The sequence below is a fragment of the Haloarcula sp. Atlit-120R genome (genome assembly GCF_003665885.1).
GTDB lineage: Archaea > Halobacteriota > Halobacteria > Halobacteriales > Haloarculaceae > Haloarcula > Haloarcula taiwanensis.
Genome location: NZ_QPLN01000001.1, coordinates 669,350 through 722,522, shown reverse-complemented (window position 1 = coordinate 722,522; position 53,173 = coordinate 669,350). Strand labels below are relative to the sequence as shown.

Below are 53,173 nucleotides of genomic sequence, written 5' to 3'. Positions count from 1 at the left end.
CCAGCGGGCCGCCGGCTGTTTCGTCGCCGGGAGCACGAACGCGAGCCAGGGGACGGAGGTCCAGCCCGGGCTGTACACGTTCCCGGACCCGCGGATACGGACGCCGACAGCGGACCCGTCGGCCACGGGCGATGAGGGCGGCAGCGCTAACAGCACTGATGGCACCTCCCTCGGCGTTGGCGGCCCCGGCTTCGGCGTCGGGTCGGCGGTCACGGCGCTCGCGCTGGCGGCCTGGCGCGCCAGCCGGCAAGACTGACGCCGCGCCGCTGACTGACTTCACTCACTCCAGCGCGCTCTTGACAGCGGCGGCGACGCTCCGGGCGCGCTCGGCCAGTTCTTCGGGGACTTGGCCGCGCTCGACCGCCGCGTCGAGTTCGTCGTCGTCGACCCGCTTGACGGTCCCGTCGGCGTGTTTCACCACGTCGACGTGGAGGTCGACGTACCGGGCGGTGTCGGGGAATACCTCGACGGGCGTACAGACGTTGACGTAGGTCCCCTTCTTCTCGCCGTCGCTGTCGCGGTACACCGTCGGGTACCACCACCGCCCCTCCTTGACTTTCGTCTCGGCCACGTCGCCGGCCTCTTTCGGGACGCCGAGGGCGTCGTAGGTGCCGCCGGGGCTCATCTCCCGCTCGATGGTCACCGTCCCGTCGTCGTCGACCGACTGGACCTCGCCGTTGCCCAGCGTGATGAGCCGGCCGTCGGGCTTGCCGTGGCCCAGCGAGAGCGAGCCGCCGACCTGCGGGCCGAACTGCCGGGCCGTCACGGCAAAGGGGAAGTCCGTCTCGCCGGTCTCGGGGTCGTCACACAGCGCCTCGACGTAGTCGACGGCGGCGCTGGCGGTGCGGTCCCCGGCCTTCACGCGGTGGTGGCCGGGCATCGTCGCCGTCACCTCGCGGCGGGCCTCATCGAGTGCGAAGCGGCTCTCGCGGCCGAACCACAGCCACGTCGTCGCCAGCCCCCCGTCGTACCGGGCCGGCGCGCAGTCCGCGGGCGGGTCGGCCCCGTCGAGCGATGCGTCGATGGCCGCCGCGCGGTCGTTGGCGGCGTCGAGCGCGTCGGCCAGCGCGTCGAAGCTCGCGTCCTCGCTCGCGGCTTCCCAGGAGACGCCCCAGCCGTCCCGTGGGTCCGCGGCGATTACGTCAAGCATCGCCGGGCCGCCGGTCCCCGACGACGGGCCGCTCCCGCCCCGGACGAGCGAGAGGAGGTCGCCGCGAACGGCGACGGTCGTGTCGAGTACCGGCCGACCGTCCGTCCAGGGCGCGCTCGCTTCGACGACCTGCACGCGGAGCGCATCGCCCGTCTCGACGCGCTCGTCCGAAGACGAGTACGGGAGAAACCCCTCGCCGTCGCCGAGGTCGACGACAGCGCCGCTCCCGAGCGTCTCGGTCACGGTGCCAGCGTAGACCGCGCCCTCCGGCGTCGGGGCGTCCCAGTGGAGGGTGTCCCGGCCCACCGCAGTCAGGCGGTCGGTGACGCTCGCGGCGGTGTCGCGGTCGCCGACGACGCCGACGCCCTGCTGGTCGCCCGTCGTCGTCACGGTCACGGCCGCCCGCGCGTCAGCGAACTCGCCGTCGAAGCGCTCCTCGATGGGGCCCGAGGCCTGGACGATGTCGTGGCCGTCGTCGCGGAGGACCCGGGTCAGCGCCGTCGCGTAGATGCCCCTGACCCTGACGGTCATAGCGCGTCCTCGTCGGCGGCAAAGCGGACCCGGTCGTGGACCGTCGGCCCCAGCGAGAGCTCTACCTTCTCGTGGCTGAGGACGCGCCCGCCCTCGACCGGGACGCCCCAGGTGTCAAAACGTAGGTAGCCCCGGATGTCGTCGGCGTGGGTGAACAGGTCGCAGTACTCGACGGCGTGTTCCTGCACCTCGCTGGCGCTGTGGGCGAGGTCCATGTCGGAGTACACCGTCTCGCGGCCGTCGAAGAAGGCTTCCAGCGCCGCGGCCGCGTCGTCGGTCGCTTCCACGACGGCCTCGGAGGCGGCTTCGATGGTGTCCTGGTCGACGCCGGCCTCGCGGAGCGCCTGCTGTTCGCGTTGCGTGAAGTGCATACCCGCGAGTCAGTGGCGGAGGGAGGAAAACAGTGCGGAATCGCCTACACGACCATCGCGTTCAACACGAGCATCAACAGCCCGAACATGACGCCGGTCGCGACGATGGTTCGGGGATCGATACGGATGGTGTTCTGGTCTTCGGCGTCGAAATATCGGACCAGTCCTGCGCTGGACATCAGTCCGCCGCCGTCGCTGCCACTCATACTTCACGGTGGTGTGTGACCGACACTAAGCCTTTCGGGTCGCCCGCGAGTGCACGCCGCCGGTACATATGGATAACCCTTATCAGATACCGCGGACTAACGAAAACAGAGTACTATGACGGTTACACTGAAGGACTTCTACGCGGACTGGTGCGGCCCGTGCAAGACCCAGGACCCGATTCTCGAAGACCTCGAAGAGGAGTGGACCGACGTCGAGTTCGAGAAAATAAACGTCGACGAGGAACAGGACGTCGCCAACGAGTACCAGGTACGCTCGCTGCCGACGCTCATCATCGAGAACGACGACGGCATCGTCGAGCGGTTCGTCGGCGTCACGCAGGCCGACGACATCGACGACGCGCTGCAGCAGGCTTCGGCGTAATTCAGTCGTTTTTGCGGTTCGTCACGCCCGATAGCGGCCGCGCCAGCGTCTCGTCGCTGGCGTCGGGGAAGGGCAGGGCTGCCGCCGAAGCGGGACTAGTAGTAGCGCCGCCGGTGCGGTAGCTGAGCGAGTGGAGTAAAGTATACCGCGCGCCGGCGGCGCGCGGTTTCACTTCTCGCGACCAGCGGGAGCGAGAAGGTCGTTTTTAGCGTAGATTTTTGCGAACCTGCTCCCCGCAGCGCGCTCTGTGAGCGCGCGAGGAGAGGGGGTGACGTAAAAAGGTACTATTGGAACCGGACGCCGAGGTCGTGCAGGCCGTCGTTGTGGCGGGCAACGTTGATCAGAAGCGGCGTCAGTCCCTCGATCTCGGCGGCGTTGGCGAGCGGGCCGCCGTCCAGCGCGCGAATCCCCTCGATGCCCTCGGCGAGTTCACAGACGGTGTCCTTGGCGTCGGTGTCGTCGCCGACGACGATGGTGTCCCAGTCGAGGTCGGCGTCGAGGTTGGCCAGCCGGCCGGCCGCGAGGTTGTGGAACGCGCCGACGACGGCGGTGTCGTCGGGGGCGGCGTTTTCGGCCAGTTGCGTGACGCTGCCGGCCCCGGGGCGGTTGTAGTGGAAGCCGTCCTCGTCGCGTTGCATCCCGACCGCGGGGGCGACGAGCGTGGCGTCGTCGAGTTCGTCGGCGACGGCGTCGATGGTATCCGTAAGGTGGTATGCAGGGACGGCGGCAACGACCACGTCGGCGCGGGCGGCGGCCTCCTCGTTCACCAGACCGGCGATTGACGGGTCGTCGTGGCCGCGGCTGGCCAGCTCTGCCTCGTACTCCTCGGCCTTGTTCGCTGCCTTCTGTGCTTTCCGGGAGCCGATGATGATTGTGTGGTTGGTGTCGTCAGCCCAGCGGAGGGCGAGGCCTTGGCCGATGTCTCCAGTACCGCCAAGCAACGCGATGTCCATACCTACGGCGTAGGCCGACCACTGAATAAACGTTGTGTGACAGGTTCACTCAGGTGTAGGTCTCCCAGGCCCAATCGAACCCCCCGGCGAAGGCAATATACAGCGCGCTCCCGAGACCAACCAGATAGCTGAGCCACTGAGTCGCGACGCCAGCAACTGACGTGTCACCGAGCGCGAGGGCAAAGACTGTCGAGAGCGGGACCATCACGAAAAACAGGACGATGATGAACATCCCGACACGGCCCGGTCGATGCACAGATTTGAGGATGTGACTGTGTTCACGCATCGTCCAGTAGGCCGCAACGAGACCGAGTAACTGGCAGATAACGGCGTACAGCGGCACCAGGTCGACCGACGGCTCGCGGATGACTGCACCCCCGACGAGCCCGGCCCAGATGCTCACCAGAAACGCCCAGCCGAACGTCGGCAGTCGTCGCATACCCGAGGTCTCTGTCCCGGCAGTGAAACCGTTGCCGTTTGCTGCTGGTCGGGTAATAGCTGGCGACCCGCCTCTCGATTATGCCGCGTCGAGAAGCTCGGGCAGGTCGGTGACTGACTCGACGACGGCGCTCGCGCCGTTGTTGGCGAACGTCTGGCGGCCGGCGTCGCCGGTCAGCCCTCCGGTCAGGACGCCGATACCGTAGTAGACGCGGTCGTCGTCGGCTTCGTCGGCGTTGACTGCCGTCGCCACGTCGTCGAGGGTGTCCCCGGCGAAAGCGACCCGTTCGGCGTCGAACCGCTCGGCGAGCGTCCGCAGGGCGGCCGGGTGGGGCTTGCCCTCCTCCCAGTCGTCCATGGTGAAGCGGTGCTCGTCGGGCAGGTCGAGGCCGACCCGTTCGAGCGCGATGTCGGCTTCGGCGGCTGGCCGGCCGGTGACGACGCCGACGGCGAAGCGGTCCTGCAGGGCCGACAGCGTCTCATCGTCCACCAGCAGCGGTTCGTCGTGGATGTACCCCGGCGCGTCGAACGGCGGCTCGCCGCCCTCGATATCCCGGTAGCGGTCGGTGCCGAGATACAGCGTCTGGAACACGTCCCGGAGCTGTTCGGGGTCCCAAGTGTCGAAAACCCGGTCTTCTGCGGCGTCATCCAGCAGGTCACGAACCACCGCTTCGGCCGCGTCGCGGCCGCCGCCACGCTCGGCGATAGCGTCAGTGAATGCTGCTATGTCGGCGACAGCAGACTCGCGGCCGGCGAGAACGAACAGCGCGGCTGCATAGGTCAGCTCCCAGTCGTTGTTGAATCCGCCGGCGTCTTTGAACTGCTGGACCGCGGACTTCTCGATAGTGTCGCCGTACACCCGGTCGATGGATTCGACGATGGCTCGCCGATAGGAGTCGGCCACGTCCACCAGTACGCCGTCGATGTCGAGGACGACCGCGTCGACTTGCATGAGCGAGCGAAAGCGGGCCTCACTCAAGCGCCTTGCTATCTCTCGCCCGGTACAGCGTCTCCCCGCCGGGGAGTTGCTCGCGCTCGACGGCAACCGTCGGCTGGTCCCCGCCCAGCGTCGTGAACCAGAACGCCGCCCCGACGGCGTTGGCAACCGTCAGCGTCGGCCGGTGCAGTTCCGGCGGGAGGTTCCGGGCGAAGACGATGTCACATCCTGCGTACACCGCGTGGTCGGGGTCAAGCACGTCGTCGACGACAAACGCGACCCCGTCGGGGACCTCCCGCTCGACGATATCCGTCGCCGTCACGTCGATGCCTCGCTCGACCAGTCGGCCAGCTATGTCAGGGTGGTTTCCGACGCCGACCTCGACGACCGAATCGACGGACGCCAGTCGGTCAACGAGCGAGCCGGTAGTGTCGGGCACGTCGTACAATTTATGAGATGCGGGCGCATATGCGTTCCCATGCACGTCGACATCGTGCCGGTGGGTGAGGTCTCGGCCCAAGTCAAACGCGAGGCCTCGGACGGACTCCGCTCCGTCTACGACTGTGAGGTCTCGATGCACGAGCCACAGTCCATTCCCGCCGGCGCGTACGATGGGGACCGCGACCAGTACCGCGCAGAGGAGTTTATCGACCTCGCCCGCCGGGTCGGCTCCGGGGGCAAAAACATCGCGATCACGCCGAAAGATCTCTTCTACCGCCGTCGAAACTACGTTTTTGGACTCGCTTACCTCGGTGGCTCCGGCAGCGTCATCTCCACGTATCGGCTCCAGACCTCCTCCGACGGCGGCTTCTCGAACCGCTCAGCCGGCGAAATCTTCTCACAGCGGGTTCGAAAAGAGGTCGTCCACGAGGTCGGTCACACCCTCGGACTGGAACATTGCGATAACAAGCGCTGCGTGATGAACTTCTCCCCCACCGTCCGTCAGGTCGACGTGAAGGAAGTCTCGCTGTGTGGCTCCTGCCAGCGGAACGTCCTGTAGTCTGGGAACGGATACCAAACTGATTCGGTATAGCGGCTACATTTCTGTGGTACTTGTACACATGCACGATGAGCAAGAGTCAGTCCCCCGAGCGCGTCGCAGAACTGCGAGAGGTCTTCGTGGCGGTCACCGGTGATGAAGCGGTTACTGAGTCCCAGACAGACGAGCAATCCGACCGCGAACTCGACCCGGATGAGGAGTTCGACCCGGACGAGGTCGCCGACGGCCTAGACGATGCAGTCGCGGGGGCGGAGGCGGACGGCGGCAGCGACCCGGCGGCCTGACGCCGCCACTGCGCGAGTCTACGGCGCGTAGTAGTACTCGCCGGCGTTTTTCTGTTCGCGGTCCAGTTGCGAGTCGGGCTTGTTGATGCGGGGCCGTGAGGTCCGCTCGTCCCGGCGGAAGGTAATGTCGAGGTTCTGCAGGAACTCGTTCATCCCCTCGCGCATGCCCTGTGGCGGCGCGGCGTGGCCGCTTTTCGCCGGCTCCCCGTCGAAGACGAGCAGGCGGTCGGCCAGCAGGTCTATCATGTATATGTCGTGGTCGATGACCATTGCCGTCGCGTCGTGGTTCTCGGCGTACCGGCGGATGGCGGAGGTCGCCATGACCCGCTGTTCCACGTCCAGGTGCGCCGAGGGCTCGTCCAGCAGGTAGAGGTCGGCGTCCTTCGAGAGGCAGGCCGCGATGGCGACCCGCTGGCGCTCCCCGCCCGAGAGGTCGGTGAGTTGCTGTTCCATCACCGACTCGAGCTGGAGCGGTTGTGCGATTTCGGTGTTCCAGTAGGAGCTCCCGAAGTCGTCGGTAATCGACGCGAGGAAGGCGTCGACCCGCATCGGCTGGTCAATTTCGATGTACTGGGGCTTGTAGGCGATGTCGAGGCTGGTGTCGACTTCGCCCGCGGTCGGTTCCAGCCGGCCGGCGAGCATCTTGGCGAACGTCGACTTCCCGATGCCGTTCGGGCCGACGACGCCCAGGACTTCGCTCTCGCGGATGGTGCCGGCCTCTACGTCCAGCGAGAACTCGCCGTCGCCGTAGCTCTTCTGGAGGTCGGGGTACTCGATGACCACGTCGCCGGTCGAGGCCGTCCGGGGCGCGTGCTCCTCGAACTCGATTTCCGTCTGGCGGACGCGCATATTCTCGTTTTCGAGGTAGCCCGAGAGGTACTCGTTGATACCCTTCTTCGTCGATTTGGGCGGTGTGATGATACCGAACGCGCCGGGAGTCCCGTAGGCGACGTTGATGTTGTCCGCGAGCAGGTCGAGGATGGCGAGGTCGTGCTCGACGACGAGCATCGAACGGTCCTCCTCCTCGGCGAGTTCGCGGATGAGCCGTGCGGCAGTCATGCGCTGGCCGATGTCCAGATACGGCGTGATCTCGTCGAGGAAGTAGAAGTCGGCGTCCCGCGCCAGTGTGGCGACGAGCGCGACGCGCTGAAGTTCCCCACCCGAGAGGTCGTCGATGTGGTTGTCGACGACCGGCCCGATGCCGGTCCGCTCGATGAGGTAGTCCAGTTCGCCGCGCTCGTCGGTCTGGTCGAGTAGCTGCCGCGCCTTGCCGTCGAACTGGTCCGGAATCCGGTCGACGTACTGGGGCTTGCGAGCGACGGTCACGTCGCCGTCGCGCATCTGCTCGAGGTACTCCTGCAGGGCGGTCCCGCGGTACTCGTCGAGAATTTCGTCCCAGTTTGGCTCCTCGCCGTAGCGGCCCAGGTTGGGCTGCATCTCGTCGGCGAGGATGCGCACAGCGGTGGTCTTCCCGATGCCGTTCGGGCCGAGAATCCCGGTCACCTGTCCCTCGGCGGGGCTCGGGAGCCCGTACAGTGCGAAGGCGTTCTCCCCGTAGCGGTGGACCGGGTCGTCGGTCAGCTCCTGTGGGAGATTGATGATCTCGATTGCGTCGAACGGACACTTGTTCACGCAGATACCGCAGGACTCGCCCAGACAGATCTCCTCGGAGATGCGGACCTGGTCGGGCTGGCCCTCGAAGGGCTCGTCCTCCTCGTACTCGTCTTCGCGCTTGACGATGCACTCTTTCCCGCTGCGGTTGGGCGGGCAGTAGTTCATGCACTCGTAGTTACAGCGGTCGGGCTGGCACCGCTCTAGGTCGACGACGGCGATACTGTCCTCGGCCATCGTTACGCTCCCGTCGTCAGCAGAATGCCCCACGAGACGAACCACAGCGAGAAGGTCATGAAGCCGATATAGAGCACGTCCTTCGTCGAGAGGTCGTCCGTGTCGATGCCGATCACCCGCAGAATCGGGAACTGTGCTGCGATAGCGACCGCGAGGACGAGCACGCCTTGTGGGTCGTTCGGCGCGGTCGCTAATGCGTTGGAACCGAACGCGGCGGCGATGCCAGCGACGGCTGTCAGCGTCGTGACAGTGAGCCCCCGCATATGGGAACTCATTCCGTCCGCCGTTTCCGTAGCCATACCACACGTTCCACTACCCGCAACCAAAAGGTGCGCGGTTCAGGGCTGTGACGCGGCCGCGAATGCGTGCGCCGTCGAGACTGACTCCTCAATCTTTATGCGCCCGGCGCTTGTGATTACGGGTAATGACGGACTCTGATGGGGAAGCCATCGCAGACCTTCCGCCGAGCGCAAAGCTCGTGTACAAGGTTCTGGAGTACGACGGCCCGCTGACACAGAAAGGCATCGTCGAGGAGTCGATGCTTTCGGCACGGACCGTCCGTTACGCTCTGGAACGACTCGACGAAGTCGGTGTTATCGAAGAAGACGTGTACTTCGCTGACGCGCGGCAGAACCTCTACGAAATCACCGATCAACCGGCGGAAGCGGACGCCGCTGTCTCGGACTGACCGCTTTCTCGCTTGGCTGTTTCGCGACGCGACCACGCGCTATAGTTGAACCGATTTACACACCGATCGCACTGCAGTCGTGCGGGTGTGCATTGACTTTCAATGGCTACTATAGTTACAGCGATGCGACCACGTCGCCCGTCGTCGCAATGGCCGCGAACTCACCGCGTAGTTGCGCCAGCGCCGTCCGGTGGACCAGCGGCGCGTCGAACCGCTCGCCGTCGAGCGCGCGGCCGAACGTCGCCGTCGCGTCGCTCGCGACGACCACGTCGAACCCGCGGTTCTCGGCCATCCGCGCCGTCGTCGAGACGCAGTGGTCGGTCGTCAGCCCGCAGACGACGACGGTCCCATGGCCGCGCTCGCGGAGCCAGGCCTCCAGCCCGGTGTCGACGAACGCGCCGTTGACGCGCTTCACGAACGTCGCTTCGCCCGGTTCTGGTTCCAGTTCCGATTTGAACGCAAAGCCCGGCTCCCCCCGCCGGAGCGGCGAGTCCGGCTCCGTCGAGTCGTGCCGGACGTGGACCACGGGGAGGTCGCGCTCGCGCCACGCCGCGAGCAGGCGCGCCGCGTTCGCCTCGGCGTCGGAGTTGTTCCGGGTCCCCCACCGCGACTCGTCGAACCCCTGCTGGAAGTCCACCAGCACGAGCACCGGGGCCGAAGGAAGCGAGAGCGGTGCCATCAGTCGGCCGGCTCCGGCGCGGGCGTCTCGACGAGCCACTCCGATTTCGGATGCTCGCGCGTCACAGTCATCGGACATTCGTCGGGGGCCTGGGCCTCGTCCGAGGACAGCATGTACTGGGGCCACTCGCGGTCGCCCTCGACACCCCAGTCGCCGATGTCGGCGTGGGGGCAAACGCCGTCGTACTCTTCGAGGCGACCCTGGATGACCTCGCGGGCGTGCTGGCCGGCCTCGGTGTCGGCGGTGACGTTCAGGTCCTCGAACAGCGCCCGGGGCTGGAACGTAATCTCCAGGCCGACCGGACAGTAGCGGCTCTTCCGCGTGTCGTAAAACGGCGCGCGGCAGGTCGGGAACATCGGTTCGCCGCCGAAGCAAAACTCCCAGTAGGGGTCGTCGGTGTCGGTCGGAATGTCCTCAGGCCAGGGCTCCGGGTCGTGGACGTGCAGGAACTGGAGGATATGCCAGAGGCGGTCGTGGTACTCGGCCTCCGTCAGTGGCCGCTCGGGCGGTCGGAAGAACGTCACCAGCGAGGCCCGCTCGCTGTGGTCCTGATAGGTGTCCAGATATTCCAGGACCGTCCGGCCGAGGTCGAACAGCGCGTCGGGGTCGCTCATCGACGGGACGGCCGTGTACAGCGGCTCGCCGTCCCGGACCGACTCCGCGCCGAAGAAACAAGGGAACGGCGTGCCGTTTCGCTCGCCGGTCAGCCCCTCGCTGAAGGTCCGCCAGTGGTCGGCGACCCAGTCGGGCGCGGCCCCGCGCTCGACCCGGTCGGCCAGCGTCGCCTGGTCTACGAGCCTGCCGACGACTGTGTCGGTCATACACTGACTGTGGTGCTACAGCGGAATTTAGCTGTCGTTTTCGGCGGTTCGGCCCGCCGTTGAATGCTGTCCGCTCGCCGACCTCTACGACGGCACGACGGTAATCGTGCTGCCGCGGTCGATGGCTCGCTCTAGTTCCTCGGCGATGCCCGACCCGCGAGAGACCTGAATCTCGCCGCTGCGGGAGACCGTCGCGGTGAAGAGGTACTCGCCGTCGGCCTGCAGTTCGACCGTGTCGCCGGCGTGACCGTCGAGCGGCACGATGACGTGCCGGGAGGTGACTTCCGGCTGGACGATCTCGCCCTGCTTGCCGCCGGACTCGGTCTGTGGGCCGCCCGAGGGGCCGGACGGTCGTTCCTCGAAGGTTCGCACGTCGATGTCGATGCCGAGGCGATTCTCCACGTCGGAGATGCGGCCGCCGCCCTTGCCGATGACCTGCGAGATGTCGTCGTCCTCGACCCAGACGACGGCGGTGTTGGGCCCGCGCAGTTCGACCTCGACGTGGCCCCGCGCGATGGAGCGTATCTCGCGTTCGACCTCCTGCTTGGCGAGGCGGTCGACGCCGGAGTCCTGCTGGTCCTCGTCGTCGTTCAGCGGGACCGTGACGACCTGGCGGTTGAACGTGTATATCTCGTACTCGGGGCGACCGGTCTCGAAGTCCTTGACCATGATGACCGGCCGCGCGAGGTCCTCCTCCATCAGGCCCTGCGGGACCTTGACCTCGGTCGAGACGTCGTAGACGGTGTGGACCTCGCCGGCCTCGATGTAGACGACGGTGTCGACGATTTGCGGGATGAGCCCGAGTTCGACGCGGCCGATGAGCCGCTGGAGCGCGTCGATGGCACGGGTGGCGTGGACGACCCCGACCATGCCGACGCCGGCCAGGCGCATGTCCGCGAACACCTCGAAGTCGTCGGTCTTGCGGACCTCGTCGTAGATGGTGTAGTCCGGCCGGACCATCAGCAGGGAGTCGGCGGTCTTCTCCATGGACCCGCCGAGTTCGGTGTACTGGGTGATGTTCGGGCCGACCTGGAGGTCCCGCGGTTTCTCCATCGTCTTGACCGCGTAGTCGGCGTCGACGAGGAACTCGCCGACCGCCTGTGCGAAGGTGGACTTCCCCGCCCCGGGCGACCCGGAGATGAGGACGCCGCGCTGGTGCTCGGTGAAGCGGTCACGGAGTTCGTCGGCGTACTCGTAGTCGTCGAGTTCGGTCTTGACGATGGGCCGGACAGCCGTGATTTCGAGCGCGTCCGAGAAGGGCGGTCGCGCGATGGCGATGCGGTAGTCCCGGAACTGCGTGATTGTCATGCCGGGCTCGTCGAGTTCGAGGAAGCCGTCCGGCGAGGCGCGCGCGCTTTCCTCGATGTCGGCGGCGTACTCCCGAAGTTCGCTCTCTGTCGCGGGGTCGTCGCGGATTGGTGTGTACTGCATATCGCCGATAGACCCCTTCTTGGCGTAGGGCTGGACGCCGACCTTGAGGTGGACGCTCATCGTCCCCTCGTCGAAGAAGTTCTCGATCTGGAGCCGGTCGACCGTCCGTTTGACCGGCTCGACGAACTCCACGGCGAGCCCTTTCGCGCGGGCGACCTCGGCCTGTACGTCGTCGCTGGTCACGAGTGTGGCGTCGCGGTCACCGGCGATGTCCCGGATGAGCGCGTCAATCTGCCCTTCTCCGGCCTCCCGTTTCTCGATGGCGTCGGGCCGCCGACCGACGTACTCCACGTCGATGAGGCCGTCTTCGGCCAGGTCGACGAGCGTCTGGAGTTCTTCCAGTCCCTCCCAGCCCGTCTCGCGGCCGTCGTTCGCCTGTGCTTCGAGTTCGCCGACGACGGCCTCGGGAACGACGACCGTCGCGCCGGCAAAGCCCATGCCATCGACATCCGTGTCGGGGTCGGCATCAGCCTTCACTTGGTCGGACACGCGGCCGTCGATGACCACGCTCGTGTCCGGTACAATTTCCATACGCGAACGTTGGAGACTGCCGTTGATAAGGGTGTGGAGTCTGCACCGCTACAGGCTCCGTTCGCGGGTCCCCGGCCCTGAGTCGAGCATCGACGCACTCGCTGGTCCCGAATCGCGTCCCGCGATTCGCTGTGGCACGTCGCCAACAGCATCACGGACATCTGTTGTGCGACACAGCGGAGCCGTTCCTGCATCACGCAGCCTCGTCGGCGGTCGGGAGTTCGACGACGGCGACGGCACCCCGGTTCCCGTCCGCACGGTCCTCGAACCAGACGTCGCCGCCGTATCGGTCGAGCATCACGCGGACGAAGTAGAGGCCGAACCCGACAGACCCGGAGCTTTCGGACGTGACCGCTTCCTCGAAGATAGCGGTTTTCTGGTCGTCATCGATGCCGGGACCGTTGTCGGCGATACGGAGAGTAACGGCCCCCGAGTCCACGCTAGCGGAGGCTGTGACTGTCGGTGCCTCGCTGTCGTTGTGCTCGACGGCATTCTGGAACAGGTTCTCGACGACCGACCCGAGCAGATTATCGGCACGGACGGCCGGCAGCGAGTCGGTCTTGACGGTGACGGTCAGGTTGTCGTGACCCTGCCGGAATTTCGCGGCCTTCTCGGCGAGGATCGATTCGAGGTCGACCGCTCCGAGGTCGCTGTCGTCCTCGCCCGCCACGGTTCGTGTCACCGATCGGACTTCCTGGGCCATCCGTGCGAGGTCATCCGTCCACTCGTCGATGGTCGCCACGCGGTCGGCAGCCTCCCCCTCGACGAGTCCGTCGAGTCGGTCGACGTGACCCTGGACGACCATCAGCCCGTTGAGCAGGTCGTGTCGTAGAGCACTGTTGAAAAACCGGAGTTGCTCGGAGCGCATCTCCAGTAGTTCACGGCTCTCCCGGAGCGCACGCTCCTTTTCGACCCGGTCAAGCGCGTTTTCGGTCGTCGTCGCAAGCGTATCGGCGAAACGACAGTCGTCCTCAGTGAACCCATCGTGGTCCGGGCCTGCACTGATCCCCAACACGCCATGGTCTCCAAGCGGGTACAGTAACGACCCGCCGATGTCGACTGGCAGTTGGGTGTCCGACGCTTCTATCGGTGCGCCGCATCTCGGTTCGCCCGATTCGAATACCTGCCAGACATCGCTGTCTCCCGGCTCAACGACAGGATTTTCAGGCACGTCCCCGCGTCTGTATGCGTCGGCGAGCGCGTCGGTGAACACCGCTGACTGAAGGGCGTTCGCGCCCTCGTCGTACATCATCGTGCCCGCGTATGGATACTCGAGTAATTCGTCGACGGTATTCACCGCAATCTCCAGCACTTCCTCGGGCGTCTCGGCGCTGAGGAACCGCTGGGAGACTGACTGAAGGCTCGCGAGCGTTCGCTCGCGCTGCTTCTGGAGCGTGATATCCCGTAACACCAGGACGTACCCCTGTTCGCGGTCGTACTGGTCACGGATCGGTGTCTTGTTGAGGTCGTACATCTTGGCTTCGCCGCCGTCCGTGCTGACTGTCCCGTCCTCCAATACGTGCTCTTCCCCGTCCCGCACGGCATCCAACAACCCGGGAAGAACACGGCGTATCGGCGTTCCGACCGGCGATTCGCCGTCGAGAAGCCGGAGCCCGGCCGGGTTCGCGTCGATGAGCCGTGCCGACTCATCGAGTATCATGACGGGGTCGTCCATCTCTTCGAGGACGATGTCTGGCGCGAGCGGTTCGACGCTGAGGAAGTCATACCGAAAGAGCGCAAGTGCGATGAGACCGGCCTCAACTGAAAAAAACACCGAGGTCAGATTCAGCCCCGGGTGTGGACTGAACCCGGCTTGGAAAGCGATGTTCCCGACGAGGGTAACCAACACCGCCAGCAGTATCACCGCGGTCTGGCGCCGAAAGATGTTCCGCGAGGAGATGAGAAACCGAGCGAGCAGGCCCAGAGAGACGAGGATAGGTGGGTACGCGAAGAGGAGCGGCCAGATGGCGGACGGTCCCTGTGACGCGACGACCGGTAATGTGAGGCCGTTGACCGTCCGAACTGGGATCCCACTGAAAGTCACTGTCTCCAGCACCGCTACCCCGCCGACGACTGCGTAGACGGCTACGAGTGCTCGTCGCCGTCGGCGGGTGAGCACCGCACCGTGACCGGTATAGACAAGAGTGAAAAGCAGGAAATACGCTGGTGCGAGGAAGAGCAGTCCGGCAGACGCGGCCAGCAGGACGCCTGAAATCGGTGACCGTGGAGCGACGACAGTCCCGGCCGCACAGAGGCCGGCCAGCCCCGGTGGAATCGCCATCATCGATAGCGCATGCGAGGCGGGGTGGTCACGATGCCGGCGAGCGAAGTAGCCGATACCGAGTCCGGCGAGGCCACCCCCGGACAGCACAGCGGCGACGAGCAAGACGGGCGTAAGCCGCATTACACCTCAATTGTCGATCGAATCCCGTGTATCTTCCTCCCCCGTTATCAAACTAGAAACTTACCGGTTCGATACCTGCCGGGTTCGGGGGACTCTTGACCCACCACACACTCCCGCTGGTATGAGCGTCATCGACCTCACCGAAGACCTTGTCGCGATTCCCAGCCATGCGGACGAGTCCACGGCAGGGGCGTTCATCGCTGAGTGGCTCCGCGAGCACACGACCGGCGCGGTAAACCGCGACAGCCACGGCAACGTCATCGCCTGCAAGGGGCAGGGCGACGACACGCTCGCCCTCGTCGGCCACCACGACGTGGTCCCGCCGGACGACTCGCAGGTCGACGCCGACGGCGAGTACGTCGTCGAACAGCGCGACGGTCGCCTCTACGGTCGGGGCACGGCGGACATGAAAGGGTGTGTCGCCGCGGCGATGCTGGCCTTCCGGGACGCCGACCCCGCCGGCGAACTGGTCTTTGCCTCCTTCGTCGGCGAGGAACAGGGCGGGGTCGGCTGCCAGGCCGCCATCGAGGATGGCTTCGCGCCCGACTACGCCGTCGTCGGCGAGGGGTCGACCGGCTACTCCGCCCCTGGCACCACGGATGTGGCCGTCGCGCACAAAGGTCGGCGCGGGTCGACGCTGGTCGCCGAGGGCGCGGCGGCCCACGCGAGCGAACCCGACGCCGGCGCAAACGCCATCTACCGCGCGACCGACGCCGTCGACGTGGTCCGGGACCTCGACTTTCCCGAGACAACCGTGCTGGGCCACGAGCTGAGCGGGAGCGTCGCCGTCACGGAGATCGACGGTGGCTCCGCGTGGAACGTCATCCCCGAGCGATGCGAGGTCACCGTCGACGAGCGGACGGTCCCCGGCGAGCGCGCGCCGCTCGACCGCGCCGAGGCCGTCGACGGCGTGACCTGGCGCGTCGACCAGGACCTCCCGCCGATGGCCTGCGGCGACGCCGACTTCGCGGATAGGGTGCTGGACGCCGCCGCTGATGCGCAGGACAGCACGCCCGAGCACGTCGTCAAACCGCACGCGACCGACGCCGGCTGGCTCGCCCAGGCCGGAACGGACTGTGTAATCGTCGGTGCGGCCGAACCCGGCGAGGCCCACACCGCCGACGAGAGCGTGTCGCTGGCCGTCCTACAGCGGTGCCGCGAGGTCTACGAGCGCGTCGCCGAGTCGTGGCCGTCCGAGTGACTGCCGACTGTGCCGTGTCGCCCTGATAGGCCCTATTCGCTCGTGCACCCCTTACCGGCGGCATCGGGTCTTTACCGTCGCCGGCCTAACCCCGCCGTATGGCAACAGCGAGCGAGGACAGCGAGTCCACGTACGAGCAGTTTCTGGATCACGTCCGCCGCCTCCACTACGTCCAGGACGCCGGCGGCGTCCTGAACTGGGACCAGCAGGTGATGATGCCCGACGCCGGGACGCCGGCCCGCGCGAAACAGACCTCCGCCATCTCGACGCTCCATCACGAACTGCTGACCGACGACGACCTGGCCGAGTGGCTGGACGAACTCGACGACGCCGACCTCGACGCCGAACAGGAAGCCGTCGTCCGGGAGGTCCGCCGGGACCACGAGCGGGCGACGAAGGTCCCCGCCGACCTCGTCGAGCGCCTCTCTGAGGCCTCTTCGAACGCCCTGCCGGTCTGGAAGGAGGCCAAGGCCGAGGACGACTTCGATGCCTTCGCCGACACGCTCGAAGAACTGGTCGAACTCCGCCGGGAGTACGCCGCGGCCATCGACCCCGACCGCGACCCCTACGAGGTCCTCTTCGAGGAGTACGAGCCCTACCTCGGCATCGACACCGCCGAGGAAGTGCTGACGGACCTCCGGGACGCGCTCGTCCCGCTCATCGACGACATCGCCGACAGCGACGTGACCCTCGCGGACCCGTTCGAGGGGACCTACGACGACGACACCCAGCACGGCCTCGTCGAGACCGCGCTGGACACGCTGGGCTACGACTGGGACCGCGGCCGACTGGACACCGCGCCCCACCCCTTCTCGATGGGGACGCAGTTCGACGCCCGCGTCACCACCCGTTTCACCCCCGAGGACCCGCTGGACGCGCTCGGGTCGACCATCCACGAGTTCGGCCACGCCACCTACACGCTCGGTCTGCCACAGGAAGCGTACGGCACGCCGCTCGGCGACAACCGCGACCTCTCGGTCCACGAGTCCCAGTCGCGCTTTTGGGAGAACCACGTCGGCCGCTCGGAGCCGTTCTGGGACTTCTTCGCCGACACCGCCAACGACCACCTCGGGACCGACGCCACGCCCCGCCAGTTCTACGAGGCCGCAAACGAGGTGTACGACGACAACCTCATTCGGGTCGAAGCGGACGAACTGACCTACCACATGCACATCATCGTCCGCTTCGAAATCGAGCGGGACCTCATCCGCGGGGACCTTGAGGTGTCCGAAGTGCCCCAGGTCTGGAACGACAAGATGGAGGAGTACCTCGGCGTCCGGCCCGACACCGACGCCGAGGGCTGTCTGCAGGACATCCACTGGACGAACGGGGCCTTCGGCTACTTCCCGACCTACACGCTCGGGTCGGTGCTGGCCGCGCAACTGGACCACCACGCCCGCGGGGACATCGACGGCTTCGACGACCACGTCCGGGCCGGTGAGTTCGACCCCATCCACGACTGGCTCACCGAGAACATCCACCAGCACGGTGCTCGCTACCGGACCGACGACCTCGTCGAAGAAGCGACTGGTGAATCCTTCACCGCCGACCACTTCCTCGACTACGCCGAGGAGAAGTACCGTTCGCTGTACGACTGCTGACACGACGGTCGACAAACGTCGTTCCAGATATCGACTCTGATACTATTGGGCTATTCGTTTTATATTCCCCGCCCATTGTGGCGACTACTATGGCTGAGAGACCGACGGAAAACGTACGGGGTCAAACGGGTGCGGGGATCGAAACGGACATCGAAGACGAGGTCGCGGAGAACATCGATACAGAGGCCGGCTACAGCCACACCGCTGCGAGCGAAATCCAGACGATGCTGGCCGAGGTGGAGGGGTCGTCGGTCGGAATCGCGGAGGAAACGGCTGACATCCGCGAACAGGCCGCCGAACAGTACGAGAGCCTGACAGACATCGCAAACGAGGTGTCGAACCTCTCTGCGTCGGTCGAGCAGATCGCCTCGTCGTCCGAAGAGGTGTCCGCGGCCTCCCGCGAAGCGAAGGAACTCGCCGAGCGCGGGCAGGGCAACGCCGACGACGTTCACGAGGCGATGGAGAACATTCAGCAGGCGGCCGACAGCGTCGCCGAGGATGTCAAGACGATACAGCAAAGCGTTCAGGAGATCGACGAAATCGTCGACGTCATCAACGACATCGCCGACCAGACCAACATGCTGGCGCTGAACGCGTCTATCGAGGCCGCTCGCGCCGGTGAGGCGGGCGAAGGGTTCGCCGTCGTCGCAAACGAAGTCAAAAGCCTCGCCGAGGAATCACAGGAGCAAGCGACGACTATCGAGCAGATGATCGACGGCATCCAAGACGATACCGAGAACGCCGTCGAGAGCCTCGAAGAGAGCAACGAAGAGATTGACGCGGGAATCGACACGGTCGAAGAATCGACCGAAATCCTCGAAGAGATCGACGACACCGTCCGCGAGGTCAACAACGGTATCGAGGAGGTCGCGACAGCCACGGACCAGCAGGCCGCCTCGACTGAGGAAGTGGCCAGTATGATCGACCAGTCCACGGGCGCAGCCAAGGATATCGCCGACAGTACGGCCGATATCGCCGAGGAATCCGACGAGCAAACAGACCTTCTCACCGACATCAATCAGGCGATGGACGACCTCGTCGCGGACCTCCAGCGCAACAACTGAACAGCCTGCACACTTCGGCCATACAGTTCGAAGCACCCGAGTCGAACCAGTCGTTTATTCGTCCGGGTGGCGTACGGCCGGTATGCGACCGGATCTGGACCCAGAACAGCTTGACCGCTACTCCCGGCACATCATCATGAACGACGTCGGGCCAGAGGGCCAGGCCGCACTGCTCGACACCGACGTGCTGGTCGTCGGGGCCGGCGGCCTCGGCGCGCCGGTGCTCCAGTACCTCGCGGCTGCGGGTATCGGTCGGCTCGGTATCGTCGACGACGACACCGTCGAGCGGTCGAACCTCCAGCGGCAGGTCATTCACGGCGACGACGATGTGGGGCGGCCGAAGGTCGACAGCGCCGCGGAGTTCGTCACGGGCCTCAACCCCGACGTGAGCGTCGACCGCCACGAACTGCGGCTGGCCCGGGAGAACGCTGCCGACCTGGTGGCCGACTACGACATCGTCGTCGACGCCTCCGACAACTTCGCCACGCGCTTTCTGGTCAACGACGCCTGCACGCTCTCGAACACGCCGTTCTCCCACGGCGCTATCTTCCAGTTCGAGGGGCAGGTGACGACGTTCTCCGGCGACAGCCCGTGTTACCGCTGTCTGTTCCCCGAAGCGCCGCCGGAGGGGACCGTCCCCGACTGCGCGACCGCAGGCGTGCTGGGCGTCCTACCGGGCACTATCGGCTGCATGCAGGCGACCGAAGTCGTCAAGCTCGCCATGGACTACGGCGAGACCCTGGAGGGCCGGCTCATCGCCTACGACGCCGCCGAGATGTCCTTCGAGGAAATCCCCGTCGCGGCCAACCCCGACTGCCCGGTGTGTGGCGACGACCCGGCCATCGCCAGCGTCGCCGACGCCAGCTACGAGGGCCGCTGTTCGCTCGCTGAGGACTGACCGGCCCGCGCTCCGGTGCCGTTCTCACAGCTGATACTGCGGAACCGAGGTTTATGTCACGATAGCCACGAGTCGGGACAACGTCCCACATGTCCCGCCCCGACCACGCGCCCCACCCCTTTTCCGTCCGCCTCCAGAAGCCCGGCTACGTCGAACTGGTGTTCTCGCTGGTGCTCGTCTGGGGCTTCGGCGATGCGCTGTCGACGCTGTTCGCCGCGCAGTTTGCCGGGCCGGGACTGGAGGCTAACCCGTGGATACGGACCCTCCTTATCCACGAACCGCTGCTCGTGATTGCCCTGAAGATGGCTGTCGTCCTCTACGTCGGCGTCGTTCTGCTGGAGTGTCGCGACGTGGTCGAGCGAGTCCCGCTGTGGCGGGCCTGGCTCCTCGGCGTCGTCGCCGTCGGCGCGGTCGTCGTCCTCGGCAACACCTACGTCGGCCTGGCCGCGGCCGCCGCCTAGGCCCGGACGGTCCCGAGTTCGACGGCGGCGTCCCGCGGCGGCGTCTCGAACAGGTCCGGGTGGACGAGCGCCGCCAGGAACTCCAGCGTGTCTACGAGCCGCGGCCCCGACCGGTTGACGTAGTGGTGGCCGTCCATCACGTACGCCCGGCCCTCGCGGACGGCCGTCAGGTCGTCGAAGCCGGGGCGGTCGGTCAGGTCGGCGCGGTTCTCGCGAGTCTGTGCCACGTCGAAACCACAGGGCGCAGCCACCAGCACCTCGGGGTCGTACTCGCGGACCGCCGTCCACTCACGCGGCCGGGAGTGTGCGCCGGCCGCTTCCATTCCGTAAGTGCCGCCGGCCGTCTCGATCATTTCCGGGACCCAGTGGCCGGCGACCATCACCGGGTCCAGCCAGTCCAGCACCGCCACGCGAGGTGTCGTCTTGGCCCGTGCTGCCGTCGTCTCGACGGCCGCGACCCGGTCCCTGAGGTCGGCGACGAGTTCGGCGGCGCGGTCGTCACGCCCGACTGCTGCACCGACCCGGTGGATGGAGTCGAACAGGTCGTCGAGGCTGTGGATGTCGAGCGTCAGCACCTCGGCGTCCAGTCCCAGTTCCTCGACGGCCTCGGCGACCAGCACGTGATCGACGGCGCACACGTCACAGACGCCTTGGGTGACGATGAGTTCGGGTTCCAGTTCCGCCAGTGTCTCGCGGTCGATGGCGTAGACGCCGTCGCTCTCCTCGGCGGCCGCGACCTGCTCGTTTATTTCGCCGCTCGATGCTGTCGGGTCGACGCGCGAGCGGTTGACCGACGGCTTCTCGCGGGCCGCTGGCGGATGGTCGCACTCATGTGAGACACCGACCGGCTCGACACCGAGCGCGTAGACGATCTCCGTCGCCGAGGGCAGGAGCGTGACGACTCGCATACTCCGACCTTGGTCCGCGCGGACAAAAACCTGCGTCCGCCGCCTCGCACGCTTCGTTACGCTTACCCTCTGTCGCCGACGAGACGCGGGTATGGAAGTCAAGTCGCGACACCACCTCCGTTCGGACGAGGTTGACACCATCACGACGGCGCTGTCGGAGAATCTCGGTGTCGAACTCGACGCGGATAGCTTCGAGAAGGTCGAGTTCGACGACAGCGACTGGGACGTCGTCCTCGTCGACGGCGACCCGCTCGTCCTCTACCTAGATCGCGAGGGACCCCGTCCCTCGGATGGAGGCGGCGAAGCCGCCGAGAAAGAGCCGTTCCTCACAGTACAGGGCGCCAACCAGCACCCGCCCGAGAAACACGTCGTCACCGTCGACGCCGGGGCCGTCTCCTTTGTCTCAGACGGCGCGGACATCATGCGGCCGGGCATCACCGAGGCCGACGACGACATCAGTGAGGGCGATTTGGTCGTCATCAACGAGGAGTCCCACGGGAAGTTCCTCGCTGTCGGCCGCGCGCAGACCGACGGCGACGATATGGTCGGCGACAGCGGGAAAGTCGTCAAGTCGCTCCACCACGTCGGCGACGATCTGTTCGAGTTTTCGGTGTAGGGCAGTTCTGTACTCGCTTCAGTCACACCAGCGGCCGGAGCCCGAACCGGTCGAAGCCACGGTCTAACGTAACTCTGAGGAGCGCTTCGGCCACGCCAGCGCCCACGGCAACGCCGAGCAACAGGGGCCAGACGGTGAGATACGACGACAGCGGGTGGAGATGCGTCCCGTAGAGCCATTCAACCACCGTGTTGCCGAGTAGCCAGAACGTCACAAGCACCGGCGTGACGAGCGAAAGACGACTACAGAGATACAGCGGGACGGCACCCGTGAGGAACATCCCGACGGCGGCATAGCTGGCCCCGAACGCAAGGGTCGCCGTGTCGTGTGACGAAAAGTGGACGCCGTTCGCAAACAGCCACGACAGTACGCCGATGGCATAGAGGATGCCACCGACGGCTGCGACGGTACTGGGCGTTGACCTGATGGAGGGCAGGCGCATCGGTGTCAGTGTTCGTTCCATCACCTAAATAACGTTTTGTGCAGCCCACGTCGTTCTCGGTCGTCACCACGGCCGATCAGGGTGTGCTGTGGCGATACGTTCGATGGACGAAAAGTTGAAACGGGTAGCGAACGCCGTGAGTGACATGGGACTGATGAGCAAGATCCTCGGGGAGTCTGGGTCCTCTCGGAACACCGAGGATTACGTCGAACTGAACGCGAACGAATTCGAGATGACCGGGACGGAACTCGAACGTCAGGTCCGTATCGCCCGCATCAGTGACAAGCAGGACGTCATCGAGATCAAAGACGCCGTCTACGACGGCGACGTGGTCGTCGCGGATATCACGCGCCACTCCACACAGGACCGCACGATGGAACACATCAGCGACGAGCTCAAGCAGGTCGCCAACGAGGTCGGCGGCGACATCGTCCAGAAGGACGACGACCAGCTCATCATCACGCCGGCTGGCGTCGGCATCTCTCGGGAACGACTCGGCCGATAGGCGTGTGCTAGTCGGGTCGGCGGGACCTCGCTGTTCGGTCGACCTTGTCAGCTTATCTCAGTCTAACTGCCGGTTTTCGGGGGCTTCAATGCGTTTTTCGGTGTCGCCACGCTAAGGGCGGCAATGACTGAACCGGCGATACGCGCTAGCGGGTTACAGAAGCGCTACGGCGATGTCCAGGCACTCGACGACCTGGAACTGACAGTCGAGCAAGGCGAGTTCTTCGGCCTGCTCGGCCCGAACGGGGCCGGCAAGACGACGTTCATCAACACGCTGGTCGGCCTCGTCCACAAGGACGGGGGAACCGCGGAGGTGTTCGGCTTCGACGTGGAGGACGACTACCGCGAGGTCCGCGACCGTATCGGCGTCGCACCACAGGAGTTCAACGTCGACCGCTTTTTTCCCATCATCGAGGTGCTGGAACACAAGGCGGGCTACCACGGTATCAGCCGGGCCGAGGCCAGAGAGCGGGCCGAGGACGCGCTGAAGACCGTCGGCATCTGGGACAAGCGCGACACGCGCTTCGACTGGCTCTCCGGCGGGATGAAACGGCGGTTCGTCCTCGCCCGCGCGCTCGTCTCGAACCCGGACCTGCTCATCCTCGACGAGCCGACGGCGGGGGTCGACGTCCAGCTCCGCCACGACCTCTGGGAGATTATCAACCGGATGAACGACGCCGGGACCACAATTTTGCTGACGACTCACTACATCGAGGAGGCCGAGCGGCTCTGTGACCGGGTGGCCATCATGGACGACGGGCGGAAAGTCGAGGTGGCGACCCCCGACGACCTGATGGCCCGCGGGACGGACACTATCGTCCTCGAGCTCGCCGAGATGCCGCGAACGGCCCCGCGACTCGACGTTGAGGGAATCACCGACATCGAACTGACCGACGAAGGGCTGGCTGTCACCGCGATGGGCGGGAGCCAGACTGCGCCCGCGATAATGCGTGAACTCGAATCGCAGGGCCACACCGTCACCTCGCTGGAGATCCGCCGCGCGTCGCTCGAAGAGGTGTTCGTCGACATGACCCGCGACGACCGCGAGTACGCGGAGGTGTCGGCATGAACCCGAACGCGACGCAGTTCCTGACACTGGCCCGGCGGGAAGTGCTGCGGTTCGTCCGCCGGCCGTACAACACCTTCCTCCCGCCGATTATCACGAACGCGCTGTATTTCTCTGTGTTCGGCGTGATTCTGGGGAGCCGAATCGGCGAAATCGCGGGCGTGAGCTACCTCCAGTTCGTCCTGCCGGGACTGGTCGTGCTCGGAGCCATTTCGGACAGTTTCGAGAACGCCTCCTTTACTATCTTCCACGGGCGCTGGAACGACTACATCCAGGCCGTGCTCACGTCCCCGATGTCGAACCGGAGCATGGTGGCCGCCTACGTCTCGGCCAGTGCGCTCCGTGGTATCGTCACGTCCTTGCTCATCGTCGGCGTCGGGCTGATATTCACGTCCGTCCCCGTCGCCAACCCCCTGTATCTCGTCTCGTTCCTGCTGGTGATTACCACGCTGTTCGGCGGGCTCGGTGTTATCGGCGGCCTCTGGGCGAGCGACTTCGACTACCTGACGGTGATGAACCAGTTTATCCTCCGGCCGCTGGTGTTTTTCGGCGCGGTGTTTTACTCGCTGGAAGTCCTCCCGGCGTTCTGGCGCAGCGTCTCGTTGCTCAACCCGATGGTATACATGGTGAACGGCGTCCGCTACGGGATGATCGGTGTCACCGAAATCGATCCGAACACGTCGCTGGCCGTCCTGACCGGGACGACCGTCGTCGTGTTGTCCATCGACTTCCTGCTGTTCAAGCGCGGCTACGGGCTCGCCGAATAGCGCCGTCGCTCGGGTCCCTCCGTGGCCGGTAAAACTGGGCTGCGGGCTCGATGCCTGACCTGGCCGCGAATGCCGGATTGGGTCCGCTCCGGCGGGCGGACAAACTATGACAGGCTGCCCCGGAATCCGCGTCCGTGGCAACACGAGGGGTGTCTCGTGCCCCGGATACTTGTGAGCGCCTCCGGGTGAGGCGTATGTGAATGTATGCCACAAGCGTATTTAGATGTGACGCCCGTCTGACGCTGTGTGATAATGGCGGTACTCGGTCCGGAAGAACCAGCAGCTACGAGCCACGTATCGCCGGCACTCACGACTCGCGCCCGACGACCGGCCTCAGACGTTGTCCGGGGCGTCGGCGTCGTCCTCGACCGAGCGCTTCAGCGAATCGCGGCGCGCCTTCGCGTCGCGGTCGGTCGCTTCCTCAAGGAAGTCGTTCTTGATGGCGACGGCGTCTTCGGCCGCATCGACGTTGCCTTCGGCTATGACCTCCTCCGCGGGCCGCTCGTCGATGTGCAGCGCGAGTTTGTCCTTCTTCGAGCCGTACTCGACGCGGCCCGCGACGACCCGCTCGAACACGGGGTTGTCCGGGTCGTCGACGACCAGCAGGTCGTTGCCTTCGTACTCTTCCGTATCGGTCACTTCGCCGAAGTACTCCTCGACGAACGCTTCCATGTCAGGGACGCGGTCTTCGAGATGCTCGCCCCGTCGCATCTTGTACTCTCGCATGGGCGAGTTTTTGCGAGGGGCTGTCTTACCCTTTGCGTTCACTCCTCGTCACGGGTGATAAGTGACCCCTTGTGACATTCCGGACAGAAGTCCCCGGCACGCAACGATGTCGACTCCACTTCGGTGGTGAAGCCACACTCTGGACAGGCAAACTCGCCCTCCGGAACCGTCACGGCGCTGTCGCTGGTCGGTTCGACGCTCGAATCGTCGTCCGTTCCGGTGTCGACCGGCATTGTCTCCGGCGACCAGCCGTCCCCGTCATCTCCCGGCTCATCGGGCCACTCACCGGGCTGTCGGTCGTCGCCAGCCGGCTCTGATTCCTCTTCCTCGCCGAGAATGAGTCCGTCGTCTTTTTCGGGGTCGGTCTCGTCTTCGGGTACCGGCTCCTCGCCTTCCGCGTCCGGCACGTCGACCGTCGTCGTCGGCTCGTCCAGTTCCACGTCGCCGCTCTCCTCCTCGCCGTCGTCCCCGTCGTCGATAATCTCGGCGTCGTCGGCGGACGGGTCGACCGACTCCCCGTCGTCCGCGTCGTCGAGTCCCGCGTCCCCCGGCGCTTCGACCGGGTCGTCGACGCTGTCCCAGCCGTCCGACCGCTCCCTTTCCTCGTCATCGGGACTGACTGTGCTCTCAGCCGGGTCGTCTTCCGGCTGTGACTCGGTCTTCGGCCTTTCGGATCCGGACTCTTCTTCGACGAGGTCGCTGGCGATGTCCGACGGTGTCTCGATAGCCGTTACCTCCTTGTTTTCCGAGACAATTCGCGTATTTCCACACCGCTCACAGGTCTCCCGTTCCTGGATGGTGATGACGACTTCGCTACCCTGCTCTTCGCGCTCGCGCTCGACGGTGGTCTCACCGTACTTGTGCCCGAGGACGGAACATTTGAGACCCATTGCCAGAACTTCCCACCGTGGCGTACTTAAACCCTGCCCGTTGGCTCCACCGATCGTGACAGAACGCTACCCCGTTTCGCGACGCTGCTACATTAATTTCATCACGGCTTGTGAAATTTTATAACTGGAAGCGGTACTACGTTACGCCAATGCAGCGGATGACGACGCTCGTGGTGTCGGTCCTCGCCCTCTCAGCACTTCTCTGTGGAACAGCGATGGCGACCGAGAACCAGCCACCGCTTGCTGACGCCGGACTGGACCAGTCCGTCGAGCGAGGGACGTCGGTCCAGTTGGACGCCAACGGCTCGCGCGACCCCGATGGCACAGTTGAATCATTCGAGTGGACCATCGAAGCGCCGGACGGCACAGCACGCACACCCGACTGCCTGACCTGTGCCAAGACGACGTTCTCACCGGCTGAAACCGGCCAATACAACGTCACTGTCACCGTCACTGATGACGACGGGGCGTCGCGTTCGGACACGCTCCATGTCGACGTGGTGGCCGCCGGCGGGCCGTCAGTCTCGGTTTCGGCCCCATCTGCCGTTCCCGTTGGCCTCCAGCGGAACCTGACTGCCAATGTGACTGCCGGCGACGCTGACCTCCGAACGCTCGCCTGGGTCGTCAACGGCACCGCTCAGAACCAGACGCGACTCGCCGGCGAGAACGGGACCTCGACCATCACGCATACATTCAACGAATCCGGCTCTGTCTCCGTCCGTGCGGTCGCCTACGATGCTGCCGGAGGGCGTGGCGTCGCTAACCGGTCGATTCAGGTGGCCGGCTCGTCCGGTACCGGTAGCAGCGCTGGTGGCAACAACTGTCCGGGCGGCAGCGGGAACTACTACGTTGACGGCGAAAACATGGGCTGTACGAGTGCCGCCATGACCATCGAGGATACCATTGTCGATACTGACGGCCGGGATGGTCTATGGCTGTACGTGGACAATGAACTCACCAAGATAATCGAGGAAGAGAACATGAACAAGTACTCCGAAGACGGTTACGGAGGGACATTCAGTAAAGAGACTATTGACGAGCAAAAGGAGAAAATAAAAGAAAGGAATGTCGCTGCTGAAGAGCCTGAAAATCCGAATACCGTCGACTCAAGCGACGACACTCACGATGACAGCAGTAGTACCCGTCCAGACTCTAGTGTGCCGAACAATCTAATGAATCCAAATAATGAAGAAGATGATAACGAGAATGGTGGTGGATATGACTGGAGTTACCATGACGGTGGTAGCAGCAGTGATAGTACCGGCAATGGTCAGGACAGCAGTAGTGGTGATGGTGGTAACAATGCCAATGAGGATGATGAAGGGTTCTTTGACGGCCTACTTGGTGGCGAGGATGATGGCAGCAGTAACGATGATGAAGATGGCGAAGGCGGTGGTTGGTTTGGGGGCGGTGGCAACGAAGACAACGACGGCGACAATAACGGAGGGTGGAGTTTTTGGTGACAACTTCTATTCTCTCGCATAAAGGTAGAATTTATAAAGAATAAAAAGCAATTTTACGACGAGATGGGACAAAAATTGAGAGCTAGATTGAGAGCAGCAAATCGGTTAATGACCGTTCTAGAAAATCTCATATTCTCAGTTATCGCTATGGCTATTATATCGGTGAACAGCCTCAAGTCAATACATGTCTGCTCATGGCTGACTAGCATACATTCTATTGGGAGATTCTGCAGTGGTCTGACCGCGTTCCCCTATATGTGTAGCTTTGCTTCTCCTGTGCGTGAGATTGTATTTTTTATTTCTGGTTATCAGGTCGTATTTAACTCACTTTCAGCGGAGGATGGATCGATAAATAGCAGGACATCAAGAGCAATTTCAAACTCGACTGAAACTCCAATTATTTCGCTAAAGAAGCAAACAGGGAACCCCGGTAACTATACTCAAAAACTATGACTGACATCAAAACTATATTCAGCGGTATTGTGCTCGCTCTCTTGATTATGTCTGCCGGCTGTTCCACATTTGTAGGAGGGAGTGGACCAACTCAGGAGACAGCATCACCGACACAAACACCAGAACGGATAACGAAAACTACCGAGACTACCACGTCCGTGACTACGGAAATCAACAGTACACCCGTGGCTACTGAGAAATCAAAAGTGGAAACTGAATCCCCCAGTAGGGATGAACTCAGTAAGGCAGAGAAGTTTAAGAAATTTGACCAGAATATGCAGCGAATATACCGCGAACTCGACTATAACCGGTCTGCCAAGACAGAAACTTTCCCAGAAAACAATTCATATCATATGACAATTCAAATGAGAGACACAACAAACCGTTCTAAAACAGTAGATGACCGGCTTGACCCACTTTGGAACTACTATGTTATCGTTGAAGACTACAATGACAACGATGATAGCTACTCAGAACGAGACCACACGTATATCCCAGATACGGTCAATGTAACGTTCGTTACGGAAGATGGTGGAGTGTTCGAGACGACGTATATCAAGTACAATTGGGCGTACAAGTACTATACCGATGAATGGTCAATTCGGGTTCTCATGGCAAAGTATGGCTCTACCACCGAAGAGGGACCAGCGTACCACGAGAATGGCAGGTAGCGACACTCTCACATCTGTAGTGTGAGTCACAGAGTGTCTGTCAGTGACGACCGCGCTTCTCAGGGGCCCCGACGGTCGTTCGTCGAAACAACACGAGAGAGTTCAAACGAGTGAGGGGCTTCAATTGTTGACTGATTAACAATGGTGGAGTATGTTTGGTTTTTTGCTCGCATGCCATCGACACCCAGACAGGTAGACAGTTAGCCACACTGTCACCGGTAGAGACGAAAGCGGCGAGCACGGAATTCAGCGCCGAGCACGCGAAGCAGCGAGTCATATCGTCTGTTCTGTTGGTGGATGGTTCACTGCACAGGATAGTATATCACAATTCCGAGGGACAAAGATTAGACCCAGCCGGTTTTAGTAGGGCATATGAGAGCGAAGCCGGAGTATCGCGACCGGGACGACACTGAGGTTGCGGTGCTCGATGCGCTCGCTGACCGCCGCGACGAGGGGATGACTGTCTTCGAGCTTCGGTCGCGGACGGAAGAGAATATCGATCGTATTGAGGACGCGCTCGCCGCTCTCAAGGCGGACGACCTCATCGAGGTCGAGGACAACGGGGAGCGGACTGTCATTCTCCCGGGGGAGGACGTGGTGGGTGAGTCGCTGCCGGACGAAGACGAGTCGCTCCTCGACCAGATTCGGAAGCGGCTTCCACTGTAACCGCTGCTGCCACACGGTGAATCACACCGCGTCCAACGGCGCGGCCGCGCAGTTGTTCGGGCCGAGTTCGAGTTCGAACGCCGTGTCGTCGTCGGCCGTCTCCGCTCCGAGATTGATCGCGATAATCCGCTCGAAGTTGGCGGGTCGCGCCGGTATGTCGTCACAGACGTACTCGACGAACGCCTCACGGTCCATCTCGAATCCTGTGAGTCGGCTTCGGAGCGTGCCCAGCGAGGCTGTGAACGTGCCACCGTTAGCCGACATCGTCGACTCGCTGTAGTGGCCTGGGGCGACGAGCGTTTCATCGGGTAGTACCGATAGCCGGTCAGTCAGCGTCCGATGGAGATCGCGGGCGAGGTCACGAGCGCCGTCGGCCCCGGCTTCGAGGTCCGGGCGGGCGACACTGTTGAGGAAGATGCTGTCGCCGGCCAGAAGCACGTCACCGATAGTGAAGCCAGTCATGCCGGTCGTGTGACCGGGCAGGGGACGAGGCTCCAGCGTGGCTGACCCGACCTGAAGCGATTCGTCATCGGCCAGTGCAGTCATGTCGTCGACACCGCGAGCAACCGCCCGTTCGGAAAGCATTGGTTTGGCATCGGTTTCTTCGGCGAGACGCCGGACACCGCTGACGTGGTCGGCGTGGACGTGCGTGTCGATAGCGTGGGTGAGCGAGGCGTCGCGGTCAGTAGCATCGGCGATATACCGGTCGGTGAACGCCCGCAACGGGTCGATGACAGCGGCCGAATCGTCGCTGACGACCATGTAGCCGAGACAGCCCGACGACGGACGACGGTACTGGAGGACGGTTGCGTCGTCGCAGGGGATCTCGCGGGCTTCGTAGAGCCGTGCCCAGCCCTCCATGCCGTCGCTGAGGTTCTGCGCCTCAATGTCGTGTTCAGTGAGCAATCCGGCAACGAAGGCGCTGGCCTCGCCGCGGCCACAGACGACCGTTATCGGGCCGCTGCCGGCTACCTCGTCGACGATATCGTTCACTTCGCCGGTCACCTTCGCTTGGAGGAACTTCGCAAAGGGCAGCTGTGTTGCTGTCACCGTCTCGCCGCGAACCCGCCACTGCTCGTACTCGTCGCGGTCACGAACGTCGAGTAACCGGACTGGTTCGCCGGTGTCGAGTTTCGTCTGCAACGCTGTTGCGGATAGTGACGGCGGGTCCGTCGGCGGGTCAGGGTAGTCTTCGGCCATACTGACTGTAGCGCTCCCCCGTGGATAAATCGGGCGGGGATTTCAAGCCCCTGCCGCGCCCAGCGGACGTATGGACGCCGAAGCCACTATCGACGCTGTCCGTGACCAGACCGAGACGGAGCGAGACAGACTGGGCTCGGACAAGGTGCTTATCGCAGCAACAGATGCGACACTGGAGACGGAGGCAGTCCTCACGGTGGCGGCGACCCGTGAATCAGGGAGTGCAGATATCCTCGGCCGGTGGGCAGCCGAGACAGACAGTGACGTGGCGGCGCAGTTCGAGGCAGCTGCCGAGGCCGCGATGGAGCGGGCGAACCGCATCGACGCAGACGCCGGTGACCCGGACGGGTTCGTCGACCATCTGGAAACGGTGAGCGGCACTGCACGGCGCGTTGGGGCCGGCCTCGTCGCCGCGCCGCTGGTCGCCGACCGGTTCTACCTGCAGGTGGTGAGCTTCTTCATCAACGAGGCGGACGAGGGGCGAGCCGATATGTTTCGTGGGATTCGAGACGAGGCGTCAGCACTTGACGACGGGGTGACCGCTCTCGCACACCTCTCGGAAGCCGAACGCGAGACGGCAGCGGCGGCCGCGACGGATGCTATCGGAGCGGCGTACGCCGACTACGCAGAAACGCTGGAGGGGATGGGACTGGACCCGAAGCCGATCTGCTAGTCGAGCCGGTAGGTCGCGACGCGGTTGGCGGCATAGAGGAAGCCGGCGACAGCGCCGGCGACGGCGATTCCGACGCTCGTTATACCGCCTCCGCCGAGGAGCCACATTTTGTCGAACGGGAGTGAGAACAGGTCACGGACGGCGAGCAGGTACGTCACGCTACCCGGCGCAACGGCCACGCCGAGGACGAGGAAGTACAGCCCGAACGCCCAGCCGCTCGGAACCACTACTTCGTGGCCCTGCACAGACGACGACTCGAACTTCGGGAACACGACGCCGGCCCCAACGGCGATAGCCGGTGCGGCCAGGGTTGCGACGAGTGCGACTGTGAGTCCGACGGCGAGCGTGACTGGCGGTGTTCCGGCGGCGACGCCGAGGCCGACAACCAGTAGCGTCGTCACCACGACGCCGGGGAGTGCGCCTGCGAGGACAAGTCCGGTGACGAACGCCCGACCGGAGACGTTGGCGGTCAGTGTTAGCGGCAGGACCCCCTCCTCGCCGCCGAGTGGATTGAGCGAAAACGCGGCCCCGAACGCCGCCGCGCTGGCCAGCCCGGCGCTGAGCGGGAGCGTCGGCGGGACCACTCGCTCCAGAATGACGATCTGGAGGTGATACACCAGGAAGAAAAACGGCATGATCGCGAACTGCACAGTGATGGGCGCTCGCCTGGCACGGAGCCACGATTTTTGGGCGACCACGCGGGTTGCCGTCGAGATCCGTCCTCTCAGCAGCCGGTCAGAGAGTGTTCGCTTGTCGGCGTCGAACTCGTGGTCGGGCTGGACCGGATCGACATACCAGGTCTGCGCAGCTAGCCACAGACACGCAACTGCGCCTGCCGGGAGCGCGCTGAGAATCCCTGCCGTGGCGACGGCGGCAGTGACCGGATTCCCGCCGGTCCCCAGCACGAGCAGGATCACGTCGGCGGGCCACGAGAGCGGGGAGTGGGTCGCTAACCGGAGCACGCGGAGCTGTATCGTCGGAACGGCTGTCATCGCGACCCAGCCAAGCGGCAGGATCAGCGAGACGGCGGCTCCGACACTCGCGCGATGACTTGCGATGAAGGCCGAACGGTTCGCGACCAGTTTCGTTACTAGCCCCAGACCGAAGCCGAGGACCGTGCCAAGCAGGGTAACCGCGACCGACCCGACGAGGGCTACGATAGCGACGAGTACACCGCCATCACCGACTACAAGCCCGCCTACCAGCGCCAGAATCGGGATAGTGAGTGCGCCCACTACTCGACTAGCCTCGGCAGCGAGCAGCCCGGCCGCCGCGTCCTCGTAGGGGACTGTCGTCAGCAGACCGTCGGCAGCGTCCGGTTTGCCGGCCGATTTCACCGTATGCTGAAGCGTGAAGAAGCCGACGAGTCCGAGCAGCCCGACGATACCAGCTGTCGTTGCAAGCCTGACCGTCTGGGGGTTGCTGTCGGTGAGAAAACCGCCGAGAAAGAACGCTCCCACGCCGATAACGAGACTGTAGATGATGATACCCACTCCCCCGCCGAGCAGCAAGAGCGTCCCGCGTGTCGTGCCCACGAGCTTGCGCCAGGTACGCCGCAGTTCCGTCCGCGCGACCAGCCGTATCCGCCGCCCGTTCGGGCGTCTCATCGGTCACCCGGGTGCTCGCTGGTCACGTCGAGGAACACGTCTTCGAGCGTGCTTCCGGACGCGACGCTGCCGGTCAGTTCCTCGGGCGACCCCTCTGCGACAAGGTCGCCGTCGTACAGGACGCCAACGGTGTCGGCTAACTCCTCAACGACAGGGAGGATGTGTGTCGAGAGGAACACTGTCGTCTCCGCGGCCGCGACCTCGCCGATGGTATCACGCACTGTCCGGGCCGCCCGCGGGTCCAGTCCCGAAGTGGGTTCGTCGAGAAAGAGCACATCGGGATCGTGCAACAGTGCCTGAATGAGGCCGAGTTTCTGTTTCATCCCCTTCGAGTACGTCTCGACGCGCCGGTCGGCGTCCGCGTCGAGGTCGAACCGGTCGAGCAGTGACTCCACGCGGTCCCAGTCCTCGTGCCCGCGCAAGCCGGCGACGTACTCCAACTGCTCGCGGCCGGTGAGTTCGTCGTACAGCGGCGGCTCTTCCGGGAGGAAGCCGATGTGTTCGACCACCGCGGCGCGGTCGGCGACTGACTCGCCCGCGACTCGGGCAGTGCCGTTTGTCGGGTTCGTCAACGTCGTCAGGATGCGAATCGTCGAGGTCTTGCCCGCGCCGTTGGGGCCGAGAAAGCCGAAGACGCTCCCGCGCGGGACTGTGAGGTCGAGGTCTTCTATCGCCGAGACCCCGCTGTAGCGCTTCGTCAACCCCTCGGTGACGATTGCGGGTGCTGGAGGGCACATACGGGCAGTGCCGCACCGACTGTGAAAAGGTCTTCCCGTTGTCGGGGGCGGCTGACGGCGCTGCCGGCGTTACTCTTCGACGGCTGCGTCGGCGGCATCCGCGTCGGCATCGCCTTCGTCACCCGCGTCGGGATTCTCGACCACTTCGATACCGCGGTTGTTGACAGCAGACGGATCGAGACCGACCTCCTGTAGAAAGTTCTTGTACTCGCGCTCGCACTGTTCGGCGTCCTTCTGGCGGTCGCTGGCGCGGTCACACAGCGCGACGAGGTCCTCGGGCACGTCGTTGGTGTAGACGATCCAGTGGTTGATGAGGTCCGAGAGGCGCCGAATCGGCGAGGTGAAGTGGCCGTAAATCTCGAAGTTCAGGGCGTGGTGGCCGCCGAAGGGGTCGTTCATGTACTTCGCCCGGGGCATCACCTTCATCACGGCCCATTGGATCTTATCGAGCTGGCGACCGGGAGCCTGTTCGAGCGTGGCGTTGACGGCCTTCCGTGGGTCGTCCCAAGCGTCGCCGGGGATGGAGACGCCGTCGAGTTCCTGTATCTCGACCAGTGCCTCGTCCCACTCGTCGGGACTGGGCTGGGGATGGACCCGATACATCGCCTCGACGCCGCGGTTCCACATCAGTTCGTGGGTGACAGCCTTGTTGGCCTTCAGCATGCACTCCTCGATGATAGTGTGGGCGCGGTCGCGGGCGGGGTTGAGGACAAGCGACCCTTCCTCTTTGCGCTGTTCGTGCATCCGGTCGGCCAGTTCCCAGACGCGCTCGGTTTTCTCCGCGAGGTCGACGCTCTTGTCCTCCAGCACGTCGTCTGCGGTCTCGGGCTCGTCCAGCAGGCGCTCGGCCTCGGTGTAGGTCAGGCGAGCGTCCGAGCGGATGACGGACTTGTAGATGTTTATCTCCTCGTAGCCGAGGTTCTCCTTGTCGAGGTGCATCTCGACGGTGTGAGCCAGGCGGTCCTCGTTGGGGACCAGCGAACAGACGGTCTCGGCGAGGACGGGCGGCAGCATGTGGACGGTATAGGCCGGGAGGTAGACGGTGTTCCCGCGCTCGACGGCCTGCTCCCACATCTTCGTGTCGGGGTTGACGTAGTGAGTCACGTCGGCGATGTGGACCCAGAGGACGATCTCGTCCTCGCGCTCCTCGATGGAGATGGCGTCGTCGAAGTCCTGGGCGTCAATGGGGTCTGTCGTCCAGGTCGTCATCTCTCGGAGGTCCCGGCGCTCGTCGACCTCGTCCTCGATTTCGGCCTGCACGTCCTGCGTTCGCTCTTTGGCCTCCTCAAGTACCTCGGGCGGAAACTCGTCGGGGATGCCGAACTTCTCGAACAGTTCTTCGCGCTTGTTTTCTAAGTGTCGGGCCATCTCCGGGTCGATTTCGACGGGGCCTTGCCCTTCGGCGGTCCCGGCGGCCGCCTGCGCGTCCTCTGTAGTCATGTCACCCGGTACGAACAGGGCGTAGTTAGGGCTGTCGGGGTGGGACTAGACCGCAACTCCCCCGTCTCATTCCCTGCGAGCGTCGCCCTCGGAGAGTTCCCGGAACCGTTTCAGGAACGTCTCTTGATCGGCCTCGCCCGCTCCGGCGGCATCAAGCGTCGTTTCGAGGCCATCCCGTGGTTGCTGGCACAGCTCGGCAAAACAGGCTTTACAGAGGTGTTCGAACGTCTTGTCCCGGCGGTCCCACCGGTCGCCGTGTTTGTCGTACTCGCGGGCCTCGGATCGTAAGATGGACTCCCCACACGCGATGCAGGTGACTGACTCTCCCCGGGAATTCCGGGACCCGAACATACCTACGGGTTTCGGGCGATAGCGTTTAGAGGTTTTCGCACAGGCAACAGTCCCCCGTTTTCGGGCCACACGTTTATTCACCAGCCGCTATTACACAGGGTATCGGCTATTCCGAGCCAGGGACACTGAATGAAGCCACCAGAGACACTCGCTCACTCGACGTTGGACACGCTACCCATCAATATCGCTGTCCTCGACGACGAGGGAACGATCCTGTTCACCAACCGCGCCTGGCGGGAGTTCGCGGGCGACGAGGACGGGGAGATGGAGGGGACGAACTACTTCACGACAACTGATGTCGACGCGGACGAATACGCCGGACAGGCAGTCGGCGGCATCGAATCGGTTATCGACGGTGAGCAGGACCTGTTCACGATGGAGTACCCATGTCATTCTCCGGAAGAGAAACAGTGGTTTCTGATGCGGGTCGCACCGTTACCCGACGACGAAGCCGGGAGCGCCGTCGTCGCACACATCGACATCACCCAGCGGAAGCTCGCCGAACTGGCGGCCGAGCGACGGAGCGAGGAGCTCAAAGCCGAACGACAGAACCTCAAACAGCTCGTCGACCGGGTCGACGGGCTGTTGAAAGCGGTGATGGGCGACGTACTGACCGTTGATTCGCGCGAGGCGATCCAGCAGACCGTCTGTGACCGGCTGGCCGAAGTCGACTCCTACCAGTTCGCCTGGGTGTCCGAACTCGACCTGCGCGATGAGACGCTGTCGTCGACGGCGCTCTCCGCCGACCACCCGACAACGCTGTCCATCCCGCTGGACGCCGACGACCCGGTCGCGGAGGCGGCCCGAACCGAGGAGATGCAGGTGGTGACCGGCGACATCGACGAGCAACACAGCCGGCTCGCCGACTCCGATGTGGCATCGGTCGCGGCAGTCCCGCTCGTCTCCGGCGAGTCGCTGTACGGCGTCCTCACTGTCTACGCCGACAGCGACGACGTGTTCGACCCCCGAGAGCAGGCCGTACTGGGGACCATCGGCCGGGCGACTGCTGCGGCTATCGACGCCCGCGAGACCAGCCGACTGCTGACCGCCGACAACGTTACCGAACTCGAACTGCAGGTCACCGACCCGGAGGTCTTCTACATCGACGTGGCGAGCGAACTCGGCTGCTCGATGGAGTACGGCGGGAGCGTTCCCGACGGCGAGGAGACGGTGATGTTCTTCCTCGTCGAGACCGACGACCCCTCTGCGGTCTGCGCCGTCGCCGCTGACCACCCACACGTCTCGGGTGTCTCGCACGTTTCGACGGCCGACTCATCGGCACTGTTCGAGTTCACTGTCTCGGACCCGCCGGTCGTCTCCGTTGTCGCCGACCGCGGGGCCCAGACGGGCGACATCTTGGTCGAACCCGGGCAGGCGACGGTCACTGTCGCGCTCCCGGCATCGATGGAAACTCGGAGCGTGGTCGAGCAGGTCCGCAGCCGGTATCCGGAGACAGAACTACTTTCCGTGCGGGAACGGGACGAACCACCGGTCTCCCGGCAGGCGTTCATCGCAAACGTCGAGGACCGACTGACCAATCGCCAGCTAACGGCGCTCCGGAAAGGGTTCCTGGGCGGCTTCTTCGACTGGCCGCGAGACGTGTCTGGCGAGCAACTGGCCGAGTCAATGGACATCTGCCCATCGACGTTTCACCAGCACCTCCGTGCTGGTGAGCGAAAGTTACTGGAAGAAGTGTTCGAAAACTGGTAACCCGTGCTTTTGAACCCCTCTCTCGACAGCGGACTCCTGACGTGGTTCCCGAAGCAGTTTGGTAGTCTACTTATACGGATAACAACCGTATATACATGTAGTGATATCGAACCAGTGTCCTCTCTGTCGTCAGCGAACGGACAGGACACACGACCCAGTGATAGCGGTGCAACCACGGGTCGACCGGACCAGTACGTACAGCCTCCAGACAAGCGCGCGACGAATCGTCCGCCGAATGACTTCCCGATAGCTTTCAATGCACTCCGATAACATTCAAACGAGCAAATCGATACAGCAGGAAACCGGACGGACGTTCCACCTCGCGACGCGTCTACTTCCGGAACGCATCCGCCACCCGACGTACGTCATGTACGCGTTCTTCCGGGTCGCGGACGAGGTCGTCGACCAGCCGGACGGCCCGCCACCGACCGTCCAGCACGAGCAACTGGAGGTAATTCGCGAGGCCGCGCTCGGGAACATTGACCCGGCTGAAACAGACCACGAGGCGGTTATGGCGGCGTTTCAGGACCTCGCCGAGCGTCACGACATCTCCGAGGAGACGATCAATGTCTTCATTGATGCGATGGAGATGGACATCGCACAGGCCCGCTACGAGACGTTCGAGGATCTCCGCGAGTACATGCGTGGCTCTGCCGTCGCGGTCGGGCACATGATGACAGAGGTGATGGATCCGCCACAGAAGGAAGAGGCGTTGCCCCACGCAACGGCGCTGGCAGAGGCGTTTCAGCTCTCGAACTTCCTGCGGGATGTCCGCGAGGACATCCACGACTACGGGCGGGTGTACCTCCCACAGGAGACGCTTGACCGCCACGGCGTCACCGAAGAGCAACTGGCCGACGCCGAAGTCGACGACGCCTTCCGCGCTGTGATGCAGGAGGAACTGGCCCGGACCGACGAACTGTATCGCGAGGGCGTCGCCGGTATTCGGTACCTGCCGGAAGACTGCCAGTTCGGCGTGTTGCTGGCCGCAGTCCTGTACGCTGACCACCACCGGCTCATTCGCGACCGCGGTTACGACGTGCTGACGGAGACGCCGGATCTCACCCGCCGCCGCCGGCTCTGGCTCCTCGCCCGCACGTGGTGGCACTGGCGGCGCAACGGTGACCCCGAAGCGACGTTTTACACCGTGAGCGCGGTGTCCGAGCGCGGCCCCGGTGAGACGCCGACAGACGCTCACAGCCACGGGCAGCCTACGTGGCGTGGATGACACCCGCGCGTCGGGCGTCGTCGCTGACCCAGTGTCGCACCTGAACTAATGTTGCCCACGCCCACGTATCTCCAGTTCCACGCCCTGTTCGTGGTCCCGGTCGTGGCCGCACTGGTGCTGACGGCCACCTACCGCCTCGGCAGCCGCCGGGACGTACTCACAGCAACGGCTATCCTCACAGGCTTGGCGCTCGTCTACACGACGCCGTGGGACGGCGAGCTCATCCGACGCGGCGTCTGGTGGTACGGCGACGGCGCCGTACTGGTGCGGTTCTGGTCGATTCCCCTCGGCGAGTACCTCTTTTTCGTTCTGCAGACCGCGATGGTGGGGCTGTGGGTAGCCCGGTTTCGGGTGGACACAGCTCGCTCGCTGGCCACGCCGGTACGGACGCGGCTTGTCGGGTTCGCCGCTGCGCTTGTCGTCGTTCTGTCCGGCCTCGCGCTTCTGCGCTCCGACTCGGGGCTGTATCTCGGCTCTCTACTGGTCTGGAGCGGGCCGATTCTCGCCATCCAGTGGTTGTTCGGGTGGCACTTCCTCGCCGGTGAGTGGCGGACGGTGGCCGGTGGGACACTGGTACCGGCAGCCTACCTCTGTGGTATCGACAGCATTGCCATCCGACTCGGGATCTGGACCATCTCGAAACAGTACACAACCGGGTACGCGATTCCCCTGCTTGACCTGCCGATTGAGGAGGCGGTGTTTTTCTTCCTGACGTCGCTGTTCGTCGTGCAAGGGGTCGTGCTCTACGTCTGGCTCATCGACAGATGGAAGTGACCTACCGCAACGCCGTCGAGCCGTCTGTTCGCTACCGGATCGCCCTGATTCCCGGCTGGGTTGCCAGCCTTGCCGTCGTCGCGCCGTTCCTCGCCGGAGTCTCGATACCGCCCGCGCTCCAGTATGTTCCGCTGGTCGTCAGTGCCGTCCTGCTCGGCCTTCCCCACGGCGCGGTCGACCACCTCGCGGTCGCACGCACCCGCGGCGAGCGCCCGGACTGGCGGGCTATCGCCCGCGTGTTCGCGCTCTACGGCGTCGTCGGCGGTGCCTACGCCCTCGTCTGGTTCCTCGCACCCGCCGCGGCCTTTGTCCTGTTCATCGCGGTGACGTGGTTTCACTGGGGCCAGGGCGACCTGTACGCGCTGGTCGCGCTGGCCGACGCCGACCACCTCCGGTCGCTCCCCCAGCGAGTCGGGGCCGTCCTCGTCCGGGGCGGCCTGCCGATGCTGGTCCCGCTGCTCGCGTTCCCCGAGTGGTATCGCCGCGTCGCCACGGACCTGGTGTCGCTGTTCGCGCCCGACGCCGCGGCCGCCATCGCTTGGGCGTTCCGGACCGACGTGCGGACCGCGCTCGCCCTCGCCTACGGCGCGCTCGTCGTGGCGACGCTGGCCGTCGGGTTCGCTCGCGCCGACGCCCGCCAGCCGTGGCTGCTTGACGCCGGTGAGACGCTGGGCCTGCTCGCGTACTTCGCCCTCGTTCCGCCGGTGCTCGCCATCGGCGTGTACTTCTGTCTGTGGCACTCGCTGCGCCACGTCGCCCGCCTGCTGCTGGTCGACGACGACGCCACTGCCGCGCTCGAAAACCGCGACCCGACAGCCGCGCTGGCGCGGTTCGCCCGCGACGCCGCACCCCTGACCGTCGCCTCGCTCGCCCTGCTCGGCGGGCTGTACTTCCTGGTCCCGAACCCGCCGGGGTCCGTCCCGGAGTGGGTCGCGCTGTATCTGGTGTTCATCGCGGTCGTCACGTTGCCCCACGTCGTCGTTGTCAGTATCATGGACCGCGAACAGGGCGTCTGGGTGTAGTCGGCTACCTCTATAGATGGCGCTAGGGCCGGATGTCTGGAAGAATTGAACTCGAAAATCACGGAGGGGCATCCGCGCGAGCGAAGCAAGCGCGGTTCACCGAACGCGAGTGGAGCGAGCGTTCGGCCTTTTTCGCCCACGGTTTTGCGCCGAGTGGTGCGCTTCGCGCACCCGATGCGGAAAAAGGTGGGTTACTTGCCCTTGCCGCGGTTGCTGCGCAGCGACGGGCGGGTCTTCTCGCTCCCTTTGCCCTTACCACTGAGACCGCGGTTGCGGCGGCCGGCACCGGTCAGACCGCGGAAGACGCGGTCGGCCTGGTCGTCGGCACAGATCCACGACAGGTCGTCGTCGTTCTGGATGGCCGGGTGGTTCGGGTCGATGAGGATGACTTCGTGCCACTTCTGGCGGCCGTCCTGGCCGACGGAGTAGCTGTTGAGCACGCGCAGGTTCGGGAAGGTGCGGGAGGCGCGTTCCTCGGCGACGCGCTGGATGTCCTTCCGGCGGGTGATGCGCGTGACACCCTGGCGCTTGGAGCGACGGCCGGCCTTGTGTCGCTGTTTGCGTGCACTACCCTTCCGGACGGAGACGCGAGCGACGATAACGCCCTGTTTCGCCTTGTAGCCCTGCGAGCGAGCCTTGTCGAGGCGGGTCGGGCGCTCGATGCGTTCGACGGCCCCTTGATCGCGCCACTCCTGCTGGCGCTGCCACTGTAGTTCCGCGAGCTGTCCGTCACCTGGGTTCTTCCAGGCGTCTCGAATGTACGAATATGCGCTTCGTGCCATGTGTATTCACCACGGGCGTTGCGTGGTTCAAGTCGCGTTTCGCGACTCACATCCCGACCTGCACACGCAGGTGCCCGCTGGTGCCCGTCGTCCAGCGAGTTACTCCGGAGTTTGCCGTTCGGACTCTTAAACGGTTCGGACCTGACCAACGGATGTGAGCTGGTCACGCAGGGACGCGATCGCTGAAAGCGTCGGATATCTGTGAGTTAGCAACACAAATCGTTAAGTTGTTCCCAGCCAGAGAGTCATGTATTACCATGACAGACCTTGGTGGCTTTCAGGACCACGTGGCGCGAATCGACCTTGGGGACGGGGACGTAGCCTACGAAGGTATTGACGAGGAAGACGCGAAAAAGTATATCGGTGCGCGAGGGCTCGGCGTGAAATACGTCTTCGACCAGGGGCCAGATGTGGACCCGCTGGGGCCGGACAACCTGCTGGCGTTCATGAACGGGCCGCTGACGGGGACACAGGTGACGATGAGCGGTCGGATCGCCATCTGTACGAAGTCGCCGCTGACGGGGACCGTCACTGATTCCCACCACGGCGGCTGGTCAGGCGCGCGGCTGAAGTGGTCGGGATTCGACGGACTGCTGTTCGAAGGGCAGGCCGACGAACCGGTGTACGCGCTCGTCGAAGACGGCGAGGTGGAACTGCGCGACGCCTCACACCTCTGGGGCCAGGGCATCCACGATACTATCGACGACCTCGAAGGCGAAATCGAGGGCGGCTCGCTGGGCAAGAACCTCTCTGTGATGGCAATCGGTCAAGGCGGTGAGAATGAAGTCAAATACGCCTGCATCGTCAACGAGGACGACCGCGCGTCGGGCCGCGGTGGCACCGGCTGTGTGATGGGCAACAAGAAGCTCAAAGCCGTCGTCGTCAAGTCCAGCACCCGGATGCCCAAGCCGAAAGATCAGGAGACGTTCCAGGAGGGCCACAAGCAGGCGATGCAGGTCATTCAGGAATCCGACGTGACCGCGCCCAACGAGGGCGGCCTGTCGATGTACGGAACGAACGTCCTGATGAATCTCACCGAGGAGATGGACGGCCTCCCGACGAAAAACGCGAAATACTCATCGACGCGGTCGTACTCGGACGCCGAGGGCGACGGCGAGCGCATCATCGACTCGGAGAACGTCTCTGGCGAGAACGTCCGGGAGAACATCCTGGTCGACGAGCCGACCTGTCACTCCTGTCCCGTCGCCTGCAAGAAGGAAGTCGAGGTGCAGGCGATGCACAAGGGCGAGGAGATGAACGTCCGCACCGAATCCTACGAGTACGAGTCCGCGTGGGCGCTCGGACCCAACTCCGGCCACGTCGAGCGCGACAAGATTGCGGTGATGCTCGAACGGTGTAACGACGTGGGAGTCGACACCATCGACGTGGGCAACACCATGGCGATGGCGATGGAGATGACCGAGGAAGGCAAGTTCGACGACCTCGGCGACGGGATTGATTGGGGCGACGCTGACACGATGATCGACATGATTGACATGATCGCCCACCGCGAGACGGAACTCGCGGACCACCTCGCTGAGGGGCCGGACCACCTCGCCGAGGAGTTCGACGCCCACACCAACTCCCTCGCGGTCAAGGGCCAGACGATGGCCGCCTACGACCCGCGCTGCATGAAGGGGATGGCAATCGGGTACGCGACCTCGAACCGCGGCGCGTGTCACCTGCGCGGGTACACGCCGGCGGCGGAGATTCTGGGCATCCCGGAGAAGGTCGACCCGCGAGAGTGGGAGGGCAAGGGCGAGCTGTGTGCCACCTTCCAGGACCTCCACGCCATCAGCGACTCCTTCGACATCTGCAAGTTCAACGCCTTCGCGGAGGGCATCGAGGAGTACGTTCTGCAGTACAACGGCATGACCGGACTGGACGTGAGCGAGGAGGAACTGATGGAGGCCGGAGAGCGCATCTACAACCTCGAACGGTACTACAACAACCTCGCGGGCTTCGACGGCTCCGACGACGACCTGCCAAACCGGTTCGTCGAAGGCGACGAGCACGCGATGCCGGCACAGGGCGGTTCCGAGGGCGAACTCGCGGAGCTCTCGAAGATGAAAGACGAGTACTACGAGGTGCGTGACTGGGAGAACGGTGTCGTTCCAGACGAGAAACTCGACGAACTGGGAATCGACATCGGCCCCGGAACCGGCGTCAGTTCCGGCGGCGCAGCGGCACCGAGCGACGACTGAGGCGGCACCGGCTCCCGAACACATTTCAGTCCCCGAATGCGCAAGGAAGATATCGACGACTTCGAATTCCAGGTAGAGTCTCGACTGACCAGCCACGGCGTTTACGTCACCGAGTTCGCCGACGAGGGCGACACGTATCGGCTCACCTACGAGTCGATTTCGGCCGACGAGGCGGCCGTCATTCCACATCGGGAGATTGGCCGGGTCATCAACGTCTTCCGGGACCTCCACGCTGACGACTGGTCCGGGGTCGACATCGAGGCGACCGTGACAGACCTCGACGACACCGAACTCGGCGAGTGGGCGGTCGACAGCGAGTGGATCGACGACCTCGAAAACGGCGACCTCTCGGAGACGGATTTCTCCCAGCGGGTCTTGGAGACGATTACGGTTCGGCAGTAACTGCCAGCACGTCCCTGATTTCAAGCGTCGTCTCGAACTCCTCGCTTCTGTCCAGTCGCCGGCCGTCGCGCTCGAACTGGGCGGTGTGGGCCCGCCGAACCGCGTCCTGTTCGCGGTCGCCCAGTCCGAGCTCTGTGCCGATACTGTCCCAGTGGCCCGACTCGGCGCAGACGTAATCGGCTTCTCTGGGGCCGCTGATGCGTTCGTACTCCCTGTCATAGGTCGCGCGGTGCTCCCGGAGATACGTCTGGACCCGTTCCAACAGGTCGGGGAGCTGGTCGAGTGGAATGCTCGCACGCGTGCCAGCCAGCAGGACGATCTGCCCCTCGATTGGGTACGACGAGTCAGCCATCGCTGCCCGGTCAGCCGCCCGCTCGCATCGCTTTCTGTGCGAACTTCTCGATGAGCGGCTCCAGTGTCTCCGGCTCGCCATCGAACTCGATCGTCACCTCGTTGAGCTGCAGGCTCGGGCCGATAGCGACTTTCTCCTCCGAGAGTGTCGCCGCCCAGCCGTCGCCTTCGACGGTCGCTTCGCCGCGTTGCTCGCCGCCGAGGTTCTCCAGATACCCGATAGCGGCTCGAACCGAGATGCCGCGAAAACTCCGTTCACGCTCCATCGTGTGGTCGTTACGGGTGCGGTCGTCTAAACCTATCGGCGTCCCTGTGCTGTTGTGACACACCCGCGCTATCTCGGCTGGGGGCCACCGCTCTCGGGTGGATACGGCCTACCCCGGACGGATACCGTCGTCGACGATGCGGGCGTTGCGCTCGCGGTTGATGCGTTCGTCTAAGTTCTCGTGGTCGTAGATCTGGGCGATGACGGCGGCGTGGAGGTCGCGCCAGGCCATCGCGTAGATAGGCGACTGGCCCCAGGCCCGGAGTTCGACGACGTACTCGTCGTAGGCCTCCCACCGACTCTCGAACTGTTCGATGTGGTCGACGACGGCACTAGCCGGCTCTTCGGAGTTGAGCGCGGCGTTGAGTTCCCGCTCCCAGCCACCGACAGCCTGTTCCATATCGCGTTTCGTGTCCTCGCTGTCCGGCGGCAGCGACTCAACAATCCCGGACGGAATCCCCAGTTCGATATCGTCCATATCGCCACACAGAGTTCGCCGCAAATAAACCCCATCGATGGGCGAACATGTTCGACTTCACTGATTTGTAGGAGCGGGGTGTAGCGCACGTATGAGCAGTGAGACACTGGAACGGGAGATGTCGGACCCGGATCTGACCACCGTTGAGGTCAGGTGTACCGGCCACGTTCGTCGGGTCGTCGGTGAACCGTCGCTATCATACACATTCGAAGGGAACACGCTACGTGACTTCCTTGACGCGTTCTTCCGGGAGTACGACGTGAGCGAGATGCTCATTGCGGAAACCGAAGCCGACGCCACCACCGAGGGCTGGGCCCCGGAGATGGCGGACCTGCCGGGCGACTGGGCGAAAAACCCCGAAGGCGAGCAGACCAGATGCTACGCGCGAGTGGCGGTCAACGGTGAGTTCAACGAACATCTCGACGGACTGGACACAGAATTAGAAGCCGGCGACCGCGTCGGATTGATGTTCCCGTTCATCTTCTGTTGTTGATTCGGGACCCGACTGCAGCAGGACCTAGCCCCCGGCGACTGGCGGAAACACACTGAGTTCGTCCCCGTCTTCCAGTGCGGTCTCTAGTCCGTCGAGATGCGTGATGTCCGTTCCGTTCAGGAGGATTGTCAGGTACTCCCGGAGTTCGCCGTCCTCGAACAGGTCCATCTCTGTGAACTCCTCGGAGAGCTGCCGGAGCACGTCGCCGGCCTGCAGGTCGCTTTCGTACTCGCGGTGAACCGTTTTCTGTCCGACGGCTTCCCGGAAGTTGGCGAAAAACCGCAGCTCGATTTGCATACCGCTGGGTTGGCGGTCGAGTGGCTTAAATCACAGCGCTCGGACCGCGTGCTTCGAACGAGCAACGGATTTACTCGTTGTATTCAATCGATCATGGACCTCGAATTCCTATTCGATGGGAACGACTTCGACCCGTTTTAGCGTCCCAGTCCATGACTCCGCATATGGAACGTGTGGTCGCGAGCGATGACCCGATGATAGATGTCGACCGACTGCGAGCGGAGCTTGACGCCGACGTCGTCGCGGCGGAGACCGGCGACGAGGACTCGCTCCGGGACGCCGCCGCCGGGGCGGCGGCGCTGGTCGTCGACGTGAACACGCCGGTCACTGCCGCGGTACTCGACGCACTGGACGACCTCAAGGTCGTAGCGAGGGCGGGCGTCGGTATCGACAACATCGACGTGTCCGCGGCGGCAGACAACGGCGTGACCGTCACGAACGTCCCCGAGTACTGTACCGATGAGGTTGCCACCCACACGGTGACGCTGCTGCTGGATTGCGTTCGGACGCTCACGGCGTACGACCGCGACGTTCGCGACGGCGGGTGGGGCTGGGAGCGAACCCGGCCGGTACATCGTGTCCGGGGCCAGACGTTGGGTCTCGTCTCCTTCGGTCCCATCGCACGGCGGGTGCGCGACCAACTGCGGGGCTTCGACCTCGACGTCGTTGCGTACGACCCGTACGTCGACGCCGAGGAGATGGCCGAAGCCGATGTCGAGAAAGTCACGCTTGAGACGCTGTACGACCGGGCTGACTACGTCTCTCTCCACGCGCCGCTGACCGATGAGACGGAAGCGATGATAGACGCCGACGCTCTCGCGGCGATGCGTGACCAGGCAATCCTCGTCAACACCGGTCGCGGCGGCCTCGTCGACGAAGCGGCGCTCCGGACGGCGCTTGAGGACGGCGAAATCGCGGCCGCCGGCCTCGACGTGCTGGCCGAGGAACCGCCGGCGGCGGACCACCCGCTTGTCGGCCTGGACAACTGCATCGTCACGCCCCACGCGGCGTGGTACTCCGAGGAGGCCCGCGACGACCTGAACGACGCCGTCGCCGCGAACGTCGGGGCCGCGCTGGCCGGCGAGACGCCGCCGGACCGCATCGACCCGGAGACCGACTGGCTGTAGCGGCGGCCGCCAGTCCCCGCGTCGTAGCAACCGTACTAGCTTATCTCCTGTGACAGCCTTCCACCAGACATGACAACAAGACTACTTACTGTGCTGGTGGTGTCGCTAATCGTCCTTGCCGGCTGTCTCGGCGGCGGTCCGGCGGCGGGCGACGGGACCGACGCAGACGACGGTGGGGCCGCACCGGCAGACCGGGACGACCTCTCGGTCGAAGCGACGGACCGCCTCCTCCGAGACGCGGGCAGTTTCACCGCGACGTGGTCGTACTCGACGACCGAGGGCGGCGAGACGGCCACGATGACGAACGACTACCGGGTGGACCTGCGGGCGAACCGCTCGCTGGAGACATTCACGATGTCCGGGCCGGACGCCAGAACCGATTTCGAGACCTTCGTCGCCGACGGCTCGGCATACACCCGGTACGAGACCGACGGCGAGGCGTTCTATCAGATCAGGCCCCAAGACGACACGGCGTTCCAGTCCGCCATCGACCGCGGGAGGCTCAGCTCCGAGTCAGTCGACGACGCCCGGCTGGTTGGGACGGAAACGTTCGATGGCGTCACGGTGGACCGCTACGAGTACTCTGACCTCTCGACCTGGCGACAGATCGGTGCCGGCGCGTTCGGGTCCGGTGGGAACGTGACTGTGACCGACTTCACCGTCGTGATACTGGTCGACGGAGACGGGCTGGCGCGCCAGACAGCGTGGACGCTGACCGGCGAAACTGACGACGGCGAAACGGTCGCCGTTGAGTGGCGCTACGAGGTCACCGGCGTCGGGTCGACTGACGTTCCGGACCCGGACTGGCTTGCTGACGCGCGGGCCCAGCAGTCGAACGCGAGCACGTGAGCGGCGCGACAGGCCTCAGCAGCTGAGGAATTCCCGACGCTCGTCCCCGAGGGCGCTCTGACCGGTCCCTGCCGTTTTGATATCCCGAGCGAGATTCGAGAGATACGCGCGAAGCCCGGGCTCACAGGTCCCGAATTCCCGGGCCTGACGGTAATCACACAAGAGCGCGACCGGTAACAGCGGGGCCGCAAACAGTCCGGAAAGTGTGACGCCCAACTGGAACGGGTGACCAGTCGGGACAGCGAGCCACGCAGCGGCCACGACCGCCCAGAACACTACCCCGTAGATGAGGGTGTGCCGCCAGTTGTGCGTCGGCAGCTCATATCCACGAACACGCGACGAAGAGTCGCCCGACGTGTTGCCGGGAACTGGCCCACCGGGCGACTCGCCAGTAGACGGAGAGAGAGGACACGACATACTCTGTGCAAAGCCTGCTTCGATAATGACGGCTGGTTTGGCATACGCCGAACGAGACAGTGCGTATAAACGGCTCGGCACGCAACGGGAGGTATATGCGAGAGTTCATTTTCACTATCGACTACGAGCGGAACGTCGACCCTGTGATGGACGTGTTCATCGACCATCCGGAGATGCACTCCCGGACGATCGCGTGCAACGTCACGCGGGACGGGATGTGGCGGCTCGAACGCGTTGCCGGTCCGGAGACTGCGCTCGAACAACTGGACGACGTGTACGACGACCCCGTCCAGTGTACCGAATGCATCGGAACCCGCAACTGCGAGACCGACTGGACGTACGAGGTCATCGGCTCGGACCCCGGCGTCCGGACGGTGTACAGCTACCGGTCAGAAGCCGGTGACTGTCACTCGATTCCGCGGCTGGCTATCGACCACGTCGGTCGTGGCGTCCTCGTCGAGACTGAACGCCGCGGGAGTCGGTGTGAGTGGCGGCTGCTCCTGTGTAGCGACGCCGGTGTCGACGGCCTGTTTGAGGAGATGAAAGCCGAACTCCGGGATGGACTGACCGTCGAGTTCCGCCAGCTCAGTTCGCCCTCGTACTGGGTTGATGAGGCCGTGACGCTGGCGGAGCTGCCGCCTGAGCAACAGGCCGCCGTCGAGGCCGCTGTCGAACACGGCTACTACCGGACACCCCGAGACACGTCGCTTACCGACCTCGCCGAGACGCTCGACGTGTCGCGGTCGACGCTCCAGTACCGCCTCCAGCGGGCCGAGGCGTGGATCGTCCGGTCGTTCGTCACGCGGTCGATGGGGCCGGTTCAGGCCGACGAAGATGTCGCCGAGGGTGGACGCCTTCGTATCGGCCGCTCGGGTGTCTAAACGGCGATATCGCATCTGGAATCGGGACGAACTGCACTACCTGAGACCTGCCGTGTCGCAGGTCAGCACGGGATGACAGCGGATGGGGTGTCGTGCGCTGTGGCACGCGACCGTCACAGCTAGCTATCACTTCTCCTGAGTTCGGCATATGCCAAGCGAGTCGTCATGGGGGATGCACCCCTATAATTGGGTACGACCGCGGGCGTCCCACGCGCTCGCAGAGACACACCATGACGACACGCAGCATCTATTCCCCCGACGAACGCGGCGAGAGTGTGGACGAACAGGCCGAGTCCGAGGCGACTACCGGCCACGCCTGCCCGGACTGTGGCGGGAGCCTCGTCACCGACGACAGTCGCGGCGAGACCGTCTGCGAGTCGTGTGGACTCGTCGTCGACGAGGACGAGATTGACCACGGGCCGGAGTGGCGCGCCTTCGACAGTCAGGAACGCGACAACAAGCGCCGGGTCGGCGCGCCGACGACTGAGATGAAACACGACAGGGGCCTCTCGACCAACATCGGCTGGCAGGACAAGGACGCCTACGGCAACTCCCTGTCGACGCGCCAGCGCGAGAAGATGCAGCGCCTGCGCACCTGGGACGAGCGGTTCCGCACCCGCGACCACGCCGAGCGCAACCTCAAGCAGGCGCTGGGCGAAATCGACCGGATGGGTAGCGCGCTTGGCGTCCCCGAGAGCGCCCGCGAGACGGCCAGCGTCATCTATCGGCGCGCCCTCGACGAGGGCATGCTGCCCGGCCGCTCTATCGAAGGGATGGCGACCGCCGCGCTGTACGCCGCGGTCAGGCAGGCGAACCTCCCACAGACGCTCGACGACATGGCCGTCGTCAGCCGCGTCGACGAGATGGAGTTCACCCGCGCGTACCGCTATCTCAACCGCGAACTCTCCCTGCAGGTCGGCCCGCCGGACCCAGCAACCTACCTCAGCAAGTTCGTCTCCGAACTTAACGCCGATGACGCCCTCGAACGCCAGGCCCGCGCCCTCATCGAAGCGGGGAAGGAAGCGAACGTCCACAGCGGCAAGAGCCCCGTCGGCCTCGCCGCCGCGGCCATCTACGCCGCCGGCCTGCTGCTCGGCGAGGAGATGACACAGGAGACGGTCAGCGAGGCCACCGACATCAGCACCGTCACCATCCGCGAGCGCTACCGCGAACTGCTGGAAGCCGAAGCAGAGCTCGACGACAGCGCTGTCGACGCGGCCGGCAGCGCCGAACCCGGCGCGAGTGCCTAACCACGGCGCGCTGCTTCTTAGTTCCGTCCCTTTCCGAACCCTTTCTGCTGTTCCCCTGTCTAGATAGTCTATTGACCCGGGAGCGGACAGAGGCTCGCCGTCAGGACGACGATGTCGTCAGTGTGGTTGTGCGCCCCGTGGGCTTGCCCACGCTCGTTCAGCACGACGCCCGGCGCGGCGATTGTCTCCTCGGAGTCGTCTTGCTGGACCGTCACCTCGCCACGGACCACGTGGAACACGTTCGTCGCGTCACCGTGTTTATGCGGGTCGATGGTCGCGTCCGGCCCCAGCGCGAACGCTTTCACCAGCACGTCGTCGGTCACCGCTAGCTCTCCGTCGATGACTTCGTCTGCTGCTGGTTCGGTATCGAACGCTGCCAATCTGTCGAGTGACATACCGGCACGTGGGCCGGCGTCGCCTTAGCCGTTCGGCTGCTGGGAAATCTGTCGCCGTGTGATTGCGTGAGTGAACAACCAGAAACGCCTCGTAGCCGTGTAGCCAGCCGATGCGCTCCGGGAATCCCGACGACATAACCACCGCAGAAGGTGACACGACCGAGGAGCGTGGTTCAAGAGACCGAAGCTCTCTCGACATCACGAAAGACGCAGAGCGTCTTTCGACCGACAGCGAGCCGCGGGACCGGAACGTATCGGGGGCTTTCTGGCTGTTCAAACACCTTCACGGGACAACCAAGCATCTCACCTCTCCCGTCAAGTGTCGGCCAGTGCTCGGGTCTCACCGGTGCCACGGCCCGGAACCGATACCCGTTGGTTGCTGGCGTCTCAGCCAGTCTGGATGCCGGACTGCGGCGCGATTCCCCGACCGGGGTTTATTACTTCCGCAGTCCGAACAGGATGTATGGATGTTTAGGAGAGAACAACTGTTCTCGGCGATGACGGCGTCGTACGTAATCGCGGTCACGCTCGCCCTCGTCATCGCCGCGATATTCGCGCCGGTCATCTGGAACGGCGTGCCAAGCGGTGGTGACGACGACCCGAGCGTCGCCGTCATCACTCTTCGCGGCGGCACAACCGACGCGAACGTCAACGCCGTCAAGCAAGACCTCCGCGAGGCACGGACCAACGAGTCAATCGAGGCGGTCGTCCTCCGGGTCGACAGCCCCGGCGGTCCGGTCGATTCGAGCGAGGAGTTCTACCTCGCGGTGAACAGGACCGCCAGCGAGATGCCCGTTGTCGCCTATGTCGAAGGCACGGCCGCTTCGGGCGGCTACTACGGTATCGTCCCGGCCGACGAGATCGTCGTCAAACCGAGTTCGAACGTCGGTAGCATCGGCGTCATCGTTCAGGCCCCGCTGAGCCTCATCGAGCAGGTCGAACAGCAGGGCGAGACGTTCGTCCGCTCGGGGCCGGATAAGGCTCAGATAAGCAAGGACGGGCTCCGTGAGGACATCGAGGTCCTCCAGCGGTCCTTCGTCGGGACGGTCATGCGCCACCGGGGCGAGCAACTGACGCTCTCCCGCGAGGAAGTCGCCAACGGGAACACGTACCTCGGAGCCCAGGCGACGCAGAACGGCTTCGCCGACCGCATCGGCGACACTGAGCTAGCAATCGAGCGGGCCGCCGCGCTCTCGGATGATATCGAGGGCGACGGGTACGACGTGGTGTATCAGGGCAGTGGTGGTGCCGAATTCAACGTCATCATCGTCCCTGCCGGCGCTGAAACCGTCCAGGGCGCAAACAACGTGACCTATCTCGTCCACCCCGACGACAGCGAGACGACGTTCCGGGAACCGGTGAAGTACTACGCCGTCTGGGGAATCCCTGCCGACGACAACAACGCAACGGTGATCCGCAATGACTGAGGGCCGTATCGTCAAGCCGCTCGCCGTGTTTATCGTCGTTCTCGTGGCGATACTGGGTGGGACGTTCCTCCTCGCAGTCGTCAACCCGGGGTCATCGGGGCCGCCCGACGGCCAATCTATCGACGGTCAGTCCCCGTCACAGTACCAGCCCGACGCTGTCAATGCGCCTGTCGACCCAGAAGAGGGACAGATATCGGTCGACGCTGAGGCACGTGGGCAGCGAATACTCGTCGACACGAGCCACGGCAATCAGGTGTCTGAATCCGAACTCGAACCGATTACCGAGGCCGTGTTCGAAGCGGGCCACACCGTTGAGTACGGCACCGCCGGCACTGCTTCGTTCGCCGATTCGCTGGGCCAGTACGACGGTGTGCTCATCGTCCAGCCGCTTGGAAGCTACTCCGAAGAAGAGCGCGATGCGCTCCAGGAGTACACGGACGACGGCGGGCGTGTCGTTGTCTTGGCTGAACCGACGCAGACGCGGCTCTCAACTGGCTTCACCCAGTCGACGACGACGGTGTCGTTCGGAGCCAACAACGCCACCGAGCGCTACGGCGTTCGGATGGGGTCCGAACAGCTCTACAACGTCGACGACGCGGCCAACGACAACAATTTCAAGGCCATCTACGCGTCACCGAGTGGTGACGGCGAACTGACCGACGGTGTCGAGACGATCACCTTCGACACCGCCGGCTACGCGGTGGTAAACGGCGATGCCGAGACGAAGTTCACCGCTGCCGATGGCACCCGAACGCTGGAGACGCGGCGTACCGGAACGTACGCGACAGTCGTCCGCAACGACAACATGGTGTTCGTCACTGACTCGACGTTCATACGCAGTTCCGAAATATACGACGCCGACAACGAGGTGTTCATCGGAAACCTGCTTTCCTTCCTGCTTGACGGTGAAGCACCCGATCCCGGCGGTGCCGCGAGCACGGATCCCGGATTCGGGGCTGGTGGTGACACTTCCACCCCGGCCGGAACACCAGCGGAGTCGACCCCCAGCCCGACTCCGACGCCCGCACCCACCCCAAGTGGGTCCTGATTCGGGCTGCTCGGAACGCGATCGCCCGCGCCTTCACTGATTGGTGATGCTGATCGTCGTCTCGCTGTACAAGCCATGCTCGCCGGCGTTGGCAACGCTCAGTCCGGCGCTAATGGTGTACTCTCCGGCTGGCGCGGGTTCCCACTCGTCGTCGCTCACCCGGAACATCCGGTCCCACTGTCGCCTGAACTGCTTTCGCTCGCCGCGGTCAAACCGGAGGCTGCCGGCCTCGCTGGGCACGCTATCGACGTGGGACGCCTCGGGCACTCCATCGACGTACCACGTCCACGGCCGCGGCGAGTCCGTCGGGAGCGTTATCGGCACCGGAAGCCCGTTCCGAATCGTCACGACGAACGGCACCTTCGTTCCCGCCGGATACGACGCCTGTGGGACCTCGATATCGACCGACACTGCACGATAGCGGAGCCACGTCGGGAGCAGCAGGTCGCTCCAAGCCCGGCCGTTGATACTGCGTGCGGCCTGTGGCCGCCCTCCGCGCTCGGTAGGTGCCTGTGGCTCCTCGTCGTCGCGGTGGAGCGCCCCCGAGTCGTAGATGCGACGCATCGTCTGCACATGGGTCGGCGTGCGCAAAAGTGTTCGTCGGTCAGCGGGGCTGTTCGGCCGTGTCCGGCCGCGTCCATCTGCGAAGCAGGAGACGAGCAGACAGTTCGCAGGACGGTCACCACGCCACGTATGTGACAGATAGCCAAACAC

General features: G+C 64.4%; 62 protein-coding genes (1 of these 62 only partly in view). 31 read left to right on the top strand and 31 right to left on the bottom strand.

Translation table 11 applies throughout. The features are described 5' to 3' along the window. A protein-coding gene (locus tag DVK01_RS03710; RefSeq protein WP_121535442.1) for an LVIVD repeat-containing protein crosses the window boundary here: on the top strand, positions 1-256 show its end. 1,160 nt of this gene lie to the left of the window's left edge; only the last 256 of its 1,416 coding nucleotides appear in the window; its start codon lies beyond the left edge, outside the window; its stop codon occupies positions 254-256. A 24-nt stretch (positions 257-280) separates the two neighbouring features. Here DVK01_RS03710 and DVK01_RS03705 read toward each other — a convergent pair whose 3' ends face one another. Genes DVK01_RS03705 through DVK01_RS03695 form a run of 3 tightly spaced genes read right to left on the bottom strand, consistent with a single transcriptional unit; the run spans position 281 to position 2,258 of the window. Continuing rightward, positions 281-1,681, bottom strand: a complete 1,401-nt coding sequence (locus tag DVK01_RS03705; protein WP_121535439.1) for a DUF402 domain-containing protein — start codon at positions 1,679-1,681, stop codon at positions 281-283. Continuing rightward, positions 1,678-2,052, bottom strand: a complete 375-nt coding sequence (locus DVK01_RS03700) for a hypothetical protein (RefSeq protein WP_101350948.1) — start codon at positions 2,050-2,052, stop codon at positions 1,678-1,680. The genes DVK01_RS03705 and DVK01_RS03700 overlap by 4 nt, the downstream gene beginning before the upstream one ends. A gap of 44 nt (positions 2,053-2,096) precedes the next feature. Continuing rightward, positions 2,097-2,258, bottom strand: coding sequence for a preprotein translocase subunit Sec61beta (locus DVK01_RS03695; RefSeq protein ID WP_053967263.1), 162 nt, complete (start codon positions 2,256-2,258; stop codon positions 2,097-2,099). A 115-nt stretch (positions 2,259-2,373) separates the two neighbouring features. On the opposite strand from DVK01_RS03695, the gene DVK01_RS03690 reads away from it, so the two are divergent. Next, a complete protein-coding gene (locus DVK01_RS03690) occupies positions 2,374-2,640 on the top strand; it encodes a thioredoxin domain-containing protein (RefSeq protein WP_121511428.1) in 267 nt (88 codons plus the stop codon). Between the two features lies 1 nt (position 2,641). Here DVK01_RS03690 and DVK01_RS21800 read toward each other — a convergent pair whose 3' ends face one another. From DVK01_RS21800 to DVK01_RS03670, 5 genes are all read right to left on the bottom strand, one after another. After that, positions 2,642-2,812, bottom strand: coding sequence for a hypothetical protein (locus DVK01_RS21800; RefSeq protein WP_158598757.1), 171 nt, complete (start codon positions 2,810-2,812; stop codon positions 2,642-2,644). Between the two features lie 112 nt (positions 2,813-2,924). Continuing rightward, positions 2,925-3,593, bottom strand: coding sequence for an NADPH-dependent F420 reductase (gene npdG / locus DVK01_RS03685; RefSeq protein WP_101350946.1), 669 nt, complete (start codon positions 3,591-3,593; stop codon positions 2,925-2,927). A 49-nt stretch (positions 3,594-3,642) separates the two neighbouring features. Beyond that, entirely contained in the window at positions 3,643-4,032 is a 390-nt protein-coding gene (locus DVK01_RS03680) for a hypothetical protein (protein WP_101350945.1), read from the bottom strand. A 78-nt stretch (positions 4,033-4,110) separates the two neighbouring features. Continuing rightward, positions 4,111-4,983, bottom strand: coding sequence for a TIGR01548 family HAD-type hydrolase (locus DVK01_RS03675; RefSeq protein WP_121511429.1), 873 nt, complete (start codon positions 4,981-4,983; stop codon positions 4,111-4,113). Between the two features lie 19 nt (positions 4,984-5,002). After that, entirely contained in the window at positions 5,003-5,416 is a 414-nt protein-coding gene (locus DVK01_RS03670; protein WP_101350943.1) for a UPF0146 family protein, read from the bottom strand. Between the two features lie 30 nt (positions 5,417-5,446). On the opposite strand from DVK01_RS03670, the gene DVK01_RS03665 reads away from it, so the two are divergent. After that, positions 5,447-5,968 (top strand): archaemetzincin family Zn-dependent metalloprotease, encoded by a 522-nt coding sequence (locus DVK01_RS03665; protein WP_004514915.1) that lies wholly within the window; start codon positions 5,447-5,449, stop codon positions 5,966-5,968. 68 nt (positions 5,969-6,036) lie between these two features. Further along, positions 6,037-6,252 carry a hypothetical protein gene (locus DVK01_RS03660; RefSeq protein ID WP_101350942.1) on the top strand — a complete coding sequence of 72 codons (216 nt, stop codon included), beginning with the start codon at positions 6,037-6,039 and terminating at the stop codon, positions 6,250-6,252. Positions 6,253-6,270: 18 nt separating this feature from the next. Here DVK01_RS03660 and DVK01_RS03655 read toward each other — a convergent pair whose 3' ends face one another. Both DVK01_RS03655 and DVK01_RS03650 read right to left on the bottom strand, forming a co-directional pair. Then, the gene (locus DVK01_RS03655; RefSeq protein ID WP_101350941.1) at positions 6,271-8,100 is read right to left on the bottom strand and encodes a ribosome biogenesis/translation initiation ATPase RLI; all 1,830 of its coding nucleotides are present in this window, start codon (positions 8,098-8,100) and stop codon (positions 6,271-6,273) included. 2 nt (positions 8,101-8,102) lie between these two features. After that, positions 8,103-8,399, bottom strand: coding sequence for a hypothetical protein (locus DVK01_RS03650; RefSeq protein ID WP_053967272.1), 297 nt, complete (start codon positions 8,397-8,399; stop codon positions 8,103-8,105). A gap of 125 nt (positions 8,400-8,524) precedes the next feature. Here DVK01_RS03650 and DVK01_RS03645 point away from each other — a divergent pair, with 125 nt between their 5' ends. Beyond that, on the top strand, positions 8,525-8,788 hold the full coding sequence (locus DVK01_RS03645) for a MarR family transcriptional regulator (RefSeq protein WP_101350940.1): 264 nt from the start codon (positions 8,525-8,527) through the stop codon (positions 8,786-8,788). Positions 8,789-8,903: 115 nt separating this feature from the next. On the opposite strand, the gene DVK01_RS03640 is transcribed toward DVK01_RS03645, so the two are convergent. The 4 genes from DVK01_RS03640 to DVK01_RS03625 form a co-directional block, all read right to left on the bottom strand. Continuing rightward, on the bottom strand, positions 8,904-9,467 hold the full coding sequence (locus DVK01_RS03640) for a cysteine hydrolase family protein (protein WP_121535436.1): 564 nt from the start codon (positions 9,465-9,467) through the stop codon (positions 8,904-8,906). Beyond that, the gene (locus DVK01_RS03635; protein WP_101350938.1) at positions 9,467-10,288 is read right to left on the bottom strand and encodes a YqcI/YcgG family protein; all 822 of its coding nucleotides are present in this window, start codon (positions 10,286-10,288) and stop codon (positions 9,467-9,469) included. Before DVK01_RS03635 ends, DVK01_RS03640 begins: the two co-directional genes overlap by 1 nt. An 84-nt stretch (positions 10,289-10,372) precedes the next feature. Next, positions 10,373-12,250 carry a PINc/VapC family ATPase gene (locus DVK01_RS03630; protein WP_121535433.1) on the bottom strand — a complete coding sequence of 626 codons (1,878 nt, stop codon included), beginning with the start codon at positions 12,248-12,250 and terminating at the stop codon, positions 10,373-10,375. 193 nt (positions 12,251-12,443) lie between these two features. Next, positions 12,444-14,654 (bottom strand): histidine kinase N-terminal 7TM domain-containing protein, encoded by a 2,211-nt coding sequence (locus DVK01_RS03625; RefSeq protein WP_121535431.1) that lies wholly within the window; start codon positions 14,652-14,654, stop codon positions 12,444-12,446. A 121-nt stretch (positions 14,655-14,775) separates the two neighbouring features. On the opposite strand from DVK01_RS03625, the gene DVK01_RS03620 reads away from it, so the two are divergent. From DVK01_RS03620 to DVK01_RS03600, 5 genes are all read left to right on the top strand, one after another. Continuing rightward, on the top strand, positions 14,776-15,855 hold the full coding sequence (locus DVK01_RS03620; protein ID WP_101350935.1) for a M20 family metallopeptidase: 1,080 nt from the start codon (positions 14,776-14,778) through the stop codon (positions 15,853-15,855). 98 nt (positions 15,856-15,953) lie between these two features. Continuing rightward, a complete protein-coding gene (locus tag DVK01_RS03615) occupies positions 15,954-17,456 on the top strand; it encodes a carboxypeptidase M32 (RefSeq protein ID WP_121535429.1) in 1,503 nt (500 codons plus the stop codon). Between the two features lie 89 nt (positions 17,457-17,545). After that, positions 17,546-18,520: a methyl-accepting chemotaxis protein gene (locus DVK01_RS03610; protein ID WP_101350933.1), complete on the top strand. Its 975-nt coding sequence runs from the start codon at positions 17,546-17,548 to the stop codon at positions 18,518-18,520. Positions 18,521-18,602: 82 nt separating this feature from the next. After that, positions 18,603-19,418, top strand: coding sequence for a molybdopterin-synthase adenylyltransferase MoeB (locus tag DVK01_RS03605; protein ID WP_101350932.1), 816 nt, complete (start codon positions 18,603-18,605; stop codon positions 19,416-19,418). Positions 19,419-19,507: 89 nt separating this feature from the next. Beyond that, positions 19,508-19,879, top strand: coding sequence for a DUF5658 family protein (locus tag DVK01_RS03600; RefSeq protein WP_101350931.1), 372 nt, complete (start codon positions 19,508-19,510; stop codon positions 19,877-19,879). Here DVK01_RS03600 and DVK01_RS03595 read toward each other — a convergent pair. Further along, the gene (locus tag DVK01_RS03595; RefSeq protein WP_121535427.1) at positions 19,876-20,787 is read right to left on the bottom strand and encodes a cobalamin-binding protein; all 912 of its coding nucleotides are present in this window, start codon (positions 20,785-20,787) and stop codon (positions 19,876-19,878) included. The genes DVK01_RS03600 and DVK01_RS03595 overlap by 4 nt on opposite strands. Positions 20,788-20,878: 91 nt before the next feature. On the opposite strand from DVK01_RS03595, the gene DVK01_RS03590 reads away from it, so the two are divergent. Further along, positions 20,879-21,403 carry an RNA-binding protein gene (locus DVK01_RS03590; protein ID WP_101350929.1) on the top strand — a complete coding sequence of 175 codons (525 nt, stop codon included), beginning with the start codon at positions 20,879-20,881 and terminating at the stop codon, positions 21,401-21,403. 22 nt (positions 21,404-21,425) lie between these two features. Here the strand turns inward: DVK01_RS03590 and DVK01_RS03585 are convergent, their stop codons facing one another. Next, complete coding sequence (locus DVK01_RS03585; RefSeq protein ID WP_101351482.1) at positions 21,426-21,845, bottom strand: hypothetical protein; 420 nt, start codon at positions 21,843-21,845, stop codon at positions 21,426-21,428. Positions 21,846-21,990: 145 nt separating this feature from the next. On the opposite strand from DVK01_RS03585, the gene sepF reads away from it, so the two are divergent. The 3 genes from sepF (at position 21,991) to DVK01_RS03570 (ending at position 24,182) form a co-directional block, all read left to right on the top strand. Next, positions 21,991-22,350 (top strand): cell division protein SepF, encoded by a 360-nt coding sequence (sepF, locus tag DVK01_RS03580; protein WP_101351481.1) that lies wholly within the window; start codon positions 21,991-21,993, stop codon positions 22,348-22,350. A gap of 123 nt (positions 22,351-22,473) precedes the next feature. Further along, positions 22,474-23,418, top strand: a complete 945-nt coding sequence (locus tag DVK01_RS03575; RefSeq protein WP_101350928.1) for an ABC transporter ATP-binding protein — start codon at positions 22,474-22,476, stop codon at positions 23,416-23,418. Further along, a complete protein-coding gene (locus DVK01_RS03570; RefSeq protein ID WP_101350927.1) occupies positions 23,415-24,182 on the top strand; it encodes an ABC transporter permease in 768 nt (255 codons plus the stop codon). Before DVK01_RS03575 ends, DVK01_RS03570 begins: the two co-directional genes overlap by 4 nt. 333 nt (positions 24,183-24,515) lie before the next feature. On the opposite strand, the gene DVK01_RS03565 is transcribed toward DVK01_RS03570, so the two are convergent. Beyond that, positions 24,516-24,908 carry a DUF5611 family protein gene (locus tag DVK01_RS03565; protein ID WP_053967287.1) on the bottom strand — a complete coding sequence of 131 codons (393 nt, stop codon included), beginning with the start codon at positions 24,906-24,908 and terminating at the stop codon, positions 24,516-24,518. 38 nt (positions 24,909-24,946) lie between these two features. Beyond that, entirely contained in the window at positions 24,947-25,798 is an 852-nt protein-coding gene (locus DVK01_RS03560) for a hypothetical protein (protein ID WP_121535425.1), read from the bottom strand. Positions 25,799-25,947: 149 nt separating this feature from the next. Here DVK01_RS03560 and DVK01_RS03555 point away from each other — a divergent pair, with 149 nt between their 5' ends. The 3 genes from DVK01_RS03555 (at position 25,948) to DVK01_RS03545 (ending at position 29,051) form a co-directional block, all read left to right on the top strand. Continuing rightward, on the top strand, positions 25,948-27,261 hold the full coding sequence (locus tag DVK01_RS03555; RefSeq protein WP_121535423.1) for a PKD domain-containing protein: 1,314 nt from the start codon (positions 25,948-25,950) through the stop codon (positions 27,259-27,261). A gap of 449 nt (positions 27,262-27,710) precedes the next feature. Continuing rightward, positions 27,711-28,385, top strand: a complete 675-nt coding sequence (locus tag DVK01_RS03550; RefSeq protein ID WP_101350924.1) for a hypothetical protein — start codon at positions 27,711-27,713, stop codon at positions 28,383-28,385. 372 nt (positions 28,386-28,757) lie between these two features. Next, positions 28,758-29,051 carry a DUF6432 family protein gene (locus DVK01_RS03545; RefSeq protein ID WP_101350923.1) on the top strand — a complete coding sequence of 98 codons (294 nt, stop codon included), beginning with the start codon at positions 28,758-28,760 and terminating at the stop codon, positions 29,049-29,051. A 21-nt stretch (positions 29,052-29,072) separates the two neighbouring features. On the opposite strand, the gene DVK01_RS03540 is transcribed toward DVK01_RS03545, so the two are convergent. Beyond that, positions 29,073-30,251 carry an MBL fold metallo-hydrolase gene (locus DVK01_RS03540; protein WP_121535421.1) on the bottom strand — a complete coding sequence of 393 codons (1,179 nt, stop codon included), beginning with the start codon at positions 30,249-30,251 and terminating at the stop codon, positions 29,073-29,075. A 70-nt stretch (positions 30,252-30,321) separates the two neighbouring features. On the opposite strand from DVK01_RS03540, the gene DVK01_RS03535 reads away from it, so the two are divergent. Next, a complete protein-coding gene (locus tag DVK01_RS03535; protein ID WP_121535419.1) occupies positions 30,322-30,924 on the top strand; it encodes a transcription antitermination protein in 603 nt (200 codons plus the stop codon). Here the strand turns inward: DVK01_RS03535 and DVK01_RS03530 are convergent. The 4 genes from DVK01_RS03530 to DVK01_RS03515 all read right to left on the bottom strand — a co-directional run bounded on the left by DVK01_RS03530 (position 30,921) and on the right by DVK01_RS03515 (position 35,059). Further along, positions 30,921-32,531: a hypothetical protein gene (locus tag DVK01_RS03530; protein ID WP_198560189.1), complete on the bottom strand. Its 1,611-nt coding sequence runs from the start codon at positions 32,529-32,531 to the stop codon at positions 30,921-30,923. The two genes, DVK01_RS03535 and DVK01_RS03530, sit on opposite strands and share 4 nt — an antisense overlap. Beyond that, a complete protein-coding gene (locus tag DVK01_RS03525; RefSeq protein WP_101350920.1) occupies positions 32,528-33,268 on the bottom strand; it encodes an ABC transporter ATP-binding protein in 741 nt (246 codons plus the stop codon). Before DVK01_RS03525 ends, DVK01_RS03530 begins: the two co-directional genes overlap by 4 nt. A 69-nt stretch (positions 33,269-33,337) precedes the next feature. Continuing rightward, complete coding sequence (locus tag DVK01_RS03520; RefSeq protein WP_121535417.1) at positions 33,338-34,708, bottom strand: ribonuclease R family protein; 1,371 nt, start codon at positions 34,706-34,708, stop codon at positions 33,338-33,340. 66 nt (positions 34,709-34,774) lie between these two features. Then, positions 34,775-35,059 (bottom strand): hypothetical protein, encoded by a 285-nt coding sequence (locus DVK01_RS03515; protein WP_101350918.1) that lies wholly within the window; start codon positions 35,057-35,059, stop codon positions 34,775-34,777. A 129-nt stretch (positions 35,060-35,188) separates the two neighbouring features. Between DVK01_RS03515 and DVK01_RS03510 the strand changes: the two genes are divergently transcribed. The 4 genes from DVK01_RS03510 (at position 35,189) to DVK01_RS03495 (ending at position 39,793) form a co-directional block, all read left to right on the top strand. Beyond that, positions 35,189-36,769: a bacterio-opsin activator domain-containing protein gene (locus DVK01_RS03510; RefSeq protein ID WP_121535415.1), complete on the top strand. Its 1,581-nt coding sequence runs from the start codon at positions 35,189-35,191 to the stop codon at positions 36,767-36,769. 256 nt (positions 36,770-37,025) lie between these two features. Further along, complete coding sequence (locus tag DVK01_RS03505) at positions 37,026-37,997, top strand: phytoene/squalene synthase family protein (RefSeq protein ID WP_101350916.1); 972 nt, start codon at positions 37,026-37,028, stop codon at positions 37,995-37,997. Between the two features lie 48 nt (positions 37,998-38,045). Continuing rightward, the gene (locus DVK01_RS03500) at positions 38,046-38,771 is read left to right on the top strand and encodes a lycopene cyclase domain-containing protein (protein ID WP_101350915.1); all 726 of its coding nucleotides are present in this window, start codon (positions 38,046-38,048) and stop codon (positions 38,769-38,771) included. After that, the gene (locus DVK01_RS03495) at positions 38,762-39,793 is read left to right on the top strand and encodes a Brp/Blh family beta-carotene 15,15'-dioxygenase (protein WP_101350914.1); all 1,032 of its coding nucleotides are present in this window, start codon (positions 38,762-38,764) and stop codon (positions 39,791-39,793) included. The genes DVK01_RS03500 and DVK01_RS03495 overlap by 10 nt, the downstream gene beginning before the upstream one ends. Before the next feature lie 191 nt (positions 39,794-39,984). On the opposite strand, the gene DVK01_RS03490 is transcribed toward DVK01_RS03495, so the two are convergent. Next, the gene (locus tag DVK01_RS03490) at positions 39,985-40,575 is read right to left on the bottom strand and encodes a 50S ribosomal protein L15e (protein WP_101350913.1); all 591 of its coding nucleotides are present in this window, start codon (positions 40,573-40,575) and stop codon (positions 39,985-39,987) included. A gap of 257 nt (positions 40,576-40,832) precedes the next feature. On the opposite strand from DVK01_RS03490, the gene DVK01_RS03485 reads away from it, so the two are divergent. Both DVK01_RS03485 and DVK01_RS03480 read left to right on the top strand, forming a co-directional pair. Further along, complete coding sequence (locus tag DVK01_RS03485) at positions 40,833-42,779, top strand: aldehyde ferredoxin oxidoreductase family protein (protein WP_101350912.1); 1,947 nt, start codon at positions 40,833-40,835, stop codon at positions 42,777-42,779. Between the two features lie 36 nt (positions 42,780-42,815). Next, complete coding sequence (locus DVK01_RS03480) at positions 42,816-43,181, top strand: hypothetical protein (protein ID WP_101350911.1); 366 nt, start codon at positions 42,816-42,818, stop codon at positions 43,179-43,181. On the opposite strand, the gene DVK01_RS03475 is transcribed toward DVK01_RS03480, so the two are convergent. From DVK01_RS03475 to DVK01_RS03465, 3 genes are all read right to left on the bottom strand, one after another. Then, positions 43,165-43,533, bottom strand: a complete 369-nt coding sequence (locus DVK01_RS03475) for a hypothetical protein (RefSeq protein WP_101350910.1) — start codon at positions 43,531-43,533, stop codon at positions 43,165-43,167. The genes DVK01_RS03480 and DVK01_RS03475 overlap by 17 nt on opposite strands. A 10-nt stretch (positions 43,534-43,543) precedes the next feature. Next, positions 43,544-43,798: a hypothetical protein gene (locus tag DVK01_RS03470; protein ID WP_004591078.1), complete on the bottom strand. Its 255-nt coding sequence runs from the start codon at positions 43,796-43,798 to the stop codon at positions 43,544-43,546. Positions 43,799-43,906: 108 nt separating this feature from the next. Then, positions 43,907-44,275, bottom strand: a complete 369-nt coding sequence (locus DVK01_RS03465) for a hypothetical protein (RefSeq protein ID WP_101350909.1) — start codon at positions 44,273-44,275, stop codon at positions 43,907-43,909. Positions 44,276-44,366: 91 nt separating this feature from the next. Here DVK01_RS03465 and DVK01_RS03460 point away from each other — a divergent pair, with 91 nt between their 5' ends. Next, a complete protein-coding gene (locus DVK01_RS03460; RefSeq protein ID WP_101350908.1) occupies positions 44,367-44,768 on the top strand; it encodes a MoaD/ThiS family protein in 402 nt (133 codons plus the stop codon). Between the two features lie 24 nt (positions 44,769-44,792). On the opposite strand, the gene DVK01_RS03455 is transcribed toward DVK01_RS03460, so the two are convergent. Next, positions 44,793-45,065, bottom strand: coding sequence for a ubiquitin-like small modifier protein 1 (locus DVK01_RS03455; RefSeq protein WP_053967310.1), 273 nt, complete (start codon positions 45,063-45,065; stop codon positions 44,793-44,795). 164 nt (positions 45,066-45,229) lie between these two features. Here DVK01_RS03455 and DVK01_RS03450 point away from each other — a divergent pair, with 164 nt between their 5' ends. Together DVK01_RS03450 and DVK01_RS03445 are read left to right on the top strand one after the other, a co-directional pair. Continuing rightward, positions 45,230-46,192 (top strand): C-terminal binding protein, encoded by a 963-nt coding sequence (locus tag DVK01_RS03450; RefSeq protein WP_121535413.1) that lies wholly within the window; start codon positions 45,230-45,232, stop codon positions 46,190-46,192. A gap of 69 nt (positions 46,193-46,261) precedes the next feature. Then, a complete protein-coding gene (locus DVK01_RS03445; protein WP_121535411.1) occupies positions 46,262-47,041 on the top strand; it encodes a hypothetical protein in 780 nt (259 codons plus the stop codon). A 15-nt stretch (positions 47,042-47,056) separates the two neighbouring features. Here DVK01_RS03445 and DVK01_RS03440 read toward each other — a convergent pair whose 3' ends face one another. Then, positions 47,057-47,458 (bottom strand): hypothetical protein, encoded by a 402-nt coding sequence (locus DVK01_RS03440; RefSeq protein WP_101350905.1) that lies wholly within the window; start codon positions 47,456-47,458, stop codon positions 47,057-47,059. Between the two features lie 95 nt (positions 47,459-47,553). Here DVK01_RS03440 and DVK01_RS03435 point away from each other — a divergent pair, with 95 nt between their 5' ends. Both DVK01_RS03435 and DVK01_RS03430 read left to right on the top strand, forming a co-directional pair. After that, positions 47,554-48,339: a helix-turn-helix domain-containing protein gene (locus DVK01_RS03435; protein WP_121535409.1), complete on the top strand. Its 786-nt coding sequence runs from the start codon at positions 47,554-47,556 to the stop codon at positions 48,337-48,339. 230 nt (positions 48,340-48,569) lie between these two features. Beyond that, positions 48,570-49,589 carry a transcription initiation factor IIB family protein gene (locus tag DVK01_RS03430; protein ID WP_101350903.1) on the top strand — a complete coding sequence of 340 codons (1,020 nt, stop codon included), beginning with the start codon at positions 48,570-48,572 and terminating at the stop codon, positions 49,587-49,589. A 68-nt stretch (positions 49,590-49,657) separates the two neighbouring features. Here the strand turns inward: DVK01_RS03430 and DVK01_RS03425 are convergent, their stop codons facing one another. Then, on the bottom strand, positions 49,658-49,984 hold the full coding sequence (locus tag DVK01_RS03425) for a cupin domain-containing protein (protein WP_121511453.1): 327 nt from the start codon (positions 49,982-49,984) through the stop codon (positions 49,658-49,660). A 467-nt stretch (positions 49,985-50,451) separates the two neighbouring features. Here DVK01_RS03425 and DVK01_RS03420 point away from each other — a divergent pair, with 467 nt between their 5' ends. Next, the gene (locus DVK01_RS03420) at positions 50,452-51,411 is read left to right on the top strand and encodes a S49 family peptidase (RefSeq protein WP_198560188.1); all 960 of its coding nucleotides are present in this window, start codon (positions 50,452-50,454) and stop codon (positions 51,409-51,411) included. Beyond that, positions 51,404-52,459 (top strand): DUF4350 domain-containing protein, encoded by a 1,056-nt coding sequence (locus DVK01_RS03415; RefSeq protein WP_121535407.1) that lies wholly within the window; start codon positions 51,404-51,406, stop codon positions 52,457-52,459. The genes DVK01_RS03420 and DVK01_RS03415 overlap by 8 nt, the downstream gene beginning before the upstream one ends. A gap of 33 nt (positions 52,460-52,492) precedes the next feature. On the opposite strand, the gene DVK01_RS03410 is transcribed toward DVK01_RS03415, so the two are convergent. Next, positions 52,493-53,023, bottom strand: coding sequence for a hypothetical protein (locus tag DVK01_RS03410; RefSeq protein ID WP_101350899.1), 531 nt, complete (start codon positions 53,021-53,023; stop codon positions 52,493-52,495). Positions 53,024-53,173: the final 150 nt, after the last annotated feature.

What these genes read in the sequence shown, in the direction of transcription:
- DVK01_RS03705 (WP_121535439.1), bottom strand. Translation starts at nt 1,681, where the DNA reads ATGACCGTCAGGGTCAGGGGCATCTACGCGACGGCGCTGACCCGGGTC.
- DVK01_RS03700 (WP_101350948.1), bottom strand. Translation starts at nt 2,052, where the DNA reads ATGCACTTCACGCAACGCGAACAGCAGGCGCTCCGCGAGGCCGGCGTC.
- DVK01_RS03695 (WP_053967263.1), bottom strand. Translation starts at nt 2,258, where the DNA reads ATGAGTGGCAGCGACGGCGGCGGACTGATGTCCAGCGCAGGACTGGTC.
- DVK01_RS03690 (WP_121511428.1), top strand. Translation starts at nt 2,374, where the DNA reads ATGACGGTTACACTGAAGGACTTCTACGCGGACTGGTGCGGCCCGTGC.
- npdG (WP_101350946.1), bottom strand. Translation starts at nt 3,593, where the DNA reads ATGGACATCGCGTTGCTTGGCGGTACTGGAGACATCGGCCAAGGCCTC.
- DVK01_RS03680 (WP_101350945.1), bottom strand. Translation starts at nt 4,032, where the DNA reads ATGCGACGACTGCCGACGTTCGGCTGGGCGTTTCTGGTGAGCATCTGG.
- DVK01_RS03675 (WP_121511429.1), bottom strand. Translation starts at nt 4,983, where the DNA reads ATGCAAGTCGACGCGGTCGTCCTCGACATCGACGGCGTACTGGTGGAC.
- DVK01_RS03665 (WP_004514915.1), top strand. Translation starts at nt 5,447, where the DNA reads ATGCACGTCGACATCGTGCCGGTGGGTGAGGTCTCGGCCCAAGTCAAA.
- DVK01_RS03660 (WP_101350942.1), top strand. Translation starts at nt 6,037, where the DNA reads ATGAGCAAGAGTCAGTCCCCCGAGCGCGTCGCAGAACTGCGAGAGGTC.
- DVK01_RS03655 (WP_101350941.1), bottom strand. Translation starts at nt 8,100, where the DNA reads ATGGCCGAGGACAGTATCGCCGTCGTCGACCTAGAGCGGTGCCAGCCC.
- DVK01_RS03650 (WP_053967272.1), bottom strand. Translation starts at nt 8,399, where the DNA reads ATGGCTACGGAAACGGCGGACGGAATGAGTTCCCATATGCGGGGGCTC.
- DVK01_RS03645 (WP_101350940.1), top strand. Translation starts at nt 8,525, where the DNA reads ATGACGGACTCTGATGGGGAAGCCATCGCAGACCTTCCGCCGAGCGCA.
- DVK01_RS03640 (WP_121535436.1), bottom strand. Translation starts at nt 9,467, where the DNA reads ATGGCACCGCTCTCGCTTCCTTCGGCCCCGGTGCTCGTGCTGGTGGAC.
- DVK01_RS03635 (WP_101350938.1), bottom strand. Translation starts at nt 10,288, where the DNA reads ATGACCGACACAGTCGTCGGCAGGCTCGTAGACCAGGCGACGCTGGCC.
- DVK01_RS03630 (WP_121535433.1), bottom strand. Translation starts at nt 12,250, where the DNA reads ATGGAAATTGTACCGGACACGAGCGTGGTCATCGACGGCCGCGTGTCC.
- DVK01_RS03625 (WP_121535431.1), bottom strand. Translation starts at nt 14,654, where the DNA reads ATGCGGCTTACGCCCGTCTTGCTCGTCGCCGCTGTGCTGTCCGGGGGT.
- DVK01_RS03620 (WP_101350935.1), top strand. Translation starts at nt 14,776, where the DNA reads ATGAGCGTCATCGACCTCACCGAAGACCTTGTCGCGATTCCCAGCCAT.
- DVK01_RS03615 (WP_121535429.1), top strand. Translation starts at nt 15,954, where the DNA reads ATGGCAACAGCGAGCGAGGACAGCGAGTCCACGTACGAGCAGTTTCTG.
- DVK01_RS03610 (WP_101350933.1), top strand. Translation starts at nt 17,546, where the DNA reads ATGGCTGAGAGACCGACGGAAAACGTACGGGGTCAAACGGGTGCGGGG.
- DVK01_RS03605 (WP_101350932.1), top strand. Translation starts at nt 18,603, where the DNA reads ATGCGACCGGATCTGGACCCAGAACAGCTTGACCGCTACTCCCGGCAC.
- DVK01_RS03600 (WP_101350931.1), top strand. Translation starts at nt 19,508, where the DNA reads ATGTCCCGCCCCGACCACGCGCCCCACCCCTTTTCCGTCCGCCTCCAG.
- DVK01_RS03595 (WP_121535427.1), bottom strand. Translation starts at nt 20,787, where the DNA reads ATGCGAGTCGTCACGCTCCTGCCCTCGGCGACGGAGATCGTCTACGCG.
- DVK01_RS03590 (WP_101350929.1), top strand. Translation starts at nt 20,879, where the DNA reads ATGGAAGTCAAGTCGCGACACCACCTCCGTTCGGACGAGGTTGACACC.
- DVK01_RS03585 (WP_101351482.1), bottom strand. Translation starts at nt 21,845, where the DNA reads ATGCGCCTGCCCTCCATCAGGTCAACGCCCAGTACCGTCGCAGCCGTC.
- sepF (WP_101351481.1), top strand. Translation starts at nt 21,991, where the DNA reads ATGGGACTGATGAGCAAGATCCTCGGGGAGTCTGGGTCCTCTCGGAAC.
- DVK01_RS03575 (WP_101350928.1), top strand. Translation starts at nt 22,474, where the DNA reads ATGACTGAACCGGCGATACGCGCTAGCGGGTTACAGAAGCGCTACGGC.
- DVK01_RS03570 (WP_101350927.1), top strand. Translation starts at nt 23,415, where the DNA reads ATGAACCCGAACGCGACGCAGTTCCTGACACTGGCCCGGCGGGAAGTG.
- DVK01_RS03565 (WP_053967287.1), bottom strand. Translation starts at nt 24,908, where the DNA reads ATGCGAGAGTACAAGATGCGACGGGGCGAGCATCTCGAAGACCGCGTC.
- DVK01_RS03560 (WP_121535425.1), bottom strand. Translation starts at nt 25,798, where the DNA reads ATGGGTCTCAAATGTTCCGTCCTCGGGCACAAGTACGGTGAGACCACC.
- DVK01_RS03555 (WP_121535423.1), top strand. Translation starts at nt 25,948, where the DNA reads ATGCAGCGGATGACGACGCTCGTGGTGTCGGTCCTCGCCCTCTCAGCA.
- DVK01_RS03550 (WP_101350924.1), top strand. Translation starts at nt 27,711, where the DNA reads ATGACTGACATCAAAACTATATTCAGCGGTATTGTGCTCGCTCTCTTG.
- DVK01_RS03545 (WP_101350923.1), top strand. Translation starts at nt 28,758, where the DNA reads ATGAGAGCGAAGCCGGAGTATCGCGACCGGGACGACACTGAGGTTGCG.
- DVK01_RS03540 (WP_121535421.1), bottom strand. Translation starts at nt 30,251, where the DNA reads ATGGCCGAAGACTACCCTGACCCGCCGACGGACCCGCCGTCACTATCC.
- DVK01_RS03535 (WP_121535419.1), top strand. Translation starts at nt 30,322, where the DNA reads ATGGACGCCGAAGCCACTATCGACGCTGTCCGTGACCAGACCGAGACG.
- DVK01_RS03530 (WP_198560189.1), bottom strand. Translation starts at nt 32,531, where the DNA reads ATGAGACGCCCGAACGGGCGGCGGATACGGCTGGTCGCGCGGACGGAA.
- DVK01_RS03525 (WP_101350920.1), bottom strand. Translation starts at nt 33,268, where the DNA reads ATGTGCCCTCCAGCACCCGCAATCGTCACCGAGGGGTTGACGAAGCGC.
- DVK01_RS03520 (WP_121535417.1), bottom strand. Translation starts at nt 34,708, where the DNA reads ATGACTACAGAGGACGCGCAGGCGGCCGCCGGGACCGCCGAAGGGCAA.
- DVK01_RS03515 (WP_101350918.1), bottom strand. Translation starts at nt 35,059, where the DNA reads ATGTTCGGGTCCCGGAATTCCCGGGGAGAGTCAGTCACCTGCATCGCG.
- DVK01_RS03510 (WP_121535415.1), top strand. Translation starts at nt 35,189, where the DNA reads ATGAAGCCACCAGAGACACTCGCTCACTCGACGTTGGACACGCTACCC.
- DVK01_RS03505 (WP_101350916.1), top strand. Translation starts at nt 37,026, where the DNA reads ATGCACTCCGATAACATTCAAACGAGCAAATCGATACAGCAGGAAACC.
- DVK01_RS03500 (WP_101350915.1), top strand. Translation starts at nt 38,046, where the DNA reads ATGTTGCCCACGCCCACGTATCTCCAGTTCCACGCCCTGTTCGTGGTC.
- DVK01_RS03495 (WP_101350914.1), top strand. Translation starts at nt 38,762, where the DNA reads ATGGAAGTGACCTACCGCAACGCCGTCGAGCCGTCTGTTCGCTACCGG.
- DVK01_RS03490 (WP_101350913.1), bottom strand. Translation starts at nt 40,575, where the DNA reads ATGGCACGAAGCGCATATTCGTACATTCGAGACGCCTGGAAGAACCCA.
- DVK01_RS03485 (WP_101350912.1), top strand. Translation starts at nt 40,833, where the DNA reads ATGACAGACCTTGGTGGCTTTCAGGACCACGTGGCGCGAATCGACCTT.
- DVK01_RS03480 (WP_101350911.1), top strand. Translation starts at nt 42,816, where the DNA reads ATGCGCAAGGAAGATATCGACGACTTCGAATTCCAGGTAGAGTCTCGA.
- DVK01_RS03475 (WP_101350910.1), bottom strand. Translation starts at nt 43,533, where the DNA reads ATGGCTGACTCGTCGTACCCAATCGAGGGGCAGATCGTCCTGCTGGCT.
- DVK01_RS03470 (WP_004591078.1), bottom strand. Translation starts at nt 43,798, where the DNA reads ATGGAGCGTGAACGGAGTTTTCGCGGCATCTCGGTTCGAGCCGCTATC.
- DVK01_RS03465 (WP_101350909.1), bottom strand. Translation starts at nt 44,275, where the DNA reads ATGGACGATATCGAACTGGGGATTCCGTCCGGGATTGTTGAGTCGCTG.
- DVK01_RS03460 (WP_101350908.1), top strand. Translation starts at nt 44,367, where the DNA reads ATGAGCAGTGAGACACTGGAACGGGAGATGTCGGACCCGGATCTGACC.
- DVK01_RS03455 (WP_053967310.1), bottom strand. Translation starts at nt 45,065, where the DNA reads ATGCAAATCGAGCTGCGGTTTTTCGCCAACTTCCGGGAAGCCGTCGGA.
- DVK01_RS03450 (WP_121535413.1), top strand. Translation starts at nt 45,230, where the DNA reads ATGGAACGTGTGGTCGCGAGCGATGACCCGATGATAGATGTCGACCGA.
- DVK01_RS03445 (WP_121535411.1), top strand. Translation starts at nt 46,262, where the DNA reads ATGACAACAAGACTACTTACTGTGCTGGTGGTGTCGCTAATCGTCCTT.
- DVK01_RS03440 (WP_101350905.1), bottom strand. Translation starts at nt 47,458, where the DNA reads ATGTCGTGTCCTCTCTCTCCGTCTACTGGCGAGTCGCCCGGTGGGCCA.
- DVK01_RS03435 (WP_121535409.1), top strand. Translation starts at nt 47,554, where the DNA reads ATGCGAGAGTTCATTTTCACTATCGACTACGAGCGGAACGTCGACCCT.
- DVK01_RS03430 (WP_101350903.1), top strand. Translation starts at nt 48,570, where the DNA reads ATGACGACACGCAGCATCTATTCCCCCGACGAACGCGGCGAGAGTGTG.
- DVK01_RS03425 (WP_121511453.1), bottom strand. Translation starts at nt 49,984, where the DNA reads ATGTCACTCGACAGATTGGCAGCGTTCGATACCGAACCAGCAGCAGAC.
- DVK01_RS03420 (WP_198560188.1), top strand. Translation starts at nt 50,452, where the DNA reads ATGTTTAGGAGAGAACAACTGTTCTCGGCGATGACGGCGTCGTACGTA.
- DVK01_RS03415 (WP_121535407.1), top strand. Translation starts at nt 51,404, where the DNA reads ATGACTGAGGGCCGTATCGTCAAGCCGCTCGCCGTGTTTATCGTCGTT.
- DVK01_RS03410 (WP_101350899.1), bottom strand. Translation starts at nt 53,023, where the DNA reads ATGCGTCGCATCTACGACTCGGGGGCGCTCCACCGCGACGACGAGGAG.